Source organism: Nonomuraea sp. B12E4 (assembly GCF_039871825.1).
Lineage (GTDB): Bacteria > Actinomycetota > Actinomycetes > Streptosporangiales > Streptosporangiaceae > Nonomuraea.
Window position 1 is genome coordinate 395247 of the sequence record NZ_JBDPME010000002.1, and the last position, 57193, is coordinate 452439.

Sequence of the window (57193 nt, forward strand, 5' to 3'; positions counted from 1 at the left end):
GGCGTTCTGGTAGATGTACAGGCCGAGCACCATCGTGGAGTTGGCGGGGCCGCCCTCGGTCATGATGAGGATCAGCGTGTACGCCTGGATGCTGGCGATGAAGCCGGTCACCACGTTGAAGAAGATGACCGGCGACATCATCGGCACGGTCACGCTCCAGAAGCGCCGCCACCACCCGGCCCCGTCGATCTCCGCCGCCTCGTACAGCGTCTTCGGGATGCCCTGCAGGCCGGCCAGGTAGATGATGATGGTGTTGCCCGAGCCCCACACGCTCATGAGGATCAGCGCGGGCATCGCCCACTCGGTGGAGCCCAGCCAGCCGGGGCCGATGATCCCGACCATCGCCAGCAGCTTGTTGATCAGCCCGTAGTCGGGGTGCAGGATGTTTAGCCACAGCAGCGCCGTGGCCACGCCCGCCACCACCGACGGCATGTAGAACACCGTGCGGAACAGGCTCTGGAAGCGCAGCGGCTGGTTCAGCAGGATCGCCAGCAGCAGGGTGAAGGTCACCCCCAGCGCCACGGAGCCGATGCCGTAGTAGAAGGTGTTGCCGACGGCGTTCCAGAACTCCTCGTCAGCGAACATCTTCTGGTAGTTGGCGAAGCCGACCCACTCCGGCGGGCGCAGCAGGCTCCACTTGGTGAAGCTGATGACGATGGAGGCGAGGATCGGGCCGCCGCTGAAGAGGACGAACCCGATCAACCACGGCGAGACGAACAGGTGGAAGCGGCGCGCCTCCCGGCGGGCCGCCGGGACCGGCCGCCGCCGCCTCCCGATGCTGATCGCGGTCATGCGATCTTGTTCTCGGCCAGGAGCGGTGTCACCTGCTCGGCGATCTGCTGGAGCGCCTGGTCCAGGGTCAGGTCGCCGATCATGGCCTTCTCCCAGATCGGCTTGGCCGTGTCGACGATCTTCTTGTTGGCCGGCAGGTGCATGACGCCGTCACTGGTGGCGTAGTCCTTCATGGCCGCCTGCGCGAACTCGATCACGTCCTTCGGGATGCCCAGCGCCTCGGCGTTCGGCATCCAGGCCGACTGGCGGGCCGGCGCGCTGATGCGCCGAAACTGCTGGCCGGTGGAGGACAGGTACTCGTTCAGGTAGATCCAGGCGGCGTCCTTCTGCTCCGAGTTGGCCGTCATCGCCAGCCCGCTGCCCACTGCCGGGGTGAAGCGGCCGGCGGGGCCCTTCGGCACGGGGGCCGCGCCCCACTTGAACGCCTTCTGCTTGGCCAGCTCGGTGAGGATCCACGCGCCCTGGATCGACATCGCGGCCTTGCCGATCTTGAACGGCTCGACCTTCTCCAGCACCTGGTTGAGCTCGGCCAGGCTGGGCGTCGCCTTGTCCTTGCGCAGCAGGTCGAGCCAGGGTGCGAGGGCCTTCTTGGCCGGCTCCTTGGTGATCTCCACGCTCATCTCGTCCTGGCTCAGGAAGCCGCCGCCGTACGGCATGAGGAAGATCGTGGCCAGGTCTGGGGCCGGGATCGGCATCGGGGTGAAGCCGTAGATCTTCTCCGCGCCCTCACCCTTGGTGAGTTTCCTGGCCATGTCGAACAAGGTGTCGAAGGTCCAGGAGTCGTCGGGGTAGTCGGCGCCGGCCGCGTCGAAGACGTCCTTGTTGTAGAAGAGCAGCTTGGGGGCCATGTCCGTGGGCAGACAGTAGAGCTTGCCGGCGCCGTCCTTGAAGTAGCCGAGCGCGTTCTCCGGCAGGTCGTCCATGCCGAAGTCCGGCGTCTTGGCGATGTAGTCCTCCAGCGGCTGGAAGATGTCGTTGGCGATGAAGTTCTGCGCCCAGCTGTAGTGGGTGTACATGACGTCGGGGAGTTTGCCGCCCGCCGCCTGCGCCATGTACTTCGTCAGGTAGCTGTCGATCGGCGAGACCTCGCGCTTGATCTCGATGTTCGGGTGCCGCTGCTTGAAGAACAGGTCGAACTGCGTGTTGCGCACCTCGGCGACGACGTCCGACGTGATGGCCACGTTGATGGTGACCTTGGAGGCCGGGTCGGGCACGTTGGTCTTCGGCCAGGTGAGCGACTTGTTGAGAGCCTCGGCCTCCTCGAACGGCCAGGTCTCGTTGCCCGGCCGGCCGGCGTCCAGTTGCGGCACGCCGGACTTGACCACGCTGGACGTCTTCGACTGTGGCTGCTGCCTGTTGTCGCCGCACGCGGCGAGGACGGGCAGGGCCACCGCGAGGGCCAGCAGGTGGCGGCGGTTCATCTCCATGGGGGTCGGCCTTTCAAAGGAAGAGCTCGATGACCGGCACGGCCACGTCCGGGCGCTGCACCGGGAGCTGCAAGGTGAGGGTGCCGGGCGGCAGGGTGCCCAGCTTCGTGTGCCCGCTGTCCCTGGCCGGGTCGGGGACCAGGGTGCGGATCTCGGAGGCGTCGTTCAGCAACTGCGCGTAGCGCACCTTCCCGGCCAGGCCCGGCAGGTGCAGGTGCCGGTACGGCCAGGCGAACAGGTGCACGTAGAGCCGGTCGCCGCGCTGGGTGTAGCGGCAGTCCGGGGGTGCCTCGTACGTGCTGGGCCCCGCGCCGTAGATGGAGCGGCCGTGCGGCCTCATCCACTCCCCGATGCCCCGCAGCGTCTCCAGCGCCCGCGGGTCGAAGGCGCCGCGCCCGTTCGGGCCCACGTTGAGCAGCAGGTTGCCGTTCTTGGAGACGGTGTCGACCAGCATGCGCACGAGCAGGTCCACGGGCTTGTAGTCGAGGTTGTCCCGGTCGTACCCCCAGCTTCCGTTGAGCGTCTGGCACGCCTCCCACACCTCGGCCGGGGGAGTGGGCGGCTGGAACTGCTCGGGCGTGACGAAATCGCCCGGGATCTCCAGGCGATTGTTGATCATGGCGTCCGGCTGCAGCCTGCGGACCAGCGCGGCCAGCTCCTCGGAGCGCCAGTCGGCCGCGCCCTTGCCGCCGGGGGTGAGCTTCCCGTTCCTGACCCTCGTGGAGTAGGAGAAGTCAAACCACATCGCGTCAATACGGCCATAGCGGGTGAGCAGCTCTTCGACCTGGCCGTGCAAATAGGACTGATAAATCTTGATATTTCGGTCATCATTGGACACACCCTCGGCGTAGGCCGGGTGCAGGCCGTCGATCGGGAAGTGCGGGTGGTGCCAGTCGATCAAGGAGTGGTAGAAGCCCACTCCGAGCCCGCGCGCCCGGAACGCCTCGACGATCGGCCCGACCAGGTCCTTGCCATGAGGCGTGTTCGCGACCGTGTAGTCGCTCAGGGCCGAGTCCCACAGGCAGAACCCATCATGGTGCTTGGTCGTCAGGACCATGTATCGCATGCCCGCGTCCGCAGCGGCCCGCGCCCAGGCGTCCGGGTCGAACAGATCGGGGTCGAAGGTGTCGAAGTAGGGCTGATACTGCGCGTCGGTGAGGCGCTCGCGCTGCTTGACCCATTCGTGGCGGGCGGCGAGCGCGTACAGCCCCCAGTGGATGAACAACCCGAACCTTTGTTCCCGGAACTCGGCCAGTCGCGCGGCAGAGATCGGATGAATAGCCGGGGTGGTCGAGGGTTCCTGTTCTGGTCCGTGGGGCATGGCCGTACCGTAGACCTGGTAATTAACTTCGTCAAGAATTGAATTGCGACCGTCATCACCCTAAGCTCAGGCGCACTGTGAGGAGATCCGGACCCCCGCGGAGCGCCGATTCGCAGGCCACGCCCGGTCACCGGCACCTGGGACCGAACTCCTCCTATCTCTTGGACTGGAGGACCCGTGCCGAACTGGACGCTCAGCGATCACGACATCGACGTGGCGGTCGCACTCTCCCCCGAGGGAGAGCTGACGATGGAGGTGCGGCACCGCGGCCGTGTCGTGGTGGCGCCGTCCCGGCTCGGCCTGCGCGCCGCCCACGAGGACCTGAGCACGGGCCTGGCCTTCGAGACGGTCTCCGAACCGCGGCGCATCGACGAGTCCTACCGGACGGTCATCGGCAAGCGGCGCGAGCACCGGCACACGGCCACCGAATGGACCCTGTCGTTCGCCAAGGGCGCCCACCGGCTCGACCTCCAGGTACGCATCACCGACCAGGGCGTGGCCTACCGGTACTCGGTGCCGTGGACCGGCCCGGTGACCGTCATGGAGGAGGTCTCCGAGTACGTACTGGCCGCCGACGCCCGCGCGGTGCTGCTGCCGTACGAGAACGGGCGCTCCGACTACGAGGAGATCCACCACCACACCACGGTCGGCGCGGCCGAGCACATCCGGTACGGCTACCCCTCCCTCTTCCAGACCGGCGGCTCCTGGCTGCTGGTCACCGAGTCGAACCTGGACAGCACCTACGCCGGCTCCCGCCTGCGCTTCGACGGCCGCGCCTTCAAGCTCGACCTGCCCGACCCGTACGTGACCGCGGCCAGCCCGCTCGTCACCCCGTGGCGCACCACGGTCATCGGCGCCGGCCTGGCCGCGATCGTGGAGAGCGACCTGGTGACGGGCCTCGCGGCGCCCTCGCGGGTCGAGGACACGAGCTGGATCCGGCCCGGCGCCGCCGCCTGGTCGTGGTGGTCCGACGGGCCCTCCACCCGTGATCCGGACGCCCAGAAGCGCTGGGTCGACTTCGCCGCCGCCAACGGCTGGCCGTACCTGCTGGCCGACGCCGGCTGGAACAAGGAGTGGATGCCGGAACTGATCGCCTACGCCCGCGAGCGCGGCGTCGGGGTCTGGCTCTGGTCGCACTGGCAGCACGTCGACACCGAGCTGGAGCACCGCCAGAAGCTCGCGCTCTGGAAGGAGTGGGGCGCGGTCGGCGTGAAGATCGACTTCACCGAGTCCGACGGCCAGGACCGGATGCGCTGGTTCGACTCCATCCTGGCCGCCACCGCCCGGCTGGGCCTCATGGTGGTCTTCCACGGCGGCACGATCCCGCGCGGCACCGAGCGCACCTGGCCGCAGTTCATGACCGCGGAGGCGGTCAAGGGCGCCGAGTGGATCAAGCCGAAGCCCGGCAAGCTGCCCCTCTACCCGCCCGAGCACTACCTGTCGCTCGCCTTCACCCGCAACGTGCAGGGCCCGATGGACTTCACCCCCTGCACCTTCACCGCGGTGCGCACCATCTCCGCCGGATTCGAGCTCGCCCTGTCGGTGCTCTTCGAGTCCGGTGTCCAGCACTTCGCCGACGGCATTGAGGCCTACGAAGCCAGGCCGGAGGCGCTGCGGCTGCTGTCCACCGTCCCCGCCGCGTGGGACGAGACACGGCTGCTGTCCGGCGACCCCGCCGGCCACATCCTCCTGGCCAGGAGGAACGGCGCCGAATGGTACGTCGGCGCGGGCGTCGCGGGCGAGGCCCGCACGCTCACCGTGCCGCTCGACTTCCTCGACGACGGGGAATGGGCGGCCGAGATCTACCGGGACGCCCCCGATGACCGCATCCACACCGAGACGGTCACGGTGGCCGCCGGGAGCAAGCTCGACCTCGCCGTCGCCCCCAACGGCGGGTTCACGCTGCATCTCACAAGAGAGGTCTCATGAACAAGCGACTGAGCGGCGTCTTGGCCGCCCTGGCACTCAGCGCGACCACGATCGCGCTGCCCGCCCCCGCCGGCGCCGGTGCCGCGGCCGCCGAGTGGACGCCGCGCTGGAGCCCGAACCCGGCGAACGACAGTGTCGCCGAGGCGTTCGAGGGCGTCGAGGACGACCGCGCCGACTCCCACCCCGGCACGACCCACATCTACGTATCCGGCGACGCCTACCGCTTCGACATGCACACCCAGGACCGCGACGGCGACGACCGGCAGCGCAACGAGGTCAAGGGCATGCGTACGGGCAGCGGCGACGCGTACCTGAAGATTCTGGAGAACGAGACCTGGCGCATCAGCTACCAGATGTACATCCCGGCCACGCTCGACTCCACCACCAGCTTCACCCACATCGCGCAGATGAAGACGCCCGGCTCGGGCGCGCCCCTCTACACGATGTCGCTCCCGGTCTCCGGCGGCACCCCCAAGATCAACGTGCGGTACTGGGACGAGGCCGAGCAGACCCACGAGGTGGGCAACGCCGACCTCGACCCGATCCAGGGCAAGTGGGTGGACACCACGTTCGAGTTCAAGGCCGCGGACGACGGTTACCTGCGCTGGATCCTGCGCGACGGCTCCACGACGCTGGTCGACCGGCGGCTGGACGACACCGACCTGTGGCGTGGCGACGACGAGTACCTGCGGCCCAAGTGGGGCATCTACCGCAGCATCGAGAGCTCCGGCCTGCAGGACACCTACCTGCTGGTCAGAAATCTGCGCGCGGAGCAGCTCACCGGCGACGGCGGCTCCGAGGCCCCCTCTTCCATCGAGGCCGAGCAGGGCTCCCTCAGCGGTACGGCCCGCACCACCTCCTGCTCCGGCTGCTCGGGCGGCACCAAGGTGGGCTGGCTCGGCAGCGGCTCCGGCAACGCGGTCACGCTGAACGTCCCGTCGTCCGCCGCCGGCGACCGGCAGCTCACCGTCCACGGCCTGGTGAGCGGCACGCGCAGCTTCCAGCTCAGCGTGAACGGCGGCACCGCCCAGACGGTCTCCCTGACGGGCACCAGTTGGAACGACCCCGTCGCCCGGACCGTCCAGGTGCGGCTCAACGCGGGCGCGAACAGCGTCCGCCTGTACAACGACGGCGCAAGCGCGCCCGACCTCGACAGGATCACTCTGCAATGAACAAGCACGGCCTGCGCCTGGCGGGCGTTCTGTCCGCCATGGCGCTGATCACCCAGGTGGGTGTGACCCCTCCGGCCTCCGCCGCCCCGAGGTGGGAGACGCGCTGGGACCCCAGCCCGAAGCGTGACGGGGTCAACGCGTTCGAGGCGCTGGAGGACGACAGGCGCGGCTCCCATCCCGAGGGGCTCCCGCACGTCAGCGTGGACGGCAACGCCTGGAAGTTCACCTCCCACCTGGAGGACCGCGACGGCTCGGACCGGATGCGCAACGAGGTCCGCGGCATGCGCACCGCCGACGGGACCCCGCTGGAGCCCCGCAAGGACGAGACCTGGCGGCTGTCCTACCAGATGTACATCCCGGACACCCTCGACGCGACCAGCAACTTCACCCACATCTGGCAGTTGAAGAACTCCGACGTCAGCACCCCGGTCGCGCAGGTGTCGCTGCCGATCGTGGGCGGCGTGCCGAAGATCGCGGCACGGTACTGGACGCTGGAGGACAACAAGTCGCACGACTTCGCCACGGCGGATCTGGAGCCGATCCAGAACAAGTGGGTGAACGTCACGATCGAGTTCAAGTCGAGCGACGACGGCTACCTGCGCTTCGTGCTCAAGGACGGGCCGAAGACGCTCGCCGACCAGACCGCCGAGCACATCGATCTGTGGTGGACACAGGAGCAGTACAACCGGCCCAAGTGGGGCATCTACCGCAGCATCAAGAGCGCCGGGCTGCAAGAGACGTACATGCTCGTCAGGAACCTCAAGGCGGAGCAGCTCGGGCCGGCGACCCCGCCGGTGAAGCTGCCCGCGCCCGACCGCGGCCCCGGCGCGTACGAGGCCGAGCGGGTCGGCAACATCTTCGAGGGCGCGGCCGAGCCCGCGTACTGCGCCGTGTGCTCCGGCGGGCGCAAGGTGATCCTCATCGGCGGCAACATCTACGACTACACCGTGATCAGAGGCGTGCTGTCGGAGACCACCGGGACGCGGCAGATGACCGTGCACGCGCTGGTGGACGGGTCGCAGTCGTTCTCCGTCAGCGTCAACGGCGGTGACGCGATCACGGTGCCCATGACGGGCACGAAGGACAAGGTCACCACCACGACCGTGCCGGTGGACCTGGTGGCGGGGGTCAACACCATCCGCTTCTTCGGCCTCACGGCCCGGGGCCCCGAGCTCGACAAGATCGTCATCAGGTGAACCGAACCCCTCGCGCGGCCGGTCCGGCCGCGCGAGGGGTTTCTAGCGCTCCAGGCGCAGCAGGCCGCCCTCGGGGACGGTGATCTCCACGACGCCGGGGTCCAGGCGTATGAGCTCCTCGCCGTGCGCCCGGCCCCGGCAGTCGTGCACCGCGGCGCGGGCCGTGACACGAGCTGGGCCCGGCTCGCGCACCCGGAGCAGGACGCCGGTGGAGGCGTCGGCGTTGGCCACGAAGAGCGTGCCGGCGGCGGGCACCTCGACCGGAAGCGGCGCGTACCGTGCGGTGATCACGGTGTCCGCCGAGCGGGCCGTCACCAGCGGGTAGGCCAGGTCGGGGCGGGCCGGCTCGAAGTCGCCGCGCTGCAGCACGGCGGCGTGCTCCCGGACGAAGGCCAGCCAGAAGCGCAGCACCTCCAGGTGCGCCGGGGTCTGCGCGGTCAGGTCGACCGAGATCTGCGGGACCGCGAACAGCACGTTGACGAGCTGCGCGGCGACGTGTTGCGGGCTCTCGTCAGGGTGCCACATGAGCATGTCGGCGTGCACGGCCAGCGGCCCGGCGATCAGCCGCAGGTCCACCGTGCGCTGCCGGTTGTGCAGCGGGCTGAGCGGGCAGTCGGAGGCCCGGATCATGGTGGCGTGCGGCCACAGGCCCGGGCTCACGTACGGCTGCCGCAGCTCCACCAGGCAGTCGCCGGGCAGTTGGGCCAGCAGCCTGCGCACGCCCTCGTTCACCGTGGCGCAGTCGGCCTCGGGCCCCGGCTCGGGCGGGTTCTCCACGGCGAACTGGTCGATGAAGTCGATCTTGAGGCCGTCCATCCCCCATTCCTTGACCGCCCGGGTGAGGTGGCCCGCCAGCAGGTCGCGAATGTGGGGGTAGCGGGGGTCGACGATGGCCGCGTTCATGTGCTCCTTGTAGGCCAGCGTGTACGGCTGTACGCGCTCCCACAGGCTGGTGTGGCGGCCCACGAAGGGCAGGGCGTACCACAGAAGGTAGGCGAGGCCGGTGTCGCGCACCCTGGCCGTGTGGGCCGCGATGTCGGGGAAGGCGGCGGGGGAGGGCTCCCACTCGCCGACGTAGCCGTACCCACGGCCCCGGTCGGTGCTGTGCCAGCCGTCGTCCACGATGATCGCCTCGCAGCCCAGCTCGGCCGCCGGGCCCGCCTGGCGCTCCACGCCGGCCGCGTCCACGTGCTGCTGCATGGCGTACCAGGTGGAGTAGGCGGGCATGCGGGCCACGTCGGGCACCTCGCGGGCCGGCCCGTGGACGGCGCCCCACCAGGCCGCCACGTCGGTCAGGGTGCGCGCGAAGTGCCGCCGGGACAGGTCGAGCCGCAGCAGCAGCCCGTCCCGCGGGTCCGCCTCGTGCTCCACCCAGAAGCCGAAGTCGCCGGTCTCCTCCACGACGCCGGTGCGGGTCCGTACCGGCCTGACGACCTCGCCCGCCGCATAGGTGCACAGGGCGACGTCGCCCGCGCCCACCAGGCAGCCGACGGGCGCGTTCTTCTCCAGGGCGGCCGTGCGGGGGCGGCGCCAGAAGGGCGGCAGCCCACGGTGCTCGCCCCCGTCGGCGGCCCAGAAGGCGGTCGCGTCCACGCACGGCACCTGCCAGCCCACCCGGATCTCGGTGGTCCGGTCGGGGACGACGCGCACCTCCAGCACGCCTGGGGCCGGCTCGCGCACGGTGCAGGTGAGCTCGGCGGCGCCGGAGCATTCGAGGGTGAGCCCGCCGGCGGTGACCTCCTTGGTCCGCCGCGGCATCTCGGTGGGCTGGGTGGGGTCGTGGGGCTGCCAGAGGCCGGGGGCCGCGGTCAAATCTCGCTCCTAGAGAGTGAAGAGGGTCTGGATGGCGACCGCGGCCGCGCCGCGCGCCCACTGCTCGAAGGTCCGCGGGCGGAGCAGCAGCCGGCAGTCGGCCGCCGCGCCGAACGCCTGGGCCGTGAACGACCGGTTGATCTGCTCCTCGAAGAGGTCGTAGGCGGCGAGCCCTGGCACGTCGCCGGTCACGATGATCCGCTCGGGGCCGAACAGGTTGGCCATCGCGGCCATGGCCAGGCCGATGGCGTGCCCGGCGCGGGCGAACACCGCCCGTACGGCCGGATCCCCCGCGTGGGCGGCGGCCAGGGCCGTCTCGAAGGTGGGCTCCTCGCCGGCGGCGCCGGCCGCGCGGACCGCCGCCACCAGCGGCGCGGTCCCGGCGATGGCCTCGACGCAGCCGCGCCCGCCGCAGTGGCACTCCGGCTCATCGCCGCCGACCGGGATGTGGCCGATCTCCCCGGCCACGCCGTGCGCGCCGGCCACCACGCGGCCGTTGGCCACGAGCCCGCAACCGATCCCCATCCCCACGGTGACCAGCGCGAACGACGAGGCCCCCACGCCGTCGCCGAACCACTGCTCGGCCACGGTGAGCGCCTTGACGTCGTTTTCCACCGTGACGGTCAGGCCGGTCGCCGCAGCGGCCAGACGGGCCAGCGGCACCTGCCGCCAGCCCAGAAAGGGCGAGTAGCGCACCAGGCCGTGGGCCTTGTCGACGTCGCCGGACACCGCCAGGCCCAGCGCGTGGCAGCGCTCGCCATAGGATGGGTCGGTGGCGAGCAGCCCGGCCACCAGCTCGGCCAGCTCCGCGACCACGCTGTCGACCTCCGTCGTCGCCAGCGGGCGGTGGGAGGAGACCAGCGGTTGCGCGCGCAGGTCGGTGACCACCCCGATGAGCTCGTCGTCGGTGATCTTCACGCCGATGAAGAACTCCCGGTCGGGGCGGATCGCCAGCGGGCTCGCGGGGCGCCCGGCTCCCGGCGCCGTCCGCTCGGTGGCCTCCAGCTCCTGCAGATAACCCTTCTCGATGAAAGGGCGGGCGGCCTTGGTGACGGCGGCCGACGACAGGCCGGTCCGCTTCGCGATCTCCACCCGGGAGACCGGCCCCTGCGTGAGGACCATGGTGAAGACCGTGGTCGCCGCGGGGGTGGTGGTGAGCCGAGGAAGCATGACGGCAATAGTATCAGTAATTAACTTCGTCAAGAATTGAATTCGGGGCGGGGTCTGCCTAGGCTCTCGCCATGCGACTCGTGACCCCACTGGCCTCCGCGGAGGCCGCCGACCGCAGGTGGCTGCTGCGTACCCCGACCACGAGCTATGTCGTCGGGCTGGGCGCCGACGACGCGCCCCGCTGCCTGCACTGGGGGCGCGCGCTGACCGCGGAGCAGGCCGCCGGGCTGGCGGCGCCCGCCACGGCGGGGGCCAGCAGCTTCGACAGCGCCACGGCCGGGGACGAGGAACTGGTCACCGAGGCCGGCGCCCGCTTCGAGACGCCCTCGCTGCAGGTGGCCTTCCCCGGCGGCGACCGGGGGATCGACTGGCGGTTCGACGCGGACGACGTGGACAGTACCGATGATCGGGGGCACCTCACGCTGCGGTTCGCCGACCGCCGCCATCCGTTCCTGGTCGAGCTGCACTATCGGGTGCACGCCGACAGCGACGTGATCGAGCGGTGGACCGTCCTGCGCTCGGCGCTGCCCGTGACCGTGCTGCGCTGCGACTCCGCGGCCTGGAGCGTTCCCGTGCTGGGCGGCTACCGGCTCAGCCACGTCACCGGCGGGTGGAGCGCCGAGCACACGCTGCGCCGTACCGAGCTGCCCGTGGGGGAGACCGTGCTGACCGGCCGGCGCGGGGTGAGCGGCCACCACGCGAACCCGTGGCTCATGATCGACGGTGGTGACGCCACAGAGACCCACGGCGAGGTGTGGGGCGGCGCGCTGGCCTGGAGCGGGAGCTGGCGCGTCACCGTCACCCGCGGCCCGGCCGGCCGCGCCGGGTGGACCGGTGGGGCCGGGCACGAGGGGCTGACGTTCCGGCTCGCGCCGGGCGCGGAGTGGGTGACGCCCGCCTTCGCCGGCCTGTACTCGGCGCACGGGTACGGCGGCGCCAGCCGGGCCTGGCACCGCCACGTCGCCCGCCACGTGCTGCCGGAGCCCGACGAGCCGCGGCCCGTGCTGTACAACTCGTGGGAGGCCGTCGGCTTCGAGGTCGACGAGGCCAACCAGCTCCGGCTGGCCGGGCTGGCGGCCGAGGTGGGCGCGGAGCTGTTCGTGGTGGACGACGGCTGGTTCGGCGGGCGGGTCGGCGACCGGGCCGGGCTCGGCGACTGGTGGCCCAACCGCGAGCGCTTCCCCGGCGGCCTGACACCGCTGATCGACGAGGTGCACCGGCTGGGCATGCGCTTCGGCCTGTGGGTGGAGCCCGAGATGGTCAACCCCGACAGCGACCTCTACCGGGCGCACCCCGACTGGGTGCACCACACGCCCGGCCGCCCGCGTACCGAGTTGCGCAACCAGCTCGTCCTCAACCTGGCCCGGCCCGAGGTGGCCGACCAGGTGCGCAAATGGCTGCACGAGCTGGTCGCGGAGCACGAGATCGACTTCCTCAAGTGGGACTTCAACCGCGCGCTCACCGAGGCGGGACCGGACGGCCGGGTCTGGCACGACCACGTCAGGGCCGTGTACGCCATCCTCGACCAGCTCCGCGCCGACCACCCCGGCCTGCGGGCCGAGGGCTGCGCGGGTGGCGGGGGGCGTACCGACCTCGGCATGATGGCCCGCACCGACCAGGTGTGGACCTCCGACAACACCGACGCCCACGACCGCATCGCCATCCAGCGCGGTTTCAGCCAGGTCTACCCCGCCCGCGCGATGGCCGCCTGGGTCACCGACAGCCCGAACCCGCTCACCGGCCGGGTCACCCCGCTGCGCTTCCGCTTCCACGTCGCGATGGCGGGAGCGCTCGGGCTCGGCGGCGACCTGCTCGCCTGGAGCCCGGAGGAGCTGGCCGAGGCGGCCCGGCTGGTCGCCGTCTACAAGGACATCCGGCCGGTCGTGCAGTTCGGGGAGCAGTACCGGCTCGACGGCGGCGTGCAGTACCTCGACGGGGACCGTGTGGTCGTGCTGGCCTGGCGCGGGCCGGTCGCGTTCGGCGAGCCGCGTGTCCCGCTCCGGCCGGCCGGGCTCGACCCGCTCGGCCGCTACCGCGACGAGGACACCGGCGAGCTGCACCACGGGGCCGTGCTGATGGCGTCGGGGCTGCACCTCGACCTGACCGGGGGCGACTACGCCAGCGCCCTCGTACGCCTGCGGAAGGAGGGCTGAGGAGAACACACCGCCGCCAGGTGTACGCCCCGCCGGACACTTCGCAAAACCCTGAAGCGGCAGGTGGCGGCCCAGGCGGCCCAATAGCGTGCCATCCCATGACATACGGCACCCAACAGCCACCGTTCTCCGCCCGGCAACCACCCCCGGTCGTGATCGACGTCGCTCGCGACGCCAGGGTCAAGGCGCTGGTCGGCGGCTCGGTCGCGGGCGTGATCGGGATCATCACCCTCTTCTCGGCCCTCACCGGCCAGGTGACGGGCGGCTCCGGCACCGTGGCCGTCAGCGCCGTCCTCGGGCTGCTCTTCCTCGGTATCGGCCTGCTGCCGCTCATCGCCTGGCGCAAGATCAGCCGCCCGCGCCGGCTCGTCTTCGACGGCTTCGGCGTGCGCTGGGACGACCCCCAGGGCCGGCCGTGGGCCGCCGGGTGGGCGGAGCTGGCCGGGGTGGGCATCTCGCGCACGCGGCAGCGCCGTGTCAGGGCGGCCGACCACATCATCCGCAAGACGATGGTCCGGCTCGACCTCTTCGCCGCCGACCCGGGCTTCCGCGCCCGGCACCCGGAGATGGAGCACATGTGGGAGTTCCACACGGTGAAGAACGGCTACCGGCTGCCGCTCGGCTCCAACCCCAAGTACGTCCCCGTCATCGAGCACGCCATGCGGCGGTTCCGCCCGGCGGCCTTCCTGGGCGTGCGCGACGAGGGGTTCGTGGTGGGGCTGGTCTGAGGACCGGTCAGAAGAGCTGGGCCAGCCTCGGGAACAGCTCGTACACGCCGTACGCGAAGGGCAGCCCGACCCAGGCCCAGGCCAGCACCGTCAGCCCGGTGCGCCGCTCCGCCGCCGCGTCCGTGGTGGTGGTCAATTCGCCTCCACTTTCTCGTGGAACCTGTCGTGTACCGGCCGGATCAGCTCGTTGGCGACGAAGCCCAGCACGAGCAGCCCGATCATGATGTAGAGGGACGTCGTGTAGAGCTCCGGCCCGGAGCGCCCGGCGGCCTTCTGCCCGTCGGCGATGGCGTTGATGATCAGCGGGCCCAGCACGCCCGCGGTGGACCAGGCGGTGAGCAGGCGGCCGTGGATCGCGCCGACCTGGTACGTGCCGAACAGGTCCTTCAGGTACGCCGGCACGGTCGCGAACCCGCCGCCATAGAAGGACAGGATCCCCATCGCGCACACGATGAACAGCGGCTTGGAGTTGTCCCCGGCTATGGTGATCGCCAGGTACAGCAGCGCGCCGACACCCAGGTAGACCCGGTACATGTTCTTGCGCCCGATCAGGTCCGAGGTGGACGACCAGACGAAGCGCCCGGCCATGTTGGCCAGCGACAGCAGCGCGACGAAGCCCGCCGCCGCGCTCAGCGTGACCGGGGTGGCCGTGCCGGAGAAGAAGTCCTGGATCATGGGCGAGGCCTTCTCCAGGATGCCGATGCCCGCGGTGACGTTGAAGCACAGGACGATCCACAGGCACCAGAACTGGGGTGTGCGGATCGCGTTGCGGGCCGACACGTCGGCCATGGTGATCAGCGGCCGGGCCGTCACGGCGGGCGGCTTCCAGCCCCGCGGCCGCCAGCCGTCCGGCGGCACCCGTACCAGCAGCACTCCCATGGTCATGAAGACCGCGTAGACCACGCCGTGCACCAGGAAGGTCGTGGCGATCCCTGACGTGGTGGTGCCGAAGGAGCTCAGCATCTGCGTCGACCACGGCGAGGCGATGAGCGCGCCGCCGCCGAATCCCATGATCGCGATGCCGGTCGCCATGCCGGGCCGGTCCGGGAACCACTTGATCAGCGTGGACACCGGTGAGATGTAGCCGATGCCGAGCCCGATCCCGCCCACGAACCCGTAGCCGAGGACGACCAGCCAGTACTGCCCCGTGGCCACGCCCAGCGCGGACAGCAGGAACCCGGAGGAGAAGCAGGACATCGACACGAACATCGCCCAGCGCGGCCCGTTGCGCTCCACGAGCGTGCCGCCGAAGGCGGCCGACAGCCCGAGCATGACGATGCCGAGCTGGAACGGCAGGGCACTCTGGGTGCCCGAGAGCTGGAGCGAGGATTCGAGCGGGGGCTTGAACACGCTCCACGCGTACGCCTGCCCGATGGCCAGGTGCACGGACAGCGCCGCGGGGGGCACCAGCCACCGGCTCCAGGAGGGAGGGGCGATGGTACGGGAGCGGCTGAGGAATCCTGAGGGGCTCACTAACCTCGTGCTGACTGCCACCTGCCACGGGTACCACATACGGTATGCAGTATTGGGAACGCCTGCGACTTTTACGGTGAGCGGTCCGATCTTGGCGACGAACGGCGCGGGGCACGGCGGTACGGGCTGGGGCACGGTCGTCCGGCGGCAGACCGACTGGCTGGCCTTCGTCATGCGCGAGCTGGGACTGACCCCGGTGACGGAACAGTAGTGCCGTTAGTGCGCTATGCTCCTTAACGGTACAAAATCACCGTTAAGGAGGTCATCATGGAATATCGGCAGTTGGGCGCCTCCGGGCTCAAGGTTCCGGCGCTCAGCTTCGGCGCCGGGACGTTCGCCGGCAAGGGCGAGCTGTTCGGCGCGTGGGGCGACACCGGGGTGGCGGAGGCCAGGCGGCTGGTGGACATCTCGCTCGACGCGGGGGTGACCATGTTCGACACCGCCGACGTCTACTCCGACGGCGCCTCCGAAGAGGTGCTGGGCGCGGCGATCAAGGGGCGGCGGGACCGGCTGCTCATCTCCACCAAGGCCGGGCTGCCCACGGGCGACGGGCCGCAGGACGCGGGCACCTCGCGGGCCCGGCTGGTCAAGGTGGTCGACGCCGCCCTGCGCCGGCTGGGCACCGAGCACATCGACCTCTTCCAGCTGCACGCCTTCGACGCGGCGACCCCGGTGGAGGAGGTGCTGTCCACGCTCGGCGACCTGGTCAGCGCCGGCAAGCTGCGCTACGTGGGGGTGTCCAACTTCGCCGGCTGGCAGCTCATGAAGTCGCTCGCCGCCGCCGACCGGTACGGCTACCCGCGTTACGTGGCCCACCAGGTCTACTACTCCCTGGTGGGCCGGGACTACGAGTGGGAGCTGATGCCGCTCGGCCGCGACCAGGGCGTCGGCGCGCTGGTGTGGAGCCCGCTCGGCTGGGGCCGCCTCACCGGCCGGATCCGCCGCGGCCGGCCGCTGCCCCCGGACAGCCGGCTGCACCGCACCGCCGCCTTCGGCCCGCCGGTCGACGACGAGCGCCTGTACACGGTGGTGGACGCCCTGGACGAGATCGCCGCGGAGACCGGCCGGTCCGTCCCCCAGATCGCGCTGAACTGGCTGCTCCGGCGCCCGACCGTCGCCTCGGTCATCGTCGGCGCCCGCAACGAGGCACAGCTCCGGGAGAACCTCGGCGCCGCCGGCTGGCACCTCACCCCGGACCAGGTGGCCCGCCTCGACGCCGCCAGCGCCACCACCACGCCCTACCCCTACTTCCCCTACCGGCACCAGGAGGGCTTCGCCCGCCTCAACCCTCCCATCGAGTCCCTGGCCCACTGATCCCCGGCCTGGCGGATTCACGACACGTCCGGATGTCGCCACCCATTCCTGTGGACGAGGACACGACCACCTGACTAGGAATTGGTCCGTCCCAAGCAGGAATTTCGGAGGTGGCATATGTCTGCCCGGTTGTGGCGATGGGCGGCGGTGGCCGCCTGCGTGACCTCGACGCTGGCCACCGGCCACGGAACCCCGGCGCTCGCCGACGGCGCCCCCGCCCCCCGCCCGGCCGCGACCCCGGCCGACTACGACCTCACGCTGATCACCGGCGACCAGGTCCACGTCACCACCGGAAGCGACGGCCACGAGCAGGCCACCGTCACCCCGGCGGCCCGCGGCGGCGGCCGCTTACCGTCCGGCTTCCGCATCGCGGAGAGCGGTGGCGAGCTGAGCGTCATCCCCGATGACATGGCCCCGCTGATCCCGCGGTTGCTGGATCCCGAACTGTTCAACGTCACCGCGCTGGCCGAGCAGGGCCACGCCGACGACCAGGGCACCACGATCCCGCTGATCCTCTCCTACCGGGACACGGCCGCCACGAAGGCCGCCATCCCGGCGGTCAAGCCGCTGCGCACCCTGGAGAGCATCGGCGCGGCGGGCGTCTCGGTGGACAAGGCCAAGGCCGCGGAGCTCGGCACGGAGCTGGCCCGCCTCGCGGGCGCCGACGCCGCCACGGTGGCGGCCTCGCCCCTGAACGGCGTGTCGAAGATCTGGCTCGACCACAAGGCCGAGGCGACGCTCGACCACAGCGTCCCGCAGATCGGCGCGCCCGCCGCCTGGCAGGCCGGATACGACGGAACGGGCACGACGGTGGCCGTGATCGACTCGGGCATCGACACCGGCCATCCCGACCTGGCCGGCAAGGTCGTCGGCGAGCGCGACTTCACCGGGCTCGGTGACACCCGCGACGCGTTCGGCCACGGCACCCACGTCGCCGACACCATCGCCGGCTCGGGCGCCGCCTCGGACGGCAGGCTCAAGGGCGTCGCCCCCGGCGTCTCCCTGCTCAACGCCCGCGTCCTGGACGCCGTCGGCGAGGGCTACTCCTCGGGCATCATCGAGGCGATGGAATGGGCGGCGGGCGAGAAGCACGCCGACATCGTGAACATGAGCCTGGGCATCGCCGAGTCGGACGGCCCGGTCACGGAGGCCGTCGGCAGGCTGACCCAGCAGTACGGAACCCTGTTCGTGGTGGCGGCGGGCAACAACGGCTGCGGCGTCTGCGTTCTCAGCCCCGGCGACGCCCCGGACGCCCTGACCGTCGGCGCCGTGGACGCCGAGGACGAACGGGCGGAGTTCTCCGATTACGGGCCCGTCGGGATGCGGCGCGCGGTCAAGCCCGACGTCACCGCCCCCGGCGTCGGCATCGTCGCCGCCCGGGCGGGCGGCACCGGCCTCGGGGAGCCGGTGGACGACCACTACACCCGCGTGTCGGGCACCTCCATGGCCACCCCGCACGTCGCCGGCGCCGCGGCGCTGCTGCGCCAGGCCCGCCCCGGCGTCACCGGGGCCGAGCTGAAGGCCCTGCTCATGGGCACGGCGAAGCCGCACCCCGGCACGTCCGTGGACCAGCAGGGCACCGGCAGGATCGACGTCGCCAAGGCGATCGCGGAGCCCGTACTGGCCTCCTCCGGCGTGCTCGACTTCGGCGTGTCCGCACCCTCCGAGGAGGTCACCCGGCGGGTGACGTACCGGAACCCCGGCGCGGAGCCCGTCACGGCCCGGCTCACCGCGAGCGGCCCCTTCACCGTCTCCGCCGCCGAGCTCACCGTCCCCGCGGGCGGCACGGCCACGGCGGAGGTCGCGCTCGACGCCAAGGAGCAGGGGCCCCTGCGCGGGGAGCTCGTCGCGACCGCCGGCGACGGCGCTTCCGCCCGCACGCTGCTGACCGGCAACGTGGAGCGCCGGCGCGCGAGGCTGCACGTGACCGCGGTCGCCAGGGACGGCCGCCCGGCCGCCGCCCTGGTCAACGTGGTCGACGTGGACAACGGCATGCGCAACGGGCTCACGATGCCCACCGACCCCGTCCAGCACTGCCCCGACGAGGCCTGGTACGACACGTGCCTGCTGGTGCCACCCGGCACCTACTCCGTCTTCGGCCCCGTCAGGACGCTGCGCCCCGAGGTGGACAGCCGCCTCACCGGCGACCGCGGCGACGTGCTCAACACCACCCTCGCCGGCGACCCCGAGGTACGCGTCGAAGGCGACACCGACGTCGTGCTCGACGCCCGCCGGGGCACCGAGGTGGAGATCAGCACCCCCGACCACCGCGACGCGAGGGCGAATCCGGGCGGGGCGACGAAGTTCTCCTGGCACCGCGCCCCGGTCAAGGGGGAGGCGCTGGACGAGACGTTCCTGCCCGCCGGGAACGCCGAGCAGCGCATGTTCGTCACGCCGACCAAGCGGGTGACGAAGGGCGAGTTCACCATGGCCACCCGCTGGCGGCTGGAGGCGCCCGAGATCACCATGACGGCCCCCGGCGTCGAGCTCGACGCCGAATACTACGACCCGGTCTGGTTCAGCGACTTCTCCGACCAGTTCCCGCGCCTGGAGGGCACGGCCCGGCTCACCGCCGTGGACGCCGGGCGGGGGCGCCCGCAGGACCTCGCGGGCCGCGACCTGCGCGGCCGGCTGGCCGTCATCCGCCGCACCGAGGGCGTCACCGTGGCCGCCCAGTCGAACGCCGCGGCCAGGGCCGGGGCCAGGATGGTGGCGATCTACAGCGACCGGCCGGGCATCGACGCCACGGCCGGCGGCGAGGGCGTCACGCTCGCCGTGCCGACCGTGCGGCTCTCCCACGAGGCGGGCCGCGCGCTGGTCGAGCGCCTGCGGCGGCGGCCCGTGACGGTGCGGGCCGAGGGGATCACGGCCAGCCCGTACGCCTACGACCTCGACTTCCGCGAGGAGGGCCGGGTGCCCGACCGTTTGCGGTACGAGGTGCGGACCAAGTCGCTGGCCCGGGTGGAGTCGAGCTTCCACAGCCAGGCCACGGCCGACCTCGTCCTGTCCGAGGTCAGGTACGCCTGGCAGCCCTGGGAGACCTTCTCCGTGGACGTCACGCGGTCGCTCCGGCACGCCCCGCGCACCCGGGTGGACTACCTCACCGCCGACCCGGACGTGCGGTGGAGCGCGGCGGTGGAGATGCCCGAGCGGCCCTACAACTACGCCTTCGAGCATCCGGACCGGTCCGCGATCGCCCTGGCCGAGCCGGTCCAGCGCGCGTTCCGGCCGGGCGAGCGCGCCGAGGTGTCCTGGTTCAGGCAGCCACTGCTGCCCGAGACCCACCCGGCCATCCCGATCCGCCGGGAAGGCGACCTGCTGAAGCTCGACCTGCAGGGGTACGTGGACGCCGACGGGCACCCCGGCGTGGCGGCGAGCGAGGACTTCCCCGCGGGCAAGAAGACCGACTTCCGGCTCTACCAGGGCCAGAAGCTGCTCACCCAGACCGGCAGACGTCCCCAGGGCACCCTGGCCCTGCCGCCGGAGAGCACGCCGTACCGGATCGTGTACGACCTGACGAATCGGGCGACCTGGGCCCGCCTGTCCACCCGGACCCATACGGAATGGACGTTCACCTCCGCCCGTCCCGCCTCGGGCACCCAGGTGATCCCGCTCCTGTTCGCCGATCTCGACATCGCGGCGGACCTGGAGAACCGGGTCGGCTCCCAGCGGATCGGCCTGAGCTTCCACAGCCAGCAGGGCGCCTCCACCGGCCGGGTCAGGGACGTGTCACTGGAGGTGTCGTACGACGACGGTGTCACCTGGCGGCCGGTGCGGCGCCTGCGTGACAAGGGCGGGAACGCCTTCGAGGCCACCCTCGACCGGCCGCCCGCGCACGGGTTCGCCTCGCTCCGGCTGAAGGCCACCGGGCAGGCGGGCGCCACCCTCCACCAGGAGGTGATCCGCGCCTACGCCCTGCGCTGACCCCACGAATTTCCAAGGCCCCGCCGCCCCGCCGGAAACCTCCGCCGGCGGGGCGGCGGCGTTTTCTGATCCCGATATTGCGATGGGTCCTATCGGTCCCGTTCCTCCCGGCGCTGGAGATGGGCCCGCTTCCGGCCCGTGGGCGCCGGCACCGGCCCGCTGCCGGCGAACGGCCCGTACGAGGGTGTGGGTTCGGTGTGGGCGTGCGGCCACGGCGGCGCGGCGCCGCCGCGAAGGAACAGCCCGTGGGACGCGCCGGGGGACGGGGTGGGCCCGGTGCGGGCGTGCGTGTCCAGGTCCGGTGAGAGCGGGAACGGGCGGCTCGGTCGCGGGCCGGGGTGGGCCGGATCTTCGAGAGCCACCGGGACCGCGCCGACCCACTGGACGGTGCCGAGCCCACCGGCGACCATGGCCGCCACCATCCCCGCGACGACCAGGTGACGCCGGGGCAGCCGCCCAGCGCCCCGCCCCACCGCCAGCCGCAAACCCACCAGGGCGGTGCGGGACAGCACCCCCGCCACCGCGCCGAGCAGGATCGGCACCGCGTGTGCCGGGATCGGGCGCACGGTGGCGATGACGACGCCGAGGGCGGGACCGGCGCACGAGATCGCCAGCCACGGCCACAACCGCCGCCGCGCCATGCCGAGCATCGCCGCCACCGCCAGTCCCTCGCTCGCGGAGTGCACCGCCAGCGCGACGACCACGACGACCGAGGCGGCCAGCGCGAGCGTCGCCCCCTCGATCGCCCGGTGCACGACCAGGGCCACCGCCGTGCCGACCCCGCCGAACCACGCCGCGCCGGCCGCCCCCGCGGCCCGGCGGTGCAGCCCGGGCGCGTGCCGCCCGGCCCCGGCGGGCGGCACGTGGCCGGGCGCGCCACCGTCGCGGGTGAAGACGGCGATGGCCAGGAAGCCCGCCGCGGCGGACGCGCCGACGAGCCACTGCGGGATCCCGTGCCCGGCGGCACCCTGCCAGGCGCCGGGAAGGAGATCGGTCAGCACGGTGACCAGCATCACCGCCGACGAGACCGTCAGCCACATGGTCAGCCGCGCCGCGGTCCGGCGGGCCAGCCACGCGCCACCCAGCGTGAACAGCGCGATCAGCGCCACGGCGAGCCACACCCCGATGCCGGCGTCGGCGCCCCCGGGCGCGGGCCCCGCGGCCGGAATCCATGTCGTTGTCGTCACCACGCCTCAGCTCCTCCTGCCGGGCCCGTCCATCGGGCCGCCGCATGGGGCTCACCAGCCCGGCCCTCCGCTCTCGCGTTCATTCAGCGGGGCCTATTCATGGGGTGGGTCGGACGGCGGGCGGGGAGCGGCCACCTGTGGGGGAGGGGGCTCGTCGAGTGACAGGTGCCAGCCGGCCTCCAGCTCCGTCAGGTCCGTGAGCAGCATGCGGATCTGGGTCACCTGGGACGCCAGCGCGTCCGCCACGCGGTCGCGGTAGTCGCTCGCCGAGCGGTTGACGGAGTCCAGCCGCCGCGCCAGCTCCCGCCGGCCGAGGTCCAGGGCCTCGCGCTCCCGCTCCACCTGGGCGAGGGCGTGGTTCTTCAGGGCCTCGGCCTGCTCGCGGGCCTCCCGCGTGATGCGCTCGGCCTCCTGCTGGGCACCGGCGATGGCACGGCCGGCGGTCTCCTGCGCCAGCGCCACGATCCGCGCCGAGTCGGCCTTGGAACGCGCGTCCGCGCTCGGCCGGGCGCGCAGCTCGGCGTTCTCGCGCAACAGCACGCCGAGGGAGATCTCCACCTGGGCGAGGAACTCGTCCACCTCGGCGAGGTCGTATCCCTCGCGCAGGCGCACCACGGTGAAGACCTGATTGCGCACGGCGGAGGGATCCAGCACCGTCGCGGTGGCCCGCGGGTATGGCAGGGCCGGCGCGTCGCCGTTCGTGGCGGGCGGGGCTGGGTCACCCCTTTCTACGGTGGGGTCGGGGTGCGGGGCCTGGGACATGGCGACTCCTGTCGGTGCACCGGTGAGCCCCATGGGGCCCGTGTGAGCTGCGATGTTACGCAGAGTTGTTGTCTCGTTGCCCTCCGCTTAAACATCTGAGCCGCCGTTCAGGCGATGCGTCAGGGGGCGCGGAGCGGCCTCGTCACCACTGCCGGCCGCGCCGGATCGCCGACGGGGACGGGCCGATCGTGCCGGGTCTCCCCGCGAGGTGGCGACCGGGAGGGGGCCGTCGCTCGACCCGCTAAGTGATAGGTTACTATCGTTTTGGGTGGCGAGATCAGCACCCGTTCGACAGTCGAGCCTGTCAGGAGATGACATGAGCGATTCTGCGACATTGCCTCTGTACATGCGGCGCTCGGCCTTCGACCCGGACCCCGAGATGGCGGTGCTGCGTGACGGCGAGGGCGTGCGGCGGGTGACCACGATGTTCGGCATCGACGCGTGGCTCGTCACGCGGTTCGCCGACGTCAGGGAGGTGCTGGGGGACGCCGAGCGGTTCAGCATCGCCCAGCGGACGAGCTTCCGGCCGCCGGGCATGGAGAAGTTGACCGATGAGCAGCTCAAGACGATGCGGGCGGGCAACCTGCTGGCCTTCGACCCTCCCGAGCACACCCGGCTGCGGCGGATGCTGACGCCCGAGTTCACCATGCGCCGGATGCGCCGCCTGGAGCCGCGCGTCAAGGAGATCGTGACCGCGCACCTCGACGCGATGGAGGCCGCGGGCTCGCCGGCGGACCTGGTCAAGGACTTCGCGCTGCCGGTCCCGTCCCTGGTGATCTGCGAGCTGCTGGGCGTGCCGTACGACGACCGGGAGGACTTCCAGCGGCGTTCCGGCAGGATGCTCGACCTCTCGCAGCCTCTCGAACAGCGGGTGGCGGCGCAGCTCGAAGGGCGCGCCTACATGGGCGAGCTGGTCGCCCGCCACCAGGCCGATCCGGGCGAGGACCTGCTCGGCATGCTCATCCGCGAGCACGGCGACGACCTGTCCACCGACGAGCTCATCGGCATCGGCAACCTGCTGCTGCTGGCCGGCCACGAGACCACCTCCAACATGCTCGGCATCGGCACCCTGGCCCTGCTGCGCCACCCGGACCAGCTCGACCTCCTCAGGAAGGAGCCCGAGCGGATCAACGCCGCGGTGGAGGAGCTGCTGCGCTGGCTCAGCATCGTGCACTCGGGCACGTTCAAGATCACCACCACCGAGGTCGAGCTGTCGGGCGTGCGCATCCCGGCGGACGCCCTGGTGGTGTGCGCGCTGCCGGCGGCCAACCGGGACCCGGGGCTCGTCCCCGACGCCGACCGGCTCGACATCTCCCGCGGCGACATGGGGCACGTCGCCTTCGGCCACGGCGTGCACCACTGCCTGGGGGCGCCGCTGGCCCGGATGGAGATGCGGATCGCCTTCCCGGCCCTCTTCGAGCGCTTCCCGGGGCTGCGGGAGGCCGGCGAGCCTGCCGAGTTCCGCTCGTTCAACGTCGTCTACGGCCTGACCGCCTTCCCGGTGGCCTGGTAGCCCCTCTAGCGCGCGCCGGGGTGACTGCTAGCGTTCGGGCTGTGCACGAGCAGGGACGGCGAGCGGACGCGCAGCGTAACTCGGACAAGATCGTCCGGGCGGCCATCGCCCTGCTGCGCGAGAGCGGTCCCGCGCTGTCCCTGGACGAGGTCGCCCGGCGGGCCGGGATCGGGATCGCCACGGTCTACCGGCGCTTCGGCGACCGCGACGGCGTGATCAGGGCGGCCTTCCAGGCGTATTTCGCCGAGGAGATCGAGCCCCTCGTGCTGGACGCCCGCGACGCCGGCGACCCAGGGCGCGCGCTGACCAGGGCGCTGGGCGCCACCGTGGAGACCCTGGCCACCCACCACGGGCTGCTGACGGCCGCCAAGGAGTCCGGCGCGTTCACCGTGGACATCGCGGAGCGGTTCATGGGGCCGCTGCACATCGTGCTGACCAGGGCCCAGCGCCAGGGTGAGGTGCGCGCCGACGTGATCGTCCGCGATCTGGCGGCCATCGTGGTGATGGCGCTGGCCACCCTGCGCCCGGGCGACCGCGCGCACGCCGACCCCTGCCGCTATCTGGCCCTGCTGCTGTCCGGCCTGCGGCCCTCGGCCGAGAAGTTGCCCGCTCCGGCCGCCTCGAAGTCTCACGGTAGAGTAGGAGATTAGGGATAAATCAGGCATTTTACCCGTAACACCATCGCTCTCGCGACGGGAGGTGATGCGCACCCAGTGCGACAACCGTCATTTCGCGTACGAGGGAAGGAACGTCATGCCTGGCAACGGCAACAGAGGCGTTGTGTACGAAGCCCCGGGCAAAGTGGAAGTGCACGATATCGGCTACCCCGAGTTCGAGCTCAAGGACGGCCCCGGGGTCCATCCGGCGAACGTGGGCCGCAAGCTCCCGCACGCCGCGATCCTCAAGGTCGTGGCGACCAACATCTGCGGCAGCGACCAGCACATGGTCCGCGGCCGGACCACGGCCCCGCCGGGCCTCGTCCTGGGCCACGAGATCACCGGAGAGGTCGTCGAGACCGGTCCCGGAGTGGAGTTCGTCAAGACCGGCGACCTGGTCTCCGTCCCGTTCAACATCTCCTGCGGGCGCTGCCGCAACTGCAAGGAGCGCAAGACCGGCATCTGCGAGAACGTCAATCCCGACCGCCCCGGCTCGGCCTACGGCTACGTCGACATGGGCGGGTGGGTCGGCGGGCAGGCCGAGTACGCGCTGGTGCCGTACGCGGACTGGAACCTGCTCAAGTTCCCCGACAAGGACCAGGCGATGGAGAAGATCCTCGACCTGGCCATGCTCGCGGACATCTTCCCGACCGGCTTCCACGGATGCGTGACGGCGGGCGTGGGCCCGGGATCGGCCGTCTACGTCGCCGGCGCGGGCCCGGTGGGGCTGGCGGCGGCCGCCTCCGCGATCCTGCTCGGCGCCGCCGTCGTGATCGTCGGCGACCTCAACAAGGAGCGGCTGGACCAGGCCCACAGCTTCGGCTGCGAGACGATCAACGTGGCGCTGGGCGAGCCGCGGGACCAGATCGAGCAGATCCTGGGCGTACCGGAGGTGGACTGCGCCGTCGACGCCGTCGGCTTCGAGGCGCGCGGCCACGGGCGGGACTCGGCGGAGGAGCACCCGGCGACGGTGCTCAACACGCTCATGGACATCACCAGGGCGGGCGGCGCGCTCGGCATCCCCGGCCTGTACGTGACCGGCGACCCGGGCGCGCGTGAGGAGGCCGCCCGGCAGGGCTCGCTGTCGATCAGGATCGGCCTCGGCTGGGCCAAGTCGCACAGCTTCTTCACCGGCCAGTGCCCGGTCATGATGTACAACCGCCAGTTGATGGCGGCGATACTGCAGGACCGGGTGCGGATCGCCGAGGCGGTCAACGCCACGCCGATCCCGCTCGACCTGGCACCGCAGGGCTACCACGAGTTCGACGAGGGGGCCGCGCGCAAGTACGTGCTCGACCCGCACGGCATCCTCGCCGCCAGGGCCTCCTGACCCGGTGTCCACGGCGGAGGGCTGCTGTATTCTCCAGGCATGCCCTCCGCCCCGCCGTCACCGTCGGGACGCGGCACGCAGCCTTGGCAGCGCGGCCTGCTCACCGAGCGCATCGCCCGCCAGTTGGAGCACGACATCCGCTCCGGAGCCATCGAGCCCGGGGTCAAGCTGCCCTCGGAGCGCGAGCTGGCCAGCCAGTTCGGCGCGAGCCGGGGTGTGGTGCGCGAGGTGCTGCGGCGGCTGGAGGCCCAGCACCTGATCCACGTCGCGCCCGGCAGGGGCTCGTTCGTGAGTGAGCAGTCCTTCGTGCAGGCGCGCGGCTATGACGCGCTCTATCGGGCCGGGCGGCCCACCGTGCGGCAGCTCATCGAGGCGCGCATCCCGCTTGAGGTGGAGATCGTCGGGCTGGCGGCGGGGCGGGCCGGGGCGGCCGAGCTCGCCGCGATCAGGGCGGCCGACGACGCGATGGCCCGGGCCACCGACGTCGTCGGCAAGGCGCGGGCCGATCTCGACTTCCACGACGCCATCGCCGCCGCGAGCGGCAATCCGGTGCTGCGGATCATGCTGTCGTCGATCAGCGGGATGATGTTCGAGATGATGCTGCGCTCGCACTCCGACCCCTCGATCGCCGAGCCGGGCGTGCCACACCACCCGGAGATCCTGCGCGCCCTGGAGGCCCGCGACGCCGTCCTGGCACGCCGGTGCATGTCCGAGCACCTCACGCTCGGGCTGCGTACCTACGGCGCCGACCTCGACCTCAGCGTGGACGTGATGGCACGCCAGCATATCGAGACGCTGCTCAAGTAGACCTATGCCTGATTTCCGCCCTTACTGACAAGTCTGGTCAAATTCGGTCATCCGCTGTTACCGTACGACCGGTATAACTGGTTAGACCAGTTGGACCAGTACGTCGAGCAGAAAGTCGACGGATGCCCGCTGACTCCCATCCAGGCCCCCCGCCCCTCACCCGCCGCTCCTTCGGCAGGCTCGCCGCCGGCGTCCTGGGCGGCGCCTCCCTCGCCGCCTGCGCCCCCGGCCGCGACGCCCCCTCCCGGGACACGCCGCTGCGCGTCATGGCCTGCAACCACGTCTGGTCCCAGGCGATCTCCAAGTACGTCCCCGAGTTCGAGGAGCGGATCGGGCGCCGCGTCTCGATGTCGATGCTCACCGCGGACCAGCTCTCCAACAGCTACAACGTCAAGCTCAACGCCTCCGGCACCGACATCGACGTCATGATGATGCGGGCTTTGCAGGAGCAGTTGCTGTTCGCGCACAACGGCTGGCTGGCCGACCTGACCGGCCGGGTGACCGGCGACGCGGCCTTCCGCTGGACCGACTTCCTGCAGGCGGCGCGCGACCGCTCGACGACGGCGGGCAAGGTGCTGAGCGTCCCGATCGTGACCGAGCGCGCGGCGCTCTACTACCGCAAGGATCTGGTGGACAGCCCGCCCGCCACGCTCGACGAGCTCATGGAGACCTCGCTGCGGCTCACCGACCGGGGCGGCAACGTCTTCGGCTTCGTGGGGCGGGGCCAGCGCAACGGCTCGGTGAGTCAGTGGTCGAGCTTCCTCTACTCCTTCGGCGGCGACTTCACCATCGACGGCAGGTCCGGCATCGGCCGGCCGGAGGCGGTCACCGCCTACGAGTTCTACGGGCGGTTGCTGCGCGAGGCCGGGCCGCCGGGTGCCACGAACATGACCCTGGAACAGGCCATGCCGATCTTCGCCCAGGGCAAGGCGGCCTTCTACGTCGACGCCGACTCGATCTACACCAACTTCCTGGACCCGAAGGTCTCGACCGTCCAGGACACCGTCGCCTTCGCGCCGGTCCCGGCCGGGCCGAAGGGGGCGCGGCCGTACAACATCCCGTCGTGGAGCCTGGCCGTCAGCCGGTTCTCGCTGCTGCAGGACGAGGCCTGGGAGTTCCTGCGCTGGGCCGCCGGCCCCGAGATGGTGGCGCGGATCCAGGCGGACGGGATACCCGGCGCCCGCACGTCGGCGTGGTCGTCGCCGGCCACGCTCGCCTCGTTCCCGCCCCAGCTCGCGGCGGCGATGAGCAAGAGCTCCGAGATCGGCGTGGGACACGACCGGCCGGAGGTGCTGCAGGTGGGCCGGGCCCGCGACATCGTCGGCCGCCCGCTCGTGGCCGGGATCCTCGGCGGGTCCGTGCCCACGGTGGTCCGCGACGCCGACGCCGAGTTCGCCGAGTTCCTCGTCCGCGACAACCGCTACCGGGAGGCCTGATGACGTTCGACGCGCGGGCCTGCTTCTGGGACCTGATGACATTCACCGTACAGGCCGGCTTCTGGGAGGCCTCATGACGTCCACCGCGGAAGTCGTGCGGGCGGCTCGTCCGGCGGTCGGCGGCGAGCGCACGATCGCGCGGGACAACCGGCGGCTGAAGTGGCTGATGCTGGCGCCCGCGCTCGCGTTCGTCGGGCTGATGATCGTCTTCCCCCTGTTCTACACGCTCAACCTGGCCTTCACCGACGCCTTCGGCGCCGTCAACGCCGCCCACTCCTACGTCGGCCCCCGGAACTTCCTGGACGCGCTCGGCGACACCCGCCGCTTCTGGCCGGCGACGGGGCGCACGGCCCTGTTCACGGCGGGCGCGGTGCTGCTGGAGACCGTGTTCGGCCTGGCCCTGGCCATGCTCATGCGCAAGGCCTTCCGCGGGCTGCGGCTGCTGCGCACGCTGCTGATCATCCCGCTGCTGACCACGCCGCTGGCGATCGGCATCCTGTGGCTGCTCATCCTCGATCCCACCAACGGCATCGCCAACCACCTGCTCGCCTCCGTGGGGCTGCCCAGGCAGGAGTTCCTCGGCTCGGTGAGCCAGTCGCTGCCCACCCTCATGCTCATCGACGTGTGGCAGTGGACGCCCATGCTGACCCTGCTGCTGCTCGCCGGCCTGTCCACGCTGCCCGACGAGCCCGAGGAGGCCGCCCGCGTGGACGGCGCCGGCACCTGGCAGCGCTTCCGGTACGTCGTCCTGCCGATGCTCGGCCCCACCCTCGGCATCGCCGTGGTGCTGCGCTCCGTGGACGCGCTCAAGACCTTCGACCTCCTGTACGCCACCAAGGGCCCGGGCGGCGGCTCCGACTTCGAGGTCGAGACCCTCAACATCTACGCCTACGGGCTCACCTTCGACTACCAGGAGTACGGGCTGGCCTCGGCCGTGCTCGTGCTGTTCACCGTGGCCATCATCTGCGTCGTCATCCTGCTGCGGCGCCGTCCCGGAGGGAGGTCCGGGTGAAGCTGTTGCGCACCGTCGTGATCGTGGTCGTGGCCCTGGTCTTCGCGCTGCCCATCGTCTGGATGTTCGCCGCGGCCTTCAAGACCAACGTGCAGGTCACCGACCCCACCGTCGGCCTGCTGTTCACGCCCACGCTGGACAACTTCGGCAACGTCCTGGCCGACGGCGAGATCCTCACCGGGCTGCGCAACTCGCTGCTGGTCGGCGTCGTGTCCACGGTGCTGTCGGCGGTCATCGCGGTGCCCGCCGCCTGGGCCGTGGGCCGCTTCGGGATGCACCGCACCGGGTCGCTCGTGCTCGTCGCGCGCATCGTCCCGGCGGTCTCCCTGCTGGTGCCCTGGTACTACCTGTTCGCCCAGGCCGGCCTGGTGGGCAGCTACGTCGTACTGATCCTCAGCCACATGTTCGTCTCGGTCCCGCTGATCCTGTGGATCATGATCGGTTTCTTCGAGGGCCTGCCGGTGGAGCTGGAGGAGGCCGCCCGCACGGACGGGCTGACCGCGTTCGGCGCGTTCCGGCGGATCGCGCTGCCGCTGGCCACGCCCGGGACCGCGACGGCGTCGGTGCTGGCGTTCGTGGCGAGCTGGAACAACTTCATGTTCGCGCTGATCTTCTCCAATGAGGAGACCCAGACGGCGCCGGTGACCCTGTTCAACTTCATCTCCTACGCGAGCACCGACTGGGGCGGCCTGATGGCCGCGGCCAGCCTCATGACCGTGCCGGTGGTCATCGCCGCGATCTTCGGGCAGAAGTATCTCGTCGCCGGGCTGACCGCCGGTGCCACCAAGGGCTGAGCCCCGTTCCGAGAAAGGCCGTACATGCAGATCGTCGACGCCCGCGTGGTCGTGACCAGCCCGGGACGCAACTTCGTCACCCTGCGGATCGAGACCGACGAGGGCGTCACGGGTCTCGGCGACGCGACGCTGAACGGGCGCGAGCTCGCCGTGGCCGCCTACCTGCGCGACCACGTGGCGCCGCTGCTGGTGGGCACGGACCCGCACCGCATCGAGGACACCTGGCAGTTCCTCTACCGGGGCGCGTACTGGCGGCGCGGGCCGGTGACGATGGCCGCCATCGCGGCCGTGGACGTCGCGCTGTGGGACATCAAGGCGAAGGTCGCCGGGCTGCCGCTCTACCAGTTGCTCGGCGGCGCGAGCCGCGAACGGGTCCGGACGTACGGCCACGCCAGCGGGCGCGACCTGCCCGAGCTGTTCGACTCCATCCGTGCCCGGCTGGCCGAGGGCTACCCCGCCGTCCGGGTCCAGACCGGCGTCCCCGGCCTCAAGCTCGTGTACGGCGTGCGCACCGGCGACCCCGCCCCCCGCCCCGCCGGCCCCGCCGTCGAGGACTGGGACACCGCCGCCTACCTGCGCCATCTGCCCGCGGTCTTCGAGGCCGTACGCGGCGAGTTCGGCCCCGACCTGCCCCTGCTGCACGACGCCCACCACCGCCTCACCCCGAGCCAGGCGGCCCGCCTGGGCAAGGACCTGGAGCCGTACGACCTGTTCTGGCTGGAGGACTGCACCCCGGCCGAGAACCAGGAGGGGCTGCGCCTGGTCCGCCGGCACACCACCACGCCGCTGGCCATCGGCGAGGTGTTCAACACCGTGTTCGACTTCCAGACGCTGGTGAGCGAGCAGCTCATCGACTACGTGCGCGCCGCGGTGACCCACTTCGGCGGCGTGTCCCCGCTGCGCAAGCTCTTCGACTTCGCCGCGCTGCACCAGATCAAGAGCGCCATCCACGGGCCTGAGGACATCTCCCCCGTGGGCATGGCCGCCGCGATCCACCTGGATCTCGCCGTCCACAACTTCGGCATCCAGGAGTACGCGGGGCACACCGAGGCGACCCGTGAGGTCTTCCCGCATGCCTACACCTTCACCGACGGGTACCTGCACCCGGGGGAGAGGCCGGGCCTCGGGGTCGAGCTGGACGAGCGGGCCGCCGTGGCGCACCCGTACGAGCCGGCCTACCTGCCGGTCAACCGCCTCCAGGACGGCACCGTGCACGACTGGTGAGACGTGGTCAGCGGCCGGTCAACGTCGTCGAGACGTCCCAGAGCCGGGCCGCGGCCTCGGGGTCGAGCGCGTGCGCCGCGACCCCGGCGGGCTCGGGCGCGTCGCCCGTGATCTGATCGCTGGGCAGCGCCTCGGCGCAGTCCTCGAAGTACCGCCCGCCGACCCCCTCCAGCAGGGGAGAGGCGGCCAGCAGCACCGAGGTGGCCGCGCCCTGCTCGGGGGTTCGCCACGGGTAGGAGTCGAAGATCGCCTGCGTCTCAGCGGTGACCGCCGATCCCACCTGGTGGCGCTGCAGGTTGGTACGGATGCCGCCCGGGTGCAGCGCGTTGGCCGTGACGCCGTCGGCCGCCCACCGCCTGGCCGCCTCGACGGCGAACAGCACGTTGGCCGTCTTCGACTGCCCGTAGGCCGACCAGGCCTCGTACGGCCGGCGCTCGAAGTGCGGGTCGTCGAACACCACCGGCGAGCGGAGGTGCCCGCTGGAGCTGACGGCCACGATCCGGGCGCCCCCGGCGGCGGCCAGCGCGCGGTGCAGCCCGAGCGCCAGCGCGAAATGCCCGAGATGGTTGGTGGCGAACTGCAGCTCCCACCCCCGCGCCGTCCGCCGCAGGTCCGGCACGGCCATCACGCCGGCATTGTTCACCAGCATGTGCAGCGGCCCCTGCCAGGCCGCCGTGAACGCCGCGACGGAGGAGGGGTCGGTCAGGTCGAGCACGGCGGCGGTGACATCGGAGTTCCCGGTGCGCGCGGCGATCTCGGCCGCCGCCCGCGCCCCGGCCGCGGCGTCCCGCGCGGCGATGGTCACGCCGGCGCCCGCGGCGGCCAGCGCGCGGGCCGTCTCAGCGCCGAGGCCGGAGGCGCCGCCGGTGACGACGGCCCGCCTGCCGTGCAGATCGACGTCCTTGAGCACCTCGTCCGCGGTGGTCTCCCTGCTGTATGGGGTGATGACGCGAGTCATTTCGATCCTTCTGTCCACTGGTGCGGTTACCCGGCCCACGCTCCGGCAGTGCGCCCGCGGTAGCCAGGGTCCCCGTTACAGGGGTAGCGGCAGGACCAGGATGAACCCCGCCCACCGCGCATAACGTGGTCGTATGAGCAAGACCAACGAACTGGGCGCGTTCCTGCAGGCCCGCCGCGACCTCGTCCGCCCGGAGGAGGCCGGCCTCCCGGCCGGCACCCGCCGCCGCGTCCCCGGGCTGCGCAGGGAGGAGGTGGCGCAACTGGCCGGCATCTCCTCCGAGTACTACCTGCGCCTCGAACAGGGCCGCGACCAGCATCCGTCACCGCAGGTGCTGGACGCCCTGGCCCGGGCGCTGGGCCTGGCCGACGAGGCCGCCGACTACCTGCACGGGCTGGCCCGCCCGATCCACAAGCGCCCGGCGCGGCGCCGGCAGGAACGGGTGCCCGACGGCATCCGCCAGTTCGTCATGTCCCGCACCGACCTCCCGGCGATGGTCCTGGGCCGCTACCAGGACGTGCTGGTGTCCAACCCGCTCGCCCGCGCCCTGTCACCCGCCAACGTCCCCGGCGTGAACGTGCTGCGCGCCGCCTTCCTGGACCCCGAGGTCAAGGCCCTGTACGAGAACGACTGGGAGCACATCGTGGGCGGCGCGGTCGCGGCGCTGCGCGCGCTGGCCGGCCCGGAGACCCGCGACCCGCACCTGGCGGAGCTGGTGGGCGACCTGTCCGTCCGCAGCCAGGAGTTCCGCCGCCTGTGGGCCCGCCACGATGTGCGGCCCCGCACCAGCGGCACCGCCCTCGTCAAGCATCCCCAGCTCGGCCCCATCCGGCTGAACTACGAGAAGCTCACCGTCACCGGCTCCGACGGCCTGCTCCTGGTCCTGTGGCACGCGCCGCCCGGCACCCCGGCCGCCGAATCGCTGTCCCTGCTCGCCCACCTGGCCACCGAGCCGAGGTCCGCCGCTGACGCGTAGCTCTACGCCCCCTGGTTGGACAGGACGTTATCCGGCCGGTTCAACCAGACCTGTTGCCCCTCGGGCGTGACGGTGACGCCGAAATCCCGCCAGCTCGGCTCGCCCCAGGACACCCATCGGGCGTACGCCAGCAGCACCTCGTCCCACAACGGCCGGTCGCCCACCTGCTGAACGGCGATCATTGAGCCCGGCCTGCACGTGACCGCGGCCCACGAGCGCGGCACGTCAGGGTCCGACAGCCACATGCGCCACCATTCGCCGTCCTCGTCGGCGCCGCTGTTGGTGGTCGTGACGATCCCGGTCAAAGCCGACACGGTCAGGTCTACACCCGCGTTGATCTGGTCGAACGCCCGCGGGTCGAGCGCCGTCCAGTACTGCCGCCGCTCACCGGGTGGCGTCTCGTCCGATGCCGGCCTCTGTTCCCGCATCCACATGTACTCCGCGAAATCGACGACACGGCCTTGCGCGGTGCCGTCCGTGCCGACCTCCAAGCGCAGGCAATGGCCGACGCCGAAGCCGGGACGCCACGGCAGCACGATCACGCCGCCCGGTCGGCACTGCTCGACCCACGCGTACGGGATCGCGCGAATCCCGCAGGTGACGTGCACCCGGTCGTAGGGCTCGCCGTCCGCGCAGCCGAGCGCGCCATCGCCGACGACCAGCCGCGGGTGGAACCCGGCGTCGCTCAGGTTCTTGGCCGCCTGTTCGGCAACCGCCGCGTCCACCTCGATAGAGGTCACCTCCCCCTGATTCCCGACAAGGTGCGACAAGAGTGCCGCTGTCCACCCGGTTCCGGTGCCCACCTCCAGAACCCGCATGCCGGGCTCGGCCTGGAGGTGGTGCAGCAGGTCGGCGACGGTGCCCGGCTGGGACGCCGACGACGTGTAGTCGCCCTTCAGCGCCGTCAAGGGCGTCCTGCCGTCGTCGAGCTGGGTGACGATGGCGTGGCGGGAGTACACCGCCTCGTACCAGGCGTCGGGGTCGGCTTCGCGGTCGATCAGACACTGCTCGCCGTCGTCGTCCCGGACCAGGCCCACGTCCGGGATGAACTGGTGACGGGGTACGGCGCGGACGGCGTCCTTGACGGACTCGCTGATGTCGCCTCGCCCTGCGGGGTCGAGCGCGGAGACCAGCCGGTCCATGTGGGCGGTCAAGTCCACTACTTGCCGCCGCCCTTGCCGTTGCCGCCGCCGTGGCTGCCGCCCTTGCTCTTCCCCTGCTCGTCGTCGGTGCTGCCGCTTCCCTTGTCCTTACCTTCGTCGAAAGGCCGGTCGGTCGGCTTGTCGCCGTGCTTTCCGCCCATGCTTGGCTCCTTCATCTCGACGTTGCTTACCGTGACATTATGGCTACGGATCGGGGGTGGGTAAGGGGTCATACCCCGGCCGGGGGGTGATGTCGGGGAGCCATCAGTGCCCTTGCAGTCTCCTGCCGGGGAGCTTTGGGTGTCCCGGGCGGGACGGTTGGGGGACCGCCCTCGGAGGGGGTCCCGCTGCACCTCGCACGGTCAGCCGTTCCTCCAGCACGCCAGGGCCGGCGGTGAGCAGCACCGCGATGTCGGGATGGCGGGACGGCCTGTGCGACGCCCGCGGGTAGTCCAGCGGCACCCCGTCGCGGTGTTGCAGCACGCAGGAGGCGGGCACGTAGATCTCGCCGCGTGCCGGCGCAGGCTTGACCTGCGGCTTAGCGGCCGCCGTGTGGCAATGGTGGCGGCGCCGTCGCGCCGCTCCGGGCGAGGATGACGTCGACACACTGAGGTCCTGGCTGCAGGGACGCACACAGCGGCCGGCGATCGACTGGGCGGCGTCGTGCCCTGAGGAAGCGCTGCTGATGGGCAGGCGCTCTAAGCCAGGGCTCCCTCGCCGACGAGGGCCACCCGGACGGCTGCGGGGTCGTCGCTGGAGAGGGGGACGGCGAAGACCGCCGCGCCCTCCTGGGCCCCGTACACCACGAACCGCACGTCGTCCTCGTCCCACGTGTCCTGGACGTCCGAGGTGAGCCGCGCGGCCGCCGAGCAGTACGCGGGGCTGCGGCGGAGCAGGTGCAGCGAGGTCTCCAGGGGTACCTCGCGGGGTGGCGGGACGGCGAGGGGGTGGCGCAGCCGTACCAGGAGGCGGCGGGCCGGAGTGAGCCAGTGGCGGTCCAACTCCGCCGAGAGGGCCAGCAGGGCCACGGCCTCCAGCAGGACGAGGCCGGGCAGCGGCGGGTGCGGCCCCGCCCCGATCGCGAGCAGGGCGGCGGCCAGCAGCAGGCCCGCGCGGGCGAAGGCGCGCCGGTCCGCCGGGCGGGAGTGCGCCGACAGGCAACCGCACGACGCGGTGGGCGCGGCAACGCGGGCATAGCCGAGATAGGCGAGGAAACCGGCCGCCAGCAGGGCGGCGGCCACGCCGTCGAGGGGGTGCGCCGGCGGCAGCAGCAGGGCGGCGGCCACCGCGAGCTCGATCAGGCCGACCAGCCGCAGTGCCGGGACCGCGCGCGCCGGACCGGTGAGCCGGGCCAGGGCGCTCTGCCCGGCCTGTGCCCGCATCCGGCGGCTGAGCAGCTTCGCCAGGCCCGCCCAGAAAAGGAAGAGGGCGATCACGTACGGCTGTGACGCGGCGATCCCGGGCATCGGCTGCCTCCTAGTGCGGGGAGAAGACGGTGGCGATGTCGACCTCGTTCGTGTCCGGCCGCCAGGCGCCCAGAATCTGTACGTGCTGACTCACTTTCAGCATCGACAGGTCCGCGGTCGGCGGGGACTCCGAGTGCACGGCGACCGACTTGCCGGGCACCACGTGGCACAGCACCTCGTGCCCGTTGTGGTCGAGGTGGAGCGTCTGGCCGGTGATGTTCTTGATGTGGCCCTTGATGTTGACGATGTTCAGCCACACCGACTCGGCGGCGAGCATCCCGTCCGGCATGCGCACGCCCCTGGCGTACAGGCCGTCGCCCGGTTTGGCCTGGTCGAACCCGACCGGTCCGAGCTTCCACAGGCTGGTGCCGTCCACGACCCTGATGGTGTGGAACACCATGTTCGAGCCGAGGACGAGCAGGGTGTTCTCCTTGATCGAGCGGATCCGGCCTTCGGCGAAGTCCGGGTCCGGGGCACCGGGCTCGAGGTCGGGCGCCGCGGTGGCGAAGGCCGCCTCGGGGCCGAGCGAGCCGAGCGCGGTTGCGGCAACGACGCCCGCGCCGCCGCCGAGCACGGCGGACCTGAGCAGATCCCGTCTACTGCGCATCGCCGGCCCCCTACCCCGTCGCGATCTCGACCGGCCGCAGGCCGCTGGATAGGCTGGCGATCCGGCTGTAGGCGGCCGGGGTGAGGTCGATCAGCCGGTTGTTGGCGCAGGTCGCGCCGCAGCAACTGCGCTCCCCGCAGAACAGGTCGGTCTGCGGGCCGCAGTCGGCGATCGTGGTGACGACGCTGGCGCCGCCGCACAGCTCCGTCGTGCGGTGGCGGAAGCCGCACGTCCGGCGGTCAGGCTGACTCCGCAGCTGTCGGGGCGGGTGATGGCCCAGCAGGCGTCGGAGGCGTTGGGCCAGGCATGTTGCAGGTTGCCCGAGTTGCAGGTGCCGCAGGCTCCCTTGCCCACGGTGCTGCAGGGTCCCCAGGCGGTGCCGCAGCAGAACCAGGAGACTTCTCCCTGGACGGGGCCGAGTAAGTCGGCGGGCGGGTCGGTGGACTTGCTACGCGCCATGCGCGTCCTCCTTGGGTGAGCTCTGGACGATCTCAGAGGTTTGAAGCTTTCCGACTCGATCTATGAGTACCATGTAAGGATTTTTCGTCAATGCCGGAAAAGGATGATTTTGGCGGGACTTTCGCGACCGGCTCAGGACCTGGGGCTTCCGTGCAGGCCGTGGCCGGAGGCCACCGGCGGGGGTCGCCGCTCTGGACCCGGTCCTGTTCCCGGCACTGGCCGCCGGGGCTGGTTCGGGGGCATGGGGCGGTCCCGATGGGAGGGGGGCTCTCCCTCGGGCAGTGTCTTGTCAGTGGCAGAGATTAGCCTGGCATTGTCGTCCCGCCCGTGGGCCGACGCCGGGCCTCGGCTCGGCCCGATGTCATGGACGTCCCAGCGCTCGACCGGAGGGGAAACGATCGTGGGGTCTTTCGCAGGCGGAGGGCTGCCCCCGGATGACCTCGTCGTCACGGCCCTGCGCGCCGGCGACGAGGCGATGTTCGAGGCTCTGCTCGACACCTGGTCCGGAGGCATGTTGCGGGTGGCGAGATCCTACGTGTCCACCGACCACTCCGCGGAGGAGGTCGTCCAGGACACGTGGCTGGCGGTCATCGGCGGAATCGAGGGTTTCGAGGGCCGTTCCTCGGTAAAGACCTGGGTTTACCGGATCCTGGTCAACACGGCGAAGAAACGCGGGGTGCGCGAGAGCCGCACACTGCCGTGGAGCACGTTCGAGCAGGACGGCGTCCCGCTCCCGGAGTTCGACGGGCGGGACGTGTGGAAGGAGACCACCGCGGCGTGGCCCTCGCCCGAGGGTGAGGCGCTGGCCTCGGAGGTGCGTGGGCTGATCGGGGAGGCTCTGGCCCGGTTGCCGCCCCGGCAGCGCATTGTGATCACCCTGCGTGACGTGGAAGGGTGCACCTCCGAGGAGGTGTGCGAGATCCTGGAGATCTCGGCGGCCAACCAGCGGGTCCTCCTGCACCGCGCCCGCACGGCGGTGCGCGGCTGGCTGGCCGACTACTTCGAGTCCGTGAAACAACCGGAATAGCCCACGGGCACGTCCGGCCCTCGCGGGGGCCACAATAAGTGATGTGAAGCGGTTCATTCCCCCGAGATGAAGGCGGTCAACGTCGTGAAGCGGTTCACCTGCGACGAACTGGTGGAACTCATCACCGCCTACCTTGATGGCGCCCTCGACCAGCCCGAGCGCGAAGGCGTGCGGGTTCACCTGGCGATCTGCGCCTGCTGTGAGCGCTATTTCGAGCAGTTCCGCGCCACCATCGGCGCCCTCGGCGACCCGCGGCCGGAGAAACTGCCGACCGGCGTGCACGACCGGCTCATGTCCGCGTTCCGCGAACGCCACCGGCCGTGACACCCTCCGGAGGGTGAGCGCTCAGGAGCGTGACGCCTGACGCCCGCGAGCCGGAGGGTCTGGTCAGGAGGTCCCGCCCGCGGGCCGGAGGGCCTGGTCGGGAGGTCCCGTGGGGGCCGGAGTCAGGAAGCTGTCCCGCAGTGCGGCCAGCGCCGACGCGGGGACGGCGCCGTCGCGCAGATGGCCGAGCACCACGATCGTGGCGCGTAGCTGCAGCAGCCGTCCGGAGCAGACCGGGCAGCCGACGAGATGCGCCGTGACGCGCTGGTGCCGCCCGGCGGGCAGCGCCTCCTCCAGCAGGTCGGTCAGCAGTTCGAGCACGTCATCGCACCCGAGCTGACCACTCGCCCGCGCTTCCCGTGCCCGTTCCATGTGGACTAGTGCCGGTCGCGCGCCATTCGTTACACCGCGTCCGCGGGTCGTGCTCCAGCGGTTCCGCCCCCTTTCGTCACAACATTCGGTAATTGCCCCGGTTGCCCCACTTTCGTCTGTAACGCTCGCGCGGCTCGCGGATCTGTAGACCCATACGCCACGCGAAGGGGAGACGATGATCGGTTTGACGGCCGAGGGCACGCCGCTTCGGGACGCTTCCGAGGTGGCGGACTTCGCCCGCCGCTGCTTCCGTCCCGCCGCCGGGGACCGGGTGGGCGTCGAGCTGGAGTTCCTGGTTTTCGACAATGCGATTTACCACAGCGCGGCGGAGGCCCGTCACGTCCCGCTCGCCCGGGTCGAACGAGCCATGCCCGCGGTGCTGCCCGGTGGCAGCCGGGTGACGTTCGAGCCGGGCGGCCAGCTCGAACTGTCCGGACCGGCGGCTCCGCTGCAGGACTCGCTGAACCGCCTGGCCGGCGACGTCGCCGCCGTGCGGGCGGCCCTGGGGGAGGCCGGGCTGACCCTGGCCGGGATCGGCCTCGACCCGGTACGCCCCGCCCGCCGCCAACTCCACCTGCCCCGCTACGAGGCGATGGCCGAGTTCCTCGGGGTGCCGTACGGGCCGCTGATGATGTGCTCGACCGCGTCCGTCCAGGTCAACCTGGACCTGGGCGAGCGGCCGGGGGAACGCTGGGAGCGGGCGCACGCGCTCGGCCCGGTGCTGCTGGCGGCCTTCGCCAACTCGCCGCTCAGCGGCGGCCGGCCGTGCGGCTGGATGTCGGGCCGCCAGGCCGTCTGGGACCGGCTCGACCGCACCCGGACGGCCCCCGTGCCCGCCTCCGGCGATCCCGCCGCGGACTGGGCCGAATACCTGCTGGACGCCCGGCTCATGCTGGTACGCGAGGACGAGGAGCGCTACCGCCCGGTCCGGGACGGCTCGACGTTCGGCGACTGGCTGGCGGGCGGCGGCGACCGCCGGCCCACGGCCGAGGACCTGGCCTACCACGCCTCCACGGTCTTCCCCCCGGTACGGCCCCGGGGCTGGCTGGAAATCCGCTACCTCGACGCCCAGCACCCGGAGCTCTGGCCGGTGTGCGCGGCCGTCACCCACGCCCTCGTCTCCGACGACCGGGCCGCCGACGCCGCGCTCGCGGCCGTGGACCGGCACCTGCCGTTCCGGGGGCCGTACCGGGAGCCGTGGGAGGCGGCGGCGCGGTGCGGGCTGTCCGAGCCGCGCCTGGCCAGGGCCGCCGAGGCGTGCTTCCGGGCCGCGCTGGAGGCGCTGCCGCGCCTCGGTGCGAACCCCGGCCTGGTGGGCATGGTCGCGGCGTTCGCCGACAGGTACGTGACCCCCGGCCGCTCGCCGGCGGCCGACCTGATGGAGAACCCGACGCCGGGACGGGGCGTTCCGGCCTGGCTGAACGACGAAGGACCGCATTGACCTCCTTCCCACGGCTGTCGCCGGGAGACGGTCTTGCCCAGCCATATCCCACCAGCCCGGTGGCAGGCCCGGCGGCGAGAACCGAGCCGCAGGGCGACCGTGACGACAGCGCGGAGCCACCGGGCGTATACCGCGTTTCCGCCCCGAAACCTGGGGTCCCCATGTTCAAGGAGGTTCGATGAACGACTTCAAGGAACGCATAGCGGCCGAGCTCATCGCCGTGCGCGACCGGTCACACGCCTACACGGCGGCCGAGGACGACACGCTCATGCGCCAGCACTCCCCGCTGATGTCGCCGCTGGTGTGGGACCTCGCCCACGTCGGGAACTACGAGGAGTTGTGGGTGCTGCGCGCCGCCGCGGGCATCGAACCGCTGCGCCCCGAGATCGACGACATCTACGACGCGTTCAAGACCCCGCGCAAGGACCGCCCCACCCTGCCCTTCCTGGGCCCGGACGAGGCCCGCCGCTACATCGACGGCGTACGCGGGCGGGTGCTCGACGTCCTCGACGAGGTCGACCTGGACGGCCCCTCCCCGCTGCACCGCGACGGCTTCGTGTTCGGCCTGGTGATCCAGCACGAGCACCAGCACGACGAGACCATGCTCGCCACGCTGCAGCTCTCCGGGCAGCCCGGCCTGGTACGCGAGGGCGCTCTGCCCCCCGGCCGGGACGCGGGTCCCGAGGAGGTGTACGTGCCCGCGGGTTCCTTCCTCATGGGCACCGGCACGCTGCCCTGGGCCTACGACAACGAGCGTCCCGCGCACCGGGTGGACCTGCCCGGCTACTGGATCGACCGGCTGCCCGTCGGCAACCGCGACTACGCGGCGTTCATCGAGGCCGGCGGCTACGACGACCCGCGCTGGTGGAGCACGGAGGGCTGGGCGTGGCGGCAGCGCGAGGGTGCCACCGCCCCCCTGTTCTGGGCCAGGGACGGTGACACCTGGTGGCGCGCCCGGTTCGGCCGTACCGAGCCCGTCCCGATGGACGAGCCGGTCCAGCACGTGAGCTGGTACGAGGCCGACGCCTACGCCCGCTGGGCGGGCAAGCGGCTGCCCACCGAGGCCGAGTGGGAGAAGGCCTGCGGCTGGGACCCGGCGGCTGATCGGGCGCGCCGCTACCCGTGGGGCGAGCAGGACCCCGGCCCCGACCGGGCGAACCTCGGCCACCGGGCCGCCCACCCCGCTCCGCTGGGCGCCTACCCGGCCGGGGCCAGCGCGTACGGGGTCGAGCAGATGGTGGGGGACGTGTGGGAGTGGACCTCCTCCTGGTTCCAGCCCTACCCGGGCTTCCGCGTCTTCCCCTACCCGGAGTACAGCGAGGTCTTCTTCGGCCAGGAGTACCGCGTGCTGCGCGGCGGCTCGTGGGCGGCCGACCCGGCGGCGGTGCGGACCACGTTCCGGAACTGGGACTATCCGATCCGGCGGCAGATCTTCACCGGCTTCCGCTGCGCGCGTTCGGAGCCGGTCTGATGTGCCGGCACGCCGCCTGGCTGGGCGCCGCCCGCCCGCTCACCTGGCTCATCCACGAGCCCGAGTACGGCCTGCTCAGGCAGTCGTACGAGCCGCGCCGCCAGCGGTCCGGCCTGGTCAACGCCGACGGCTACGGCATGGGCTGGTACGACCCCGCCCGCCCCGAGCCGGTGCGCTACCGCCGTACCGTGCCCATCTGGGCCGACGCCAACCTGCCCGCGCTCGCCGAGGTCGCCCGGTCCACCTGCCTGCTGGCGGCCGTGCGGTCGGCCACCGTGGGCATGCCCATCGAAGAGAGCGCCACGGCGCCGTTCGCCGACGGCGGGTGGCTGCTCAGCCACAACGGGCGCGTCGCCAGGGACGCGCTGCGCGATCTGTCCGACGACCTGGCCGACCGGGTGGAGAGCGCGTGCGACGCGGCCTGGGTGGCCGCCGCCGTGTTCCTGCGCGGGCACGCCGGGGCCGGCCTTGAAGAGGCGCTGGCCGAGGTCGTCGTACGCGCCGGGGCGAAGGACCCCGGTGCCCGGCTCAACCTGCTCGCCTGCGACGGCGCGTCACTCGCCGCGACCGTCTGGGGCGACACCCTCTTCACCCGCCGACTACCCGACGGCGTGCTGGTGGCCAGTGAGCCGCTCGACGACCTGCCGGGCTGGGAGGCCGTACCCGAGCGGACCCTGCTGACCGTCACCCGTGACGACGTACGCGTCCAGCCGCTGTGATCAATACCTTTGGAGGCCCCGTGCCTGTCAGCCAGTCGACCATGCACGTGATCAACCATCTCGACCGTGACTACCTGCGCCAGGCGCTCGAACACGATGTCAGGGCCGGCTTGACGGCCATGCCCAAGTGGCTGCCGCCCAAGTGGTTCTACGACGCCACGGGGAGCGAGCTGTTCTCCCGCATCACCCGGTTGCCCGAGTACTACCCGACCCGGCGCGAGCTGGCCATCCTGCGGACGCGCTCCGCGGACCTGGCGGCCGCCTCCGGCGCGGACACGCTGGTCGAGCTGGGCTCGGGCACCAGCGAGAAGACCGTGCTGCTGCTGGACGCGCTCGCCGCGGCGGGCACGTTGCGCACCTACACGCCGGTGGACGTGGACGCGGTCACCCTCTCGGCGGCGGCGCGGCGGCTGGCCGACCGTATCCCGGGGCTGGCCGTGCGGGCCGTGTGCGCCGACTTCGAGCGGCATCTGGCGTTGCTGCCGCGCACCGGGCGGCGCATGGTGGCCTTCCTCGGCGGCACGATCGGGAACCTGGAACCGGCCGCCCGCCAGGTGTTCCTCAAGGAGCTGCGGGCCACGCTCCGGCCCGGGGACACGTTCCTGCTGGGGGCCGACCTGGTGAAGGACACCGGGCGGCTGGTGGCGGCCTACGACGACGCGGCCGGGGTGACGGCGGCCTTCAACCGGAACGTGTTGCGGGTGGTCAACAGGGAGCTGGACGCGGACTTCGTCCCGGAGGAGTTCGAGCACGTGGCGCTCTACGACGAGCGGCACGACTGGATCGAGATGCGGCTGCGGGCCGGCCGGGACATGCGGGTCCGGATCGGCGGGCTCGGGCTGGAGGTGGAGTTCGCCGAGGGGGAGGAGATGCGTACCGAGATCAGCGCCAAGTTCCGGCCGGAGGGGTTGCAGGCGGAGCTCGTGGCGGCCGGGTTCGGCATCCGCCGCCGTTACACGGACCCCTCGGGCGACTTCACCCTGGTCCTGGCCGGGGTGTGAACCCGGTGAGAGACCTGGCCCCGGACCCGCGCCTGAACTCGGACCTGGGGCTGGGTGCCGGACAAGTGGGTGTCGGTGAGGTGTGGCGGGCGGCGCGGAGTGTGGTGCCGCCCGGGCATCTCGACGCGGCCGGGTGCAACGTGTCCAGCGACCGGGTGCTCGACGCCGTCATGGCGCACCTGCGGCTGGAACGCGAGCGCGGCGGCTACGCGGCCGTCCCCGACCTCACCGCGTCGAGGTCGGCCCTGGCCGCGCTGGTCGGCGCCGGCCCGGCGGACGTGGCGTTTCTGGAGAGCGGTACGGCGGCGATGGCCGCGCTGCTGGGCGGCTGGCAACTGCCGCCGGGCAGCCGGATCGGCCACGCCCGTACCGAGTACGGCGGCACGCTGATGCTGTTGCGCCGCCTGGCGGCCCGGCGGGGCTGGCGGCTGGTCGAGCTGCCGGTGGACGGCGCGGCCCGCCTCGACCCGGAGGGCGTGCGAACCCGGCTGGCGGCGGGGCTGGACCTGGTGGTCGTCTCCCACATCGGCTCCCACCACGGAGTGGTGCAACCGGTGGCGGAGATCGGGGCGCTGTGCCGTGCGGCCGGGGTCCCGCTGGTGCTGGACGTCTGCCAGTCCCTGGGGCACGTGGAGGTGCGCGGGACGGGCGCGAGCGCGTACGTGGGGACCTCGCGCAAGTGGCTGGCCGGGCCGCGCGGCGTCGGCTTCCTGATCGTGCCCGGCCTGACACCCGCCATGGACGCCCCCGCCCCCACCCTCAGCGGCCACCTCTGGGAGGAGGAACCCGGGAGCGGAGGCGCACCACCCCCGCCCGTGCCGGTGCCGGGGGCGGCGCGGTACGAGACCTCCGAGGGCGTGATCGCGGCCCGGATCGGGCTGGGCGCGGCCGCGCTCGAACACCGCGAGCTCGGCCCGGCCGCGCTCCACGCCCACCTGGCCGACCTCGGCCGTACGGCGCGTGGCCTGCTCGACGGCGCCGGGGGCTGGCGCGTGGCCGAGCCGCTGGACGAGCCGTCCGCCCTGGTCACGCTCCGCCCCCCGGCGGGCGACACGGCCGAGCGTGCCGTCGCCCGCGCGGCCGCCGCGTCCCTGATCGTCAGCGTCGCGCCGGCCGCCAGGGCGCCGCTGCACCTGCGCGAGCCCGTGCTACGCGTCTCCCCGCCCCCGGGCACGTCCTTGGAGACGCTGCACGCCCTGGCCCGCGTCCTGGCCCGTTGAATGATCGGCTCTTGCTCGATGGCTCTTGCCGGATCCGGGAGAAGCCATGTCCAAGTCCGGAGCGGGCTTGGGCGTCTGTTGGTGGTGGGCGAACTACGGTCAGAGCAGGTGCCGCTTTCGGGCTAATCCGGCAAATCAGTACAGAGCGCGCCCGGATGCCGGGTCCGCGCGGATCGCGGCGGCTGCGTCCGGTGCACCTGGAGGTGATCCCATGGTGCGACTGGTACTCGCGGCGATGGTGTCGCTGGCCATCTCACCGGTGCTGCCACCGGCAGCGGCCGGTCACCGCGCCCCGTCCGTGGACGCGGGCGCCCCGTCACTCGTCACCGCGTTCCGGCTACGCCAGCTGTCGAACGCCGTCACCACCACCCCCGGCGGCAGGACGTTCATCGGCTTCCCGCACATGCAGGGCGAGAACGGGATGAGCGTGGCGGAGGCGGGCGCGGGCAACAGGCTGATCCCGTACCCCGACGCGGCCTGGAACGCCTGGGAGTCCGGCAAGGACCCCCGGCAGGCGTTCGTCCGGGTCAACGCCCTGCGGATCGGGCCGGACGGCAACCTGTGGGTCGTCGACACGGGGATGCCCGGGTTCGGCGAGTCGCTCGTCCCCGGCGGGTCGAAGATCGTGGCGATCGACGTACGCACGGACAAGGTACGCCGCGTCTACTCGCTCGCCCAGGTCAGCCACCCCAGGAGCTACATCAACGACATTCGCTTCCACGGCGACCGCGCCTACATCACCGACGCCGGCGACCCCGGTGCGCTCATCGTGCTCGACCTGGGCACCGGAGCGGCGCGGCGGGTCCTCGAAGGCGCTCCCTCGACGACGGCGCGCCGGACCATCATGGCCGAGGGCAAGCCCATGATCGGCCCGGACGGCAAGCCGGTGCGCATCAACGCCGACCAGCTTGAGGTCTCACCCGACGGCGAATACCTCTACTTCCAGCCGCTGTCCGGCCCGCTCCACCGGGTACGGACCCGCTGGCTGAACGATCCGGCCATGTCGGGGCGGGAGCTGTCCGGCCTGGTCGAGCCCTGGGTGGACACCCCGTCCACCGGCGGCACCGCCATCGACGCCGCCGGGAACATCTACCTCAGCGACGTGGACCACCCGCGCATCCTGCGGATCTCGCCCGACCGGCAGGTCACCACCGTCATCCAGGACCGGCGGCTGCTCTGGCCGGACGCGCTGTGGATCGACGGGACCGGCAACCTGTGGATCCCCATCGCGCAGAACAACCGCCTCGCCCAGTTCCAGGGCGGCCGGTCCCACGTGGTGCTGCCCGCCCACATCTACAAGCTCAAGATCGACGCCCGCCCCGCCCCGAACGACCACGCCGCCGGCGCCGGCTGAGGCGTCCCCGCCCCTGCCAGTACGGGCGTGGGCTCAGCGCAGGGCGCCGAAACGTTGTGCCGGTTTCATGTCTCCTGTCCCGGGCATCCGATTAAGGGGGTGTGCAGACATTGCGGTATATCGGGGTGCCGCTCGCGCGGCGCGAGGATCGCGACCTGGTCACCGGCCACGCGCGCAGGGTCGCCGACCTGGAGGTTCCCGGGACGCTGGAGCTCGCGTTCGTCCGTGGCCCGGTGCCGCACGCCGCGATCCACGGCATCGACGTCGCCGCCGCCCGCGAGCAGCCGGGGGTGGCCGGCGTGTGGTCGGCGGCCGACCTGCCGTACGTCGCCGGCCGGGAGGTGCCGGCCGAGGAGGGCGCGCCGCCGTGGCCGCTGCTCGCCACCGGCCGCGTCCGCTACCCGGGCGAGCCGCTCGCCGTGGTCGCCGCCGACACGCGCGCCCGCGCCGAGGACGCCGCCGAGAGCGTCACCCTGAACCTCGAACCGCTGCCCTTCACCACCGACCCGGTGGCCGCCGCGGCCCCGGACGCGCCCCGCCTGTTCGACGACCGCGGCAACGTCGCCGCCGAGCGCGTCTTCGGCGAGCCCGCCGACGACGTGTTCGCGACCGCCCCGGTGGTCGTCGAGGCCGCATACCGCCAGCAGCTCCTGCTCCCCACGTCCCTGGAGCCGCGCGCCATCCTGGTCGAGCCCGGTCCTTCCGGCGACCTCACCGTCTGGGTCTCCCACCAGGCCCAGCACCGGCTGCGCGGCACGCTGGCCCAGGCGCTCGCCCTCGACCCCGAGCGGATCCGGGTGGTCGTCCCGGCCACCGGAGGGGCGTTCGGCGCCAAGAGCCAGGCCTACCCGGAATACCTGGTGGCCGCCCTGCTCGCGCGCCACCTCGGCCGGCCGGTGCGCTGGTCGGAGGACCGGGCCGAGGCCATGCTCGCCGGCCCGCGCGGCCGCGGCCAGAACCAGCGGGTACGGCTGGCGGCCGACGCCGAGGGCACCTTCCTCGCGTACGAGCTGCTGGTCGACGCCGACATCGGCGCCTACCCGCACATCGGCGCCTTCGTCCCCGTCATGACGGGAGCCATGAGCCCGGGCGCCTACCGCACTCCCCGGGTGCACACGCGGATCCGGTGCGTGCTCACCAACACCGCCCCGACCACGTCCTACCGTGGCGCCGGCCGCCCCGAGGCCGCCTACGCCCTTGAGCGCACCGTGGACCGGCTCGCCCGCCGGCTCGGCCTGGACCCCGCCGAGCTGCGCCGGCGCAACTTCGTCCGCCCCGACCAGTTCCCGTACGTGACGCCGACCGGCCGTACCTACGACTCCGGCGACTACGCCACCGCGCTGGACGACGCGCTGGCCGCCGTCGGCTACGACGAGGTCCGCGCCGAGCAGGCCCGCCGCCGCGAGGAGGGCGGGCCGCCGATCGGCGTGGGCATCGCCACGTACATCGAACGCTCGGGAGGCCCGCCCGACAGCGACGAGTTCGGCAGCGTGGAGGCGTGCCCGGACGGCACGTTCGTGGCCCGCGTCGGCTCCACCTCCACCGGCCAGGGCCACCTCACCGCGTTCGCGCAGGTGGTCGCCTCGACCCTGGACGTGGACATCGACCTCGTACGCGTCATCCAGGGCGACACCCGCGAGGTGCCCTACGGCTTCGCCACCTTCGGCAGCCGCTCCATGCAGGTGGGCGGGGCGGCGCTGTGGCGGGCCGCCGAGACGCTCGTGGCGACCGCCCGCCTCCGGTGCGCCGAGCTGCTCGGCGTGGGGGAGGAGGACGTCTCCTACGCCGAGGGCCACCTGCTCGTCGGGGCGCCCGGCATCCGGGGCCCGCAGGCCGGGCTCGACGCCGGCCCGCTCGCCGGGCTCGGTCTCGGGGAACTGGTCGCCCGCACCGGGCCGCTGCGCTGCGACGAGATCCTCGCCCCGCCGCAGGCGTTCCCGTACGGCGCGCACGTCGCCGTCGTGGAGGTCGATCCGGACCTCGGTTCCGTCCACGTGCGGCAACTGGTGGCCGTGGACGACTACGGGGTGGTGGTCAACCCCATGATCGTCGACGGCCAGGGGTACGGCTCGATCGCCCAGGGCCTCGGGCAGACGCTGTACGAGCAGGCGGTCATCGGCGCCGACGGCCTGCCGTACGCCTCGACCCTGCTGGACTACCTGCTGCCCACCGCCGCCGACATGCCGCCGATCACCCTGCTGGAGACCGTCACGCCCAACCCCAACACCCCCCTCGGGGCCAAGGGCGCGGGCGAGGCCGGCTGCATCGGCATCCCGCCCGCCGTGGTCAACGCCGTGTGCGACGCTCTCGGCACCGACCACATCGACATGCCGCTCACGCCCGCCGCGGTGTGGGCGGCGGCCCGGGAGAGCACGTGAACGGCGTGGAGGCCGGGCAGAAGTTCTGGCGCCGCGTCTGGCAGTCGCAGGACTAGACGCCGACGGCTCCCGGGTGCCCGGAATATCGTTTCCGGCATGGCTGATGAAATCTTCGAGCATCCCCGGCTGGCCGCGATCTACGACGCGCTCGACCCCGACCGGAGCGACCTGGACGCCTACGCCGCCATCGCCGCCGAGTTCGGTGCGCGCAGCGTGCTGGACGTCGGGTGCGGGACCGGCACGTTCGCGCTGATGCTGGCGGAGCGCGGGGTGGAGGTGACGGGCGTGGACCCGGCGGGTGGCTCGCTCGACATCGCGCGGGCCAAGCCCGGGGGCGAGCGGGTGCGCTGGATCCACGGGGACGCGACCGCGCTGCCGCCGCTGCGGGTCGATCTGACGACCATGACGGCGAACGTCGCCCAGGCGATCGTCGAGCCCGCGGCCTGGGCGGGCACCCTGCGCGGGGTCCACGAGGCGTTGCGGCCCGGCGGGCATCTGGTGTTCGAGACGCGGGACCCGGCGCGGCGGGCCTGGCTGGAGTGGAACCGGGAGGCGTCGTACCGGCGGGTGGAGCTCGACGGGGTCGGCGTGGTCCAGACCTGGACCGACCTGCTGGACGTCAGCGAGCCGCTGGTGACGTTCCGCGGGACGTGGGTGTTCGAGGCGGACGGGCAGGTGCTGACCTCGGACTCGACGCTGCGCTTCCGCGGGCGGGAGGAGGTCGAGGCGGAGCTGGTCGCGCACGGCTACGAGGTCGTGGAGGTGCGGGACGCGCCCGACCGGCCCGGTCGGGAGTTCGTGTTCGTGGCGCGGCGGCGGCCGGAGGGGTGACGGGTTCGCGGGCGAGTCGCGGGCTGGATGGGCGTGGGTGGGTGGCGGGCTCAGGTCTGACGGGGCGGGGCGAGACCTCGGCGCCCGTGGCCCGCAGCGCCTCGGCCCGCCGGTCCTCCCGGTGGACGAAGGCGCATACGTGCCGCCACGACCGCGGTGTTCGGCGGGCACTTTTCTTCTCGCGCGCGGCCTCGAGACCTCAGAGGGCGTCGGTGTTCTGCGCGGCCTGGTAGACGGCCATCGCCTCGTCTCCGAAGAACGGGCCGAACATGAAATCGGGGGCGAAGTCGTACTTGAAGCTGTTGACGGAGTTCAGCCAGCCGACGCCGGTGGACTCGTCGAAGCCCTGGAACCACGGGCCGCCGCTGGAACCCCCGGTCATGTCGCAGCGCAGCCCGAGGTCCCTGGTCATGACAGTGTCGTCGAACGCGCGCCCGCTGCAGTAGATCAGCCGCGCACCGTTGAACGGCGCCGCGGCCGGATAGCCGAAGGAGAACATCTGCCGCTGCCGGGGCTGGTTGAACGCCACCCCCTGCCCGCCCACGACGTCGGTCAGCGAGCGCCCCTGCAGCGGCGCGACCACGACGGCGGCGATGTCGAAGTTGATGTCCTCGCGGGCGTTCCACTGCTGCGTGGTCAGCAACGTGGTGGCCGTCCAGGTGCCGAAGGGGGCCCGGCCGTTGTCGAAGCCCGGCACGAACACCCAGTTGCGGTGCGCGGCGCCGTTCAGCTTCACGCAGTGCCCGGCCGTCATCACGACGCTCTCGTTGGCGCTGGTCACGGCCGTGCCGGAGCAGGAGGAGTTGCGGCCGTCCGCGGTGGTGAAGAACACCCGCCCGGCGCTGCGCACGACGGCGCCGCCGTCCGTCCACCGCAGGCCAGGGCTGTTGGGCACCAGCGCCACGTTCTGGGCCGTCCGCGCGGGGGCGGCGGTCCCGTCCTGCGCCGACCATGTCAGGGCGGCGGTCGTGCCGTGGGCCGGTCCCGCCGGGGTGGCGGACGAGCCGCGGAAGCTCCACGAGTCACGTTGCGGGGACGAGCCACGTTGCGGGGACGAGCCATACTGCGGGGACGAGCCACGCTGCGCGAGGGTGCCGCGGGTGGCCCACGGGGTGCCCCGGGTCGGGCCGTCCGACCGGGTGGCGCGGCGCGGCGCGGGCGCCGACAGCGGTCGCGCCGCCTGCATGCGCTGGGACGTCCAGTACCCCAGGACGGTCCTGCGCTCCCCCCAGGAGTCCGCGCCGGCCCAGCCGACGGGCCTGCGGTCCAGGCCGGCGGCGCCGGCCTGGGCGGCGCTCGCGGGAACGAGGGAGCCTGCCACGGCGAGCGCGACGGCGGAGAGCAGGACGACTCTGCGGTGCATTACGTACCTCCCGAAAGGCGGAATCTGCCGTAGAGGGGTACGCACGACGACACCGGTCTTCCTCAAAGCATGCGAATACTGATATGACGCATTGGTCGCATGCCTGAGACGGCGGATACGGCATACTGCATACTGGATCCATGACCGACAAGATCGTTAACCGTCGCACGATCCTCACCACGACCACGCTGGCGGCCGGCGGCCTGCTGTTAGGCGGGGGGACGGCCCACGGCGCCACCGGGCACGCCGCCCGCCCCGCCACCCCCGATGAGGCCTGGGCCGAGCTCAGGAAGGGTAACCGGCGCTGGGCGGCCGACGCCGCCATCCACCCGCACCAGGACGTCGCCAGGCGCGCCGAGGTCTCCCAGAAGCAGAACCCGTACGCGGTCGTCGTGTCGTGCATCGACTCCCGGGTGCCGCCGGAGATCGTCTTCGACGCGGGGATCGGCGACCTGTTCAGTGTGCGCAGCGCCGCCCAGACGCTCGACCCGCTCGTGGCCTGGGCCGTCGAGTACGGCCCGGTCGAGTCGGGCACCCCCCTGATCGTGGTGCTCGGACACCAGCGGTGCGGCGCGGTGACGGCCGCCGCGCACGCGCTGAGCGAGGGCGACAAGCTCCCCGGCGATCTGCAGCGCATCGTCGAAGCCCTCCGCCCCGCCTACAGGCGGGCCCGCGGCGACGTGGACAAGATGATCAGGATCAACACCGCCGACGTCGTGGCCGAGCTGAAGGCCGACAAGCTGCTCGCCCCGCGCATCGCCCGCGGGCGGCTCAAGATCGTGGGCGCGTACTACTCCCTCGACACCGGCCAGGTCACCCGCGTCGTCTGACACCGGCACGAGCGAACCCGCCGCGGCCGGGCGAGGCTGACCGCCTCCCCGGCCATGGCGGCGGTCGGACGGGACGGGTGCGGTCATGGCGGCGGGCCGGACGGCTCATGGGCGGCATGGCGGCCGACCGGACTCACGGCCGCCGGACCGGTCGCCGAAATTTTGATGATTCCTACTGGTTCGCGTCAACCCGTGGTGGAGCTCAGGGCGTGTCAGGGATGGCTTGCGCCGACTGAGAGGAGATCGGGTGGACACGGACTTCGCGGACTTCGTGCGGCGCCGGGGTGACCACCACCTGAAAACGGCTGTCCTGCTCACCGGGGACTGGCACGCGGCCGAGGACCTGGTGCAGTCCTGTCTGGGCAAGCTGTACCGAGTGTGGCCACGGCTGGACACCACCACCGAGCCGGATGCCTACTTACGCCGCATCCTGGTCAACACCTACCGATCCTGGTGGCGTGCCCGGTGGCGCCGCGAGATCCTGCGCGCCGAACTGCCCCAGGCCGCCGATCCCGGCGACCTGGAAGAGGCCGGGGTCGTGGCCGAGGACATCCGCAACGCGCTGGCCAAACTGCCCGCCAGGCAGCGGACGGCCCTGGTGCTGCGGTTCTTCGCCGACCTGCCGGAGGCGGAGGTCGCCGATCTGATGGGCTGTTCGGCCGGGACGGTCAAGACCCACACGCATCGCGGCCTGCGGGCGATGCGGCGGCTGATCTCGCCCGAGGTGCTGGTCAACCGAACGGAGGAAGAAGGGAGTGGGATCAGGTGAGACACCAGAACGAGGAGCCGTCCATGAACGAGCATGAGTTTCGCACCCTACTCATCAAGGCGACCGAGGATCGGCCCGCGGGCATCGACCTCATGTCGGCGACGCCGGCCGCGAGCGGGCGCCGGCCGATCCGGTTCCCGATCGCCGGGCGCGGGTGGCCGGCCTGGGCCCTGGTCCCGATCGCCACGCTGGGCGTGGCCGCCGCGGTGGGCGCCCTGGTGGTGGTCCTGCCCGCCAACCAGTCCTCGGCCGAGGCCCACGTGGACGCCGCGGTCGCGAACACCAGCCGGCAGAGCTACCGCATCCACAGCACCAGCGGGGCCAAGACGTTCGACGGTGCCTTCGACCCGGGGCGCGGAGTCGGGGTCATCACGGAGGCCACCACCAAGTCGGAGACCCGGTTCATCGGCGACCTGATGTACCGCCGTGAGCAGCCCGGGTCGCATTGGGTGGTCGCGCGGCGCGACCAAGCGGTGCTCGAAGACGCGCCGACCGTCATCAAGCTGGTCAAGCTCGCCCCGATGGAACCCGAGGCGGCGCTGGAGCGGCTACGTTCGGCGACCGACGTCCGGGAGGAGCGCTCGATCTCCGGCCAGGGCTGGGATGGGCAGCGGTTCACGTTCGCGCTGGAGGACGGTGGCCGGTCCAACGCCAAGGGCGGCGGCCAGGAGGAGCTGGTGGGCGCCACCGGTTCCGTGGACGTGGACGACGAGGGCCGTGTCCGCCGGCTGGATGTGACCTTCAGCGACGACGGCCACCGCAACGTGATGGATTTCACGGACTTCGGTGCCGAGGTGACGGTCGAGGCGCCGCCCGCCGCCGAGGTGCGGGAGGAGCCGGTCGAGAAGGTGGTCGAGAAGGCGCACCCCAAGCAGAAGGTCCAGTAGCCGGAATTCTGACTCGCACTCGCCTCTGACCTTGTATTTTAGGTTCGAGTAGCACCCTTTACGGCCCCTCGTACGGCGTGTTCTGATCTGTCATGCTAAATCGGTTCAATCGATTGACAGGGATGTGCGAACATGCCGAGACGGGTGATGGGCGTCCTCGCGGTGGCGATGCTGGCGACCGCGGTCACCGCGGCGCCGGCAGCGGCCGCCGCGCCGCGCGAGAACGTCGTGTACGTGTCCCCGGACGGAGAGGCGGGCGCCACGGGCACACTGGCGGACCCGTTGGCCACGGTCGAGCAGGCCCGCGACGCGCTGGCCGGCAGGACGAGCGAGCGGAATCCGGGCACCGTCTACATCCGCGGGGGCGTGTACCAGACGTCCGAGACCATCGCGCTCACCGGCCGGCAGAACTCGTACGTCACCTACGCCGCCTACCCGGGCGAGCAGGCCGAGTTCGCGGGGGTCACCACGCTCGCCCCGGACAAGTTCCGCAAGCTGGGCGACGTCCCGGCGGGCGAGGCCAAGTGGTCGTCGCGGGCGCGCGTGCCGGAGTCGGTGGTCCCGAACGTCTACGTCTATGACCTGGGCGCCGAGGGCATCCCCACCGGGCAGCTCAACAAGAACGGCTTCAACTGGAAACCCCAGCCGTTCGCCCCCGAGCTCATCACCGACGACGCGACCCAGACGCTGGCGCAGTATCCCAACGGCGCCGCGAAGCTGGACAGAGCCGCCGTCACCGTGAAGGAAGCCCCCAAGGGCGCCCGCGACTACTTCTCGGACAAGACCGCCGACGGCACCACCATGCCGTACGAGGACATGCTGGAGCTGCCCGGCCCCGTCTACACCGTCGTGGACCCCGCCGCCGCCGAGCGCTACGCCACCTGGGCCAGGCCCGCCGGCACGCCGGACGGGGAGCTGGACAACACCGCGTACGAGACCGACGGCTGGCTGTCCGGATATTTCGGCAACAACTACGCCAACGACCGCGTACGCATCGACTCCGTCAACCCGGCGGACAAGAGCCTGCACACCAGCTATCCCACGATGTACGTCGCCACCGACAAGTGGACGTCCTTCGTGGCCCAGAACGTGCTGAGCGAGCTGGACACCGAGGGCGAGTATTACATCGACCGCTACAACGGCGACAACACCCTCTACTACTACCCGCCCGGCGGCACGAACGACGGGAAGGAGATCAGCCTCACGTCGTTCGACGCGCCGTTCTTCCAGCTCGAGCACGTCGAGGGAGTGACGCTCAAGGGGCTGAGGCTGAACGGGACCACGGGCACCGGCGTGCGCCTGCTCGACGCCGAGTCGTGCACCCTCGATGGTCTGGAGATCCTCAACGTCAGCATGGACGCGGTCTCGATCGGCGAGGCGAACGACGCGATCACGGCGGTCGCCGAATACCGCACCAGCCGCGGCGGCCACCGCAACAAGGTGATCAACAGCCGGCTGCACGACCTGGGCGGCGGCGGGGTCTTCACCGCCGGCGGCGACCGCGACTCGCTGGAGCGCGGCGACCACGTGGTGGAGCACAACGAGATCTACGACTTCTCCAAGCTCGCCACCTACACCCCGGCGGGCTACATGTACGGCGTCGGCAACACCTTCCGCTACAACCACGTCCACGACGCGCCGCACATGGCCATCCAGGTCATGGGCAACGACATGGTGATCAGCCACAACAGGTTCGAGAACCTCGTGACCAACGCCTCCGACCAGGGGGTCATCTACGCGGGCCGGGACTACACGTACCTGAACAACGAGATCTCCTATCAACCTGTTCAAGGACATCGGCGAGGACGGCAACCAGGCCGTCTACATGGATGACGGAATGTCGGGCATGGTGATCCACCACAATGTCTTCGACAACGCCCAGCACGGCCTGTTCTACAACTCGGGCCACAGCAACGTCGCCTCGGACAACGTGTTCAAGGACGTGACCTACGTCGGGCACGACAAGCTGTACCACGAGGACAGCCTGCCGGTGCCGAACTCGAAGGTCGTGGTCGAGCGCTACAACGACATGCTGAAGGTCGGCGACGGCACCGGTTTCACCAACACCCGCCAGAACGTCGAGAAGTGGTACCGGCGTTACGGCAAACAGTATCCGAACATCCGCGACTGGTACGTCCCGGCCGACTCCAAGGGGCAGATCTGCACGTCCGTCGGCACCACGGAATGCACGCAGTCGCAGGTGTGGGAGAACCCCGACTCCCTCTACGTGCCGTCCCACAACGTGCTGACGCGGTCGGTCAGCATCGCCTCGGGTGGTTTCGCCTACACCGACGACGCCGACGGGGTGAACGTCAAGACGTTCAATCCGGAGTTCGACTCCTACAACGTCAGCCGGAGCACCGCCGCCGAATTCGGCTTCGACCCCGCCACCGGGAAATTCGACGCGCGGACCACTCCGCTGAACACGGCCGACGGCTTCGGCCGGGCATGGGTGCGGGAATGGAACGAGAAATTCACCCTCCAGGGCATCGGCCCGAGAAGCTGATCAGGGCGCCGGCTGAACCGGCCCAAGCCGATCGGCGAGCCGGCCGAACCGGCCCCGGCAAGGGCTCAAGGGGCCGGCAGCACAGACGCGCTGAGCCGGCCGGTGGGGCGGTAGACCGCGCACATCACGTCGCGGTCGCCGTCCGCCCACGTCTCCGCGGTCGGCATGATCGGGTAGTAGTCCAGGTCGTGCCGGCCGCCGCGCCACAACTCGGCGTACCGCTCGCCGCAGCTCCTCCAGGCGAACGCCGCCAGCGCCACCCGGTCGTAGGGGCCGTCGGGCACGTGCGTGAAACCGTACGACTGGTTGTCGGCGCCCTCCGCGCAGGGCGTGTAGACCACGATCCGCTCGCCCGCCCCCGGCGAGTACGTCGGGTCGCTGAAGCACTCGCCGCCCTCGATCAGCAGGATCCCGGCCGTCTCGGCGGTGATGAAGCCCTCGGTCTTCTCCTCCGGCCGCGCGGGCGGCACCACGAACAGGGTGCCGAGCGCGGCGATGGCGGGCAGCAGCCCCCAGCGGCGGATGGCCGGCCGGCGGGTCGCCGTCATCCGCTCACGGTCGCGTCCGCGCATGATCCGCTCACCCCCCGCGCCGCACGATCCGCGCAGAGCGTAGCCGGGGCCCGGGAAACACCGGACCAACAGCGGGTGACCGGCGAATTGACGATCACGAATTCACTTGCAGGACGCGCACCGGTCAGGTGATCGTCAGCGGTGCCTGGCTGAATTCGCTGCGTCCGGCCGCGCTCGCGGGCGGACGAGGCAGCTTCCTCAATGGAGTAGAAGTGAATGAGCCCAGAAAGCCGTGGCCGCTCAGGTCCCGGCAGGCGAAGCTCGCGGCCATCGGTGCCGGCGCGCTCCTCATCGGCGGCTTAGCCATCGGCCCCGCCGCCGTCGGTGCGGCGGCGCCGCCCAAGTACCCCGCCGCCGAGCAGCACAAGCCGTCCCCCGTCCCGGACCGGATGATCCTCATTCCCACCGCCTCCCCGGCCATCAGCCAGCGCGTGTCCTGGCGGGCGGAGGCCACCGCGGACACCGCCCAGGCGGAGATCCTGGTCGCGCCGCGCGCGCTCGGCCAGGTCCAGCCGACCGCGGGTGCGGTGACCAACGTCAAGGCCATCGCCAGCACGCCGGTGAACACCACGCTCGGGTACGCCTCGACGTACCACACGGCCGAGTTCACCGGGCTGCAGCCGGACACCCGCTACACCTACCGCGTCGGCGACGGCACCAACTGGAGCCCGTGGACCGACTTCACCACCGCCGCGGCCGGCTTCGAGCCGTTCTCCTTCATCTACTACGGTGACGCGCAGAACTACATCGACTCCGCGGTGCCGCGCGTCTTCCGCCAGGCGTTCGGTGACCGCCCGCAGGCCAAGGCCATCGTCAACGCCGGAGACCTCATCGACTCCGCCAACAGCGAGGAGCAGTGGGGGCAGTGGTTCCAGGCCGGCGGCTTCATCGACGGCCAGGTCAACAACATCTCCGTCCCGGGCAACCACGAGTACAGCGGCGGCCTGTCCACCTTCTGGCGGCCGCAGTTCCCGTACCCGGACAACGGGCCCGGCAACGCCGAGCTCAAGCAGACCGCCTACACCGTTGACTACCAGGGCGTGCGCTTCATCGGCCTGGACAGCAACGTGCAGAGCAACGCCTCGCTGATGACGGCCCAGACCGCCTGGCTGGAGGGCCTGCTCAAGGACAACCCGAACAAGTGGACCGTGGTGACCTTCCACCACCCCGTCTACTCCACCACCGGCACCCGCAACAACCCGAACGTGCGCGCCCAGTGGGCCCCGCTCTTGGAGAAGTACGGCGTGGACCTCGTCCTCCAGGGCCACGACCACTCCTACGGGCGCGGCAACCAGGTGGCGGCCCGCAAGTCGACGACCGTGCACAACGGCGTCGCGTACGTCGTGTCGGTCTCCGGCGGCAAGATGTACGCGCTCAACAACGGCGAG

The 57193-nt window shown here is 71.7% G+C and carries 51 protein-coding genes (2 of these 51 only partly in view); 34 read left to right on the forward strand and 17 right to left on the reverse strand.

Features of this window, described 5'->3' with window-relative positions:
- The 3 genes in view from ABGB18_RS07635 to ABGB18_RS07645 are tightly spaced (at most 13 nt apart) and all read right to left on the reverse strand, a layout consistent with a single transcriptional unit that may run on beyond the window.
- On the reverse strand, positions 1-792 hold the 5' portion of the coding sequence (locus ABGB18_RS07635) for a sugar ABC transporter permease (protein WP_347694653.1). 123 nt of this gene lie to the left of the window's left edge; the window shows 792 of its 915 coding nt (coding positions 1-792); its start codon is at positions 790-792; its stop codon lies beyond the left edge, outside the window.
- Entirely contained in the window at positions 789-2219 is a 1431-nt protein-coding gene (locus tag ABGB18_RS07640; protein WP_347694654.1) for a sugar ABC transporter substrate-binding protein, read from the reverse strand. Before ABGB18_RS07640 ends, ABGB18_RS07635 begins: the two co-directional genes overlap by 4 nt.
- 13 nt (positions 2220-2232) lie before the next feature.
- On the reverse strand, positions 2233-3540 hold the full coding sequence (locus tag ABGB18_RS07645; RefSeq protein WP_347694655.1) for an alpha-L-fucosidase: 1308 nt from the start codon (positions 3538-3540) through the stop codon (positions 2233-2235).
- Positions 3541-3717: 177 nt separating this feature from the next.
- Between ABGB18_RS07645 and ABGB18_RS07650 the strand changes: the two genes are divergently transcribed.
- From ABGB18_RS07650 to ABGB18_RS07660, 3 genes are read left to right on the forward strand one after another with little or no spacing between them, the layout of a single operon-like run.
- Positions 3718-5469: a glycoside hydrolase family 97 catalytic domain-containing protein gene (locus ABGB18_RS07650; RefSeq protein ID WP_347694656.1), complete on the forward strand. Its 1752-nt coding sequence runs from the start codon at positions 3718-3720 to the stop codon at positions 5467-5469.
- Positions 5466-6641 (forward strand): CBM35 domain-containing protein, encoded by a 1176-nt coding sequence (locus ABGB18_RS07655; protein ID WP_347694657.1) that lies wholly within the window; start codon positions 5466-5468, stop codon positions 6639-6641. Before ABGB18_RS07650 ends, ABGB18_RS07655 begins: the two co-directional genes overlap by 4 nt.
- Positions 6638-7837 carry a heparin lyase I family protein gene (locus ABGB18_RS07660; RefSeq protein WP_347694658.1) on the forward strand — a complete coding sequence of 400 codons (1200 nt, stop codon included), beginning with the start codon at positions 6638-6640 and terminating at the stop codon, positions 7835-7837. The genes ABGB18_RS07655 and ABGB18_RS07660 overlap by 4 nt, the downstream gene beginning before the upstream one ends.
- 42 nt (positions 7838-7879) lie before the next feature.
- Here ABGB18_RS07660 and ABGB18_RS07665 read toward each other — a convergent pair whose 3' ends face one another.
- Complete coding sequence (locus tag ABGB18_RS07665; RefSeq protein WP_347694659.1) at positions 7880-9649, reverse strand: glycoside hydrolase family 36 protein; 1770 nt, start codon at positions 9647-9649, stop codon at positions 7880-7882.
- Between the two features lie 9 nt (positions 9650-9658).
- Positions 9659-10819, reverse strand: a complete 1161-nt coding sequence (locus ABGB18_RS07670) for an ROK family protein (RefSeq protein WP_347694660.1) — start codon at positions 10817-10819, stop codon at positions 9659-9661.
- Positions 10820-10890: 71 nt separating this feature from the next.
- Between ABGB18_RS07670 and ABGB18_RS07675 the strand changes: the two genes are divergently transcribed.
- Both ABGB18_RS07675 and ABGB18_RS07680 read left to right on the forward strand, forming a co-directional pair.
- Positions 10891-12972 carry an alpha-galactosidase gene (locus tag ABGB18_RS07675; RefSeq protein ID WP_347694661.1) on the forward strand — a complete coding sequence of 694 codons (2082 nt, stop codon included), beginning with the start codon at positions 10891-10893 and terminating at the stop codon, positions 12970-12972.
- Between the two features lie 98 nt (positions 12973-13070).
- Positions 13071-13700, forward strand: a complete 630-nt coding sequence (locus tag ABGB18_RS07680; RefSeq protein ID WP_347694662.1) for a hypothetical protein — start codon at positions 13071-13073, stop codon at positions 13698-13700.
- A 7-nt stretch (positions 13701-13707) separates the two neighbouring features.
- Here the strand turns inward: ABGB18_RS07680 and ABGB18_RS07685 are convergent, their stop codons facing one another.
- Both ABGB18_RS07685 and ABGB18_RS07690 read right to left on the reverse strand, forming a co-directional pair.
- Positions 13708-13836 (reverse strand): hypothetical protein, encoded by a 129-nt coding sequence (locus ABGB18_RS07685; protein WP_347694663.1) that lies wholly within the window; start codon positions 13834-13836, stop codon positions 13708-13710.
- Positions 13833-15173, reverse strand: a complete 1341-nt coding sequence (locus tag ABGB18_RS07690; RefSeq protein ID WP_347694664.1) for an OFA family MFS transporter — start codon at positions 15171-15173, stop codon at positions 13833-13835. Before ABGB18_RS07690 ends, ABGB18_RS07685 begins: the two co-directional genes overlap by 4 nt.
- Before the next feature lie 76 nt (positions 15174-15249).
- Between ABGB18_RS07690 and ABGB18_RS07695 the strand changes: the two genes are divergently transcribed.
- The 3 genes from ABGB18_RS07695 to ABGB18_RS07705 all read left to right on the forward strand — a co-directional run bounded on the left by ABGB18_RS07695 (position 15250) and on the right by ABGB18_RS07705 (position 20411).
- Positions 15250-15384 carry a hypothetical protein gene (locus tag ABGB18_RS07695; RefSeq protein ID WP_347694665.1) on the forward strand — a complete coding sequence of 45 codons (135 nt, stop codon included), beginning with the start codon at positions 15250-15252 and terminating at the stop codon, positions 15382-15384.
- Positions 15385-15440: 56 nt separating this feature from the next.
- Positions 15441-16487 carry an aldo/keto reductase gene (locus tag ABGB18_RS07700; RefSeq protein ID WP_347694666.1) on the forward strand — a complete coding sequence of 349 codons (1047 nt, stop codon included), beginning with the start codon at positions 15441-15443 and terminating at the stop codon, positions 16485-16487.
- Positions 16488-16604: 117 nt separating this feature from the next.
- The gene (locus tag ABGB18_RS07705) at positions 16605-20411 is read left to right on the forward strand and encodes a S8 family serine peptidase (protein ID WP_347694667.1); all 3807 of its coding nucleotides are present in this window, start codon (positions 16605-16607) and stop codon (positions 20409-20411) included.
- Positions 20412-20500: 89 nt separating this feature from the next.
- On the opposite strand, the gene ABGB18_RS07710 is transcribed toward ABGB18_RS07705, so the two are convergent.
- A complete protein-coding gene (locus ABGB18_RS07710) occupies positions 20501-21598 on the reverse strand; it encodes a hypothetical protein (RefSeq protein ID WP_347694668.1) in 1098 nt (365 codons plus the stop codon).
- Positions 21599-21691: 93 nt separating this feature from the next.
- Positions 21692-22360, reverse strand: coding sequence for a DivIVA domain-containing protein (locus ABGB18_RS07715; protein ID WP_347694669.1), 669 nt, complete (start codon positions 22358-22360; stop codon positions 21692-21694).
- Positions 22361-22676: 316 nt separating this feature from the next.
- On the opposite strand from ABGB18_RS07715, the gene ABGB18_RS07720 reads away from it, so the two are divergent.
- The 8 genes from ABGB18_RS07720 to manD all read left to right on the forward strand — a co-directional run bounded on the left by ABGB18_RS07720 (position 22677) and on the right by manD (position 31132).
- A complete protein-coding gene (locus ABGB18_RS07720) occupies positions 22677-23873 on the forward strand; it encodes a cytochrome P450 (protein WP_347694670.1) in 1197 nt (398 codons plus the stop codon).
- 41 nt (positions 23874-23914) lie between these two features.
- Complete coding sequence (locus tag ABGB18_RS07725) at positions 23915-24523, forward strand: TetR/AcrR family transcriptional regulator (RefSeq protein WP_347694671.1); 609 nt, start codon at positions 23915-23917, stop codon at positions 24521-24523.
- A 103-nt stretch (positions 24524-24626) separates the two neighbouring features.
- Positions 24627-25859, forward strand: a complete 1233-nt coding sequence (gene fdhA, locus ABGB18_RS07730; protein WP_347694672.1) for a formaldehyde dehydrogenase, glutathione-independent — start codon at positions 24627-24629, stop codon at positions 25857-25859.
- Between the two features lie 39 nt (positions 25860-25898).
- Complete coding sequence (locus ABGB18_RS07735) at positions 25899-26666, forward strand: FCD domain-containing protein (RefSeq protein ID WP_347694673.1); 768 nt, start codon at positions 25899-25901, stop codon at positions 26664-26666.
- A 122-nt stretch (positions 26667-26788) separates the two neighbouring features.
- Positions 26789-28102 (forward strand): sugar ABC transporter substrate-binding protein, encoded by a 1314-nt coding sequence (locus ABGB18_RS07740; protein ID WP_347694674.1) that lies wholly within the window; start codon positions 26789-26791, stop codon positions 28100-28102.
- Between the two features lie 73 nt (positions 28103-28175).
- Entirely contained in the window at positions 28176-29114 is a 939-nt protein-coding gene (locus ABGB18_RS07745) for a sugar ABC transporter permease (RefSeq protein WP_347694675.1), read from the forward strand.
- Positions 29111-29908 (forward strand): carbohydrate ABC transporter permease, encoded by a 798-nt coding sequence (locus ABGB18_RS07750; RefSeq protein WP_347694676.1) that lies wholly within the window; start codon positions 29111-29113, stop codon positions 29906-29908. Before ABGB18_RS07745 ends, ABGB18_RS07750 begins: the two co-directional genes overlap by 4 nt.
- A 24-nt stretch (positions 29909-29932) precedes the next feature.
- Positions 29933-31132 (forward strand): D-mannonate dehydratase ManD, encoded by a 1200-nt coding sequence (gene manD, locus ABGB18_RS07755; protein ID WP_347694677.1) that lies wholly within the window; start codon positions 29933-29935, stop codon positions 31130-31132.
- 7 nt (positions 31133-31139) lie between these two features.
- Here manD and ABGB18_RS07760 read toward each other — a convergent pair whose 3' ends face one another.
- A complete protein-coding gene (locus ABGB18_RS07760; protein WP_347694678.1) occupies positions 31140-32090 on the reverse strand; it encodes an SDR family NAD(P)-dependent oxidoreductase in 951 nt (316 codons plus the stop codon).
- A gap of 133 nt (positions 32091-32223) precedes the next feature.
- Between ABGB18_RS07760 and ABGB18_RS07765 the strand changes: the two genes are divergently transcribed.
- On the forward strand, positions 32224-33066 hold the full coding sequence (locus tag ABGB18_RS07765; RefSeq protein ID WP_347694679.1) for a helix-turn-helix transcriptional regulator: 843 nt from the start codon (positions 32224-32226) through the stop codon (positions 33064-33066).
- Between the two features lie 2 nt (positions 33067-33068).
- On the opposite strand, the gene ABGB18_RS07770 is transcribed toward ABGB18_RS07765, so the two are convergent.
- The 4 genes from ABGB18_RS07770 to ABGB18_RS07785 all read right to left on the reverse strand — a co-directional run bounded on the left by ABGB18_RS07770 (position 33069) and on the right by ABGB18_RS07785 (position 36281).
- Entirely contained in the window at positions 33069-34220 is a 1152-nt protein-coding gene (locus ABGB18_RS07770) for a methyltransferase domain-containing protein (RefSeq protein WP_347694680.1), read from the reverse strand.
- A 5-nt stretch (positions 34221-34225) separates the two neighbouring features.
- A complete protein-coding gene (locus ABGB18_RS07775; protein WP_347694681.1) occupies positions 34226-34369 on the reverse strand; it encodes a hypothetical protein in 144 nt (47 codons plus the stop codon).
- A gap of 537 nt (positions 34370-34906) precedes the next feature.
- A complete protein-coding gene (locus tag ABGB18_RS07780; protein WP_347694682.1) occupies positions 34907-35674 on the reverse strand; it encodes a MauE/DoxX family redox-associated membrane protein in 768 nt (255 codons plus the stop codon).
- Positions 35675-35684: 10 nt separating this feature from the next.
- Positions 35685-36281 carry a cell wall protein gene (locus tag ABGB18_RS07785; RefSeq protein ID WP_347694683.1) on the reverse strand — a complete coding sequence of 199 codons (597 nt, stop codon included), beginning with the start codon at positions 36279-36281 and terminating at the stop codon, positions 35685-35687.
- Between the two features lie 80 nt (positions 36282-36361).
- Here ABGB18_RS07785 and ABGB18_RS07790 point away from each other — a divergent pair, with 80 nt between their 5' ends.
- The 3 genes from ABGB18_RS07790 to ABGB18_RS07800 all read left to right on the forward strand — a co-directional run bounded on the left by ABGB18_RS07790 (position 36362) and on the right by ABGB18_RS07800 (position 38091).
- Positions 36362-36529 (forward strand): hypothetical protein, encoded by a 168-nt coding sequence (locus ABGB18_RS07790; protein WP_347694684.1) that lies wholly within the window; start codon positions 36362-36364, stop codon positions 36527-36529.
- Positions 36530-37140: 611 nt separating this feature from the next.
- The gene (locus ABGB18_RS07795) at positions 37141-37767 is read left to right on the forward strand and encodes a sigma-70 family RNA polymerase sigma factor (RefSeq protein WP_347694685.1); all 627 of its coding nucleotides are present in this window, start codon (positions 37141-37143) and stop codon (positions 37765-37767) included.
- A 66-nt stretch (positions 37768-37833) separates the two neighbouring features.
- Positions 37834-38091 (forward strand): zf-HC2 domain-containing protein, encoded by a 258-nt coding sequence (locus ABGB18_RS07800; RefSeq protein ID WP_347694686.1) that lies wholly within the window; start codon positions 37834-37836, stop codon positions 38089-38091.
- 63 nt (positions 38092-38154) lie between these two features.
- Here ABGB18_RS07800 and ABGB18_RS07805 read toward each other — a convergent pair whose 3' ends face one another.
- Positions 38155-38463 carry a zf-HC2 domain-containing protein gene (locus ABGB18_RS07805; RefSeq protein ID WP_347694687.1) on the reverse strand — a complete coding sequence of 103 codons (309 nt, stop codon included), beginning with the start codon at positions 38461-38463 and terminating at the stop codon, positions 38155-38157.
- A gap of 175 nt (positions 38464-38638) precedes the next feature.
- Between ABGB18_RS07805 and egtA the strand changes: the two genes are divergently transcribed.
- The 8 genes from egtA to ABGB18_RS07845 all read left to right on the forward strand — a co-directional run bounded on the left by egtA (position 38639) and on the right by ABGB18_RS07845 (position 48878).
- Positions 38639-39904 (forward strand): ergothioneine biosynthesis glutamate--cysteine ligase EgtA, encoded by a 1266-nt coding sequence (egtA, locus tag ABGB18_RS07810; RefSeq protein ID WP_347694688.1) that lies wholly within the window; start codon positions 38639-38641, stop codon positions 39902-39904.
- 178 nt (positions 39905-40082) lie between these two features.
- Positions 40083-41375: an ergothioneine biosynthesis protein EgtB gene (gene egtB, locus ABGB18_RS07815; RefSeq protein WP_347694689.1), complete on the forward strand. Its 1293-nt coding sequence runs from the start codon at positions 40083-40085 to the stop codon at positions 41373-41375.
- Positions 41375-42094, forward strand: coding sequence for an ergothioneine biosynthesis protein EgtC (gene egtC / locus ABGB18_RS07820; protein WP_347694690.1), 720 nt, complete (start codon positions 41375-41377; stop codon positions 42092-42094). Before egtB ends, egtC begins: the two co-directional genes overlap by 1 nt.
- A gap of 41 nt (positions 42095-42135) precedes the next feature.
- A complete protein-coding gene (gene egtD / locus ABGB18_RS07825) occupies positions 42136-43095 on the forward strand; it encodes an L-histidine N(alpha)-methyltransferase (RefSeq protein ID WP_347694888.1) in 960 nt (319 codons plus the stop codon).
- 5 nt (positions 43096-43100) lie between these two features.
- A complete protein-coding gene (gene egtE / locus ABGB18_RS07830) occupies positions 43101-44315 on the forward strand; it encodes an ergothioneine biosynthesis PLP-dependent enzyme EgtE (RefSeq protein ID WP_347694691.1) in 1215 nt (404 codons plus the stop codon).
- Between the two features lie 211 nt (positions 44316-44526).
- Positions 44527-45669 carry an L-dopachrome tautomerase-related protein gene (locus ABGB18_RS07835; protein WP_347694692.1) on the forward strand — a complete coding sequence of 381 codons (1143 nt, stop codon included), beginning with the start codon at positions 44527-44529 and terminating at the stop codon, positions 45667-45669.
- 101 nt (positions 45670-45770) lie between these two features.
- Positions 45771-48047, forward strand: a complete 2277-nt coding sequence (locus ABGB18_RS07840) for a xanthine dehydrogenase family protein molybdopterin-binding subunit (protein ID WP_347694693.1) — start codon at positions 45771-45773, stop codon at positions 48045-48047.
- A 96-nt stretch (positions 48048-48143) separates the two neighbouring features.
- Positions 48144-48878 carry a class I SAM-dependent methyltransferase gene (locus tag ABGB18_RS07845; protein ID WP_347694694.1) on the forward strand — a complete coding sequence of 245 codons (735 nt, stop codon included), beginning with the start codon at positions 48144-48146 and terminating at the stop codon, positions 48876-48878.
- A 199-nt stretch (positions 48879-49077) separates the two neighbouring features.
- Here ABGB18_RS07845 and ABGB18_RS07850 read toward each other — a convergent pair whose 3' ends face one another.
- Positions 49078-50241, reverse strand: coding sequence for a peptidase (locus tag ABGB18_RS07850; protein WP_347694695.1), 1164 nt, complete (start codon positions 50239-50241; stop codon positions 49078-49080).
- A 140-nt stretch (positions 50242-50381) separates the two neighbouring features.
- On the opposite strand from ABGB18_RS07850, the gene ABGB18_RS07855 reads away from it, so the two are divergent.
- The 5 genes from ABGB18_RS07855 to ABGB18_RS07875 all read left to right on the forward strand — a co-directional run bounded on the left by ABGB18_RS07855 (position 50382) and on the right by ABGB18_RS07875 (position 55233).
- Positions 50382-51071 carry a carbonic anhydrase gene (locus ABGB18_RS07855; protein WP_347694696.1) on the forward strand — a complete coding sequence of 230 codons (690 nt, stop codon included), beginning with the start codon at positions 50382-50384 and terminating at the stop codon, positions 51069-51071.
- Positions 51072-51318: 247 nt separating this feature from the next.
- On the forward strand, positions 51319-51840 hold the full coding sequence (locus tag ABGB18_RS07860; RefSeq protein ID WP_347694697.1) for a SigE family RNA polymerase sigma factor: 522 nt from the start codon (positions 51319-51321) through the stop codon (positions 51838-51840).
- Between the two features lie 23 nt (positions 51841-51863).
- Positions 51864-52727: a hypothetical protein gene (locus tag ABGB18_RS07865; protein WP_347694698.1), complete on the forward strand. Its 864-nt coding sequence runs from the start codon at positions 51864-51866 to the stop codon at positions 52725-52727.
- Between the two features lie 132 nt (positions 52728-52859).
- Positions 52860-54560, forward strand: coding sequence for a right-handed parallel beta-helix repeat-containing protein (locus ABGB18_RS07870; protein WP_347694699.1), 1701 nt, complete (start codon positions 52860-52862; stop codon positions 54558-54560).
- Positions 54553-55233 (forward strand): hypothetical protein, encoded by a 681-nt coding sequence (locus tag ABGB18_RS07875; protein ID WP_347694700.1) that lies wholly within the window; start codon positions 54553-54555, stop codon positions 55231-55233. The genes ABGB18_RS07870 and ABGB18_RS07875 overlap by 8 nt, the downstream gene beginning before the upstream one ends.
- A 65-nt stretch (positions 55234-55298) precedes the next feature.
- On the opposite strand, the gene ABGB18_RS07880 is transcribed toward ABGB18_RS07875, so the two are convergent.
- Complete coding sequence (locus ABGB18_RS07880) at positions 55299-55805, reverse strand: hypothetical protein (protein ID WP_347694701.1); 507 nt, start codon at positions 55803-55805, stop codon at positions 55299-55301.
- A gap of 212 nt (positions 55806-56017) precedes the next feature.
- Between ABGB18_RS07880 and ABGB18_RS07885 the strand changes: the two genes are divergently transcribed.
- Positions 56018-57193: the 5' portion of a metallophosphoesterase family protein gene (locus ABGB18_RS07885; RefSeq protein ID WP_347694702.1), read on the forward strand. 504 nt of this gene lie beyond the right edge of the window; the window shows 1176 of its 1680 coding nt (coding positions 1-1176); it begins with the start codon at positions 56018-56020; its stop codon lies off the right edge, out of view.

Bases quoted from the DNA above. Each gene is read 5' to 3' on its own strand.
- ABGB18_RS07875 (WP_347694700.1), top strand. From the start codon at position 54,553: ATGGATGACGGAATGTCGGGCATGGTGATCCACCACAATGTCTTCGAC.
- ABGB18_RS07645 (WP_347694655.1), bottom strand. From the start codon at position 3,540: ATGCCCCACGGACCAGAACAGGAACCCTCGACCACCCCGGCTATTCAT.
- fdhA (WP_347694672.1), top strand. From the start codon at position 24,627: ATGCCTGGCAACGGCAACAGAGGCGTTGTGTACGAAGCCCCGGGCAAA.
- ABGB18_RS07865 (WP_347694698.1), top strand. From the start codon at position 51,864: ATGAACGAGCATGAGTTTCGCACCCTACTCATCAAGGCGACCGAGGAT.
- ABGB18_RS07660 (WP_347694658.1), top strand. From the start codon at position 6,638: ATGAACAAGCACGGCCTGCGCCTGGCGGGCGTTCTGTCCGCCATGGCG.
- ABGB18_RS07870 (WP_347694699.1), top strand. From the start codon at position 52,860: ATGCCGAGACGGGTGATGGGCGTCCTCGCGGTGGCGATGCTGGCGACC.
- ABGB18_RS07640 (WP_347694654.1), bottom strand. From the start codon at position 2,219: ATGGAGATGAACCGCCGCCACCTGCTGGCCCTCGCGGTGGCCCTGCCC.
- ABGB18_RS07670 (WP_347694660.1), bottom strand. From the start codon at position 10,819: ATGCTTCCTCGGCTCACCACCACCCCCGCGGCGACCACGGTCTTCACC.
- ABGB18_RS07745 (WP_347694675.1), top strand. From the start codon at position 28,176: ATGACGTCCACCGCGGAAGTCGTGCGGGCGGCTCGTCCGGCGGTCGGC.
- manD (WP_347694677.1), top strand. From the start codon at position 29,933: ATGCAGATCGTCGACGCCCGCGTGGTCGTGACCAGCCCGGGACGCAAC.
- ABGB18_RS07655 (WP_347694657.1), top strand. From the start codon at position 5,466: ATGAACAAGCGACTGAGCGGCGTCTTGGCCGCCCTGGCACTCAGCGCG.
- ABGB18_RS07715 (WP_347694669.1), bottom strand. From the start codon at position 22,360: ATGTCCCAGGCCCCGCACCCCGACCCCACCGTAGAAAGGGGTGACCCA.
- ABGB18_RS07700 (WP_347694666.1), top strand. From the start codon at position 15,441: ATGGAATATCGGCAGTTGGGCGCCTCCGGGCTCAAGGTTCCGGCGCTC.
- ABGB18_RS07675 (WP_347694661.1), top strand. From the start codon at position 10,891: ATGCGACTCGTGACCCCACTGGCCTCCGCGGAGGCCGCCGACCGCAGG.
- ABGB18_RS07855 (WP_347694696.1), top strand. From the start codon at position 50,382: ATGACCGACAAGATCGTTAACCGTCGCACGATCCTCACCACGACCACG.
- egtB (WP_347694689.1), top strand. From the start codon at position 40,083: ATGAACGACTTCAAGGAACGCATAGCGGCCGAGCTCATCGCCGTGCGC.
- ABGB18_RS07780 (WP_347694682.1), bottom strand. From the start codon at position 35,674: ATGCCCGGGATCGCCGCGTCACAGCCGTACGTGATCGCCCTCTTCCTT.
- ABGB18_RS07735 (WP_347694673.1), top strand. From the start codon at position 25,899: ATGCCCTCCGCCCCGCCGTCACCGTCGGGACGCGGCACGCAGCCTTGG.
- ABGB18_RS07740 (WP_347694674.1), top strand. From the start codon at position 26,789: ATGCCCGCTGACTCCCATCCAGGCCCCCCGCCCCTCACCCGCCGCTCC.
- ABGB18_RS07880 (WP_347694701.1), bottom strand. From the start codon at position 55,805: ATGCGCGGACGCGACCGTGAGCGGATGACGGCGACCCGCCGGCCGGCC.
- egtD (WP_347694888.1), top strand. From the start codon at position 42,136: ATGCACGTGATCAACCATCTCGACCGTGACTACCTGCGCCAGGCGCTC.
- ABGB18_RS07835 (WP_347694692.1), top strand. From the start codon at position 44,527: ATGGTGCGACTGGTACTCGCGGCGATGGTGTCGCTGGCCATCTCACCG.
- ABGB18_RS07850 (WP_347694695.1), bottom strand. From the start codon at position 50,241: ATGCACCGCAGAGTCGTCCTGCTCTCCGCCGTCGCGCTCGCCGTGGCA.
- ABGB18_RS07775 (WP_347694681.1), bottom strand. From the start codon at position 34,369: ATGGGCGGAAAGCACGGCGACAAGCCGACCGACCGGCCTTTCGACGAA.
- egtA (WP_347694688.1), top strand. From the start codon at position 38,639: ATGATCGGTTTGACGGCCGAGGGCACGCCGCTTCGGGACGCTTCCGAG.
- ABGB18_RS07705 (WP_347694667.1), top strand. From the start codon at position 16,605: ATGTCTGCCCGGTTGTGGCGATGGGCGGCGGTGGCCGCCTGCGTGACC.
- ABGB18_RS07845 (WP_347694694.1), top strand. From the start codon at position 48,144: ATGGCTGATGAAATCTTCGAGCATCCCCGGCTGGCCGCGATCTACGAC.
- ABGB18_RS07800 (WP_347694686.1), top strand. From the start codon at position 37,834: ATGAAGGCGGTCAACGTCGTGAAGCGGTTCACCTGCGACGAACTGGTG.
- egtC (WP_347694690.1), top strand. From the start codon at position 41,375: ATGTGCCGGCACGCCGCCTGGCTGGGCGCCGCCCGCCCGCTCACCTGG.
- ABGB18_RS07680 (WP_347694662.1), top strand. From the start codon at position 13,071: ATGACATACGGCACCCAACAGCCACCGTTCTCCGCCCGGCAACCACCC.
- ABGB18_RS07760 (WP_347694678.1), bottom strand. From the start codon at position 32,090: ATGACTCGCGTCATCACCCCATACAGCAGGGAGACCACCGCGGACGAG.
- ABGB18_RS07805 (WP_347694687.1), bottom strand. From the start codon at position 38,463: ATGGAACGGGCACGGGAAGCGCGGGCGAGTGGTCAGCTCGGGTGCGAT.
- ABGB18_RS07720 (WP_347694670.1), top strand. From the start codon at position 22,677: ATGAGCGATTCTGCGACATTGCCTCTGTACATGCGGCGCTCGGCCTTC.
- ABGB18_RS07785 (WP_347694683.1), bottom strand. From the start codon at position 36,281: ATGCGCAGTAGACGGGATCTGCTCAGGTCCGCCGTGCTCGGCGGCGGC.
- ABGB18_RS07765 (WP_347694679.1), top strand. From the start codon at position 32,224: ATGAGCAAGACCAACGAACTGGGCGCGTTCCTGCAGGCCCGCCGCGAC.